The 55,550-nt window shown below is 68.6% G+C and carries 52 protein-coding genes (1 of these 52 running past the window's edge); 25 read left to right on the forward strand and 27 right to left on the reverse strand.

From position 1 onward, the window contains the following. The 13 genes from ACFOD4_RS05225 to ACFOD4_RS05285 all read left to right on the forward strand — a co-directional run. A partial coding sequence (locus ACFOD4_RS05225; protein WP_379594883.1) for a hypothetical protein occupies positions 1–781 on the forward strand: 781 nt, incomplete at its 5' end. Beyond that, entirely contained in the window at positions 778–2,157 is a 1,380-nt protein-coding gene (tolB, locus tag ACFOD4_RS05230) for a Tol-Pal system beta propeller repeat protein TolB (RefSeq protein WP_379594884.1), read from the forward strand. The genes ACFOD4_RS05225 and tolB, both read left to right, overlap by 4 nt. 166 nt (positions 2,158–2,323) lie before the next feature. Then, complete coding sequence (pal, locus tag ACFOD4_RS05235; protein ID WP_379594885.1) at positions 2,324–2,815, forward strand: peptidoglycan-associated lipoprotein Pal; 492 nt, start codon at positions 2,324–2,326, stop codon at positions 2,813–2,815. A gap of 143 nt (positions 2,816–2,958) precedes the next feature. Continuing rightward, the gene (locus ACFOD4_RS05240) at positions 2,959–3,822 is read left to right on the forward strand and encodes a tetratricopeptide repeat protein (RefSeq protein ID WP_379594886.1); all 864 of its coding nucleotides are present in this window, start codon (positions 2,959–2,961) and stop codon (positions 3,820–3,822) included. Between the two features lie 41 nt (positions 3,823–3,863). Continuing rightward, positions 3,864–5,051 (forward strand): tRNA lysidine(34) synthetase TilS, encoded by a 1,188-nt coding sequence (tilS, locus tag ACFOD4_RS05245; protein ID WP_379594887.1) that lies wholly within the window; start codon positions 3,864–3,866, stop codon positions 5,049–5,051. A gap of 121 nt (positions 5,052–5,172) precedes the next feature. Next, positions 5,173–7,098 carry an ATP-dependent zinc metalloprotease FtsH gene (ftsH, locus tag ACFOD4_RS05250; RefSeq protein ID WP_379594888.1) on the forward strand — a complete coding sequence of 642 codons (1,926 nt, stop codon included), beginning with the start codon at positions 5,173–5,175 and terminating at the stop codon, positions 7,096–7,098. An 89-nt stretch (positions 7,099–7,187) separates the two neighbouring features. Beyond that, positions 7,188–8,237 carry a dihydropteroate synthase gene (gene folP, locus ACFOD4_RS05255; protein WP_379594889.1) on the forward strand — a complete coding sequence of 350 codons (1,050 nt, stop codon included), beginning with the start codon at positions 7,188–7,190 and terminating at the stop codon, positions 8,235–8,237. 125 nt (positions 8,238–8,362) lie between these two features. After that, a complete protein-coding gene (gene glmM / locus ACFOD4_RS05260) occupies positions 8,363–9,751 on the forward strand; it encodes a phosphoglucosamine mutase (protein ID WP_379594890.1) in 1,389 nt (462 codons plus the stop codon). Beyond that, complete coding sequence (gene thiD / locus ACFOD4_RS05265; RefSeq protein WP_379594891.1) at positions 9,751–10,563, forward strand: bifunctional hydroxymethylpyrimidine kinase/phosphomethylpyrimidine kinase; 813 nt, start codon at positions 9,751–9,753, stop codon at positions 10,561–10,563. Before glmM ends, thiD begins: the two co-directional genes overlap by 1 nt. Positions 10,564–10,643: 80 nt before the next feature. Continuing rightward, positions 10,644–11,471 carry a PhzF family phenazine biosynthesis protein gene (locus ACFOD4_RS05270; protein WP_379594892.1) on the forward strand — a complete coding sequence of 276 codons (828 nt, stop codon included), beginning with the start codon at positions 10,644–10,646 and terminating at the stop codon, positions 11,469–11,471. A 57-nt stretch (positions 11,472–11,528) separates the two neighbouring features. Continuing rightward, entirely contained in the window at positions 11,529–12,704 is a 1,176-nt protein-coding gene (locus ACFOD4_RS05275; RefSeq protein ID WP_379594893.1) for a phosphoserine transaminase, read from the forward strand. A gap of 208 nt (positions 12,705–12,912) precedes the next feature. After that, a complete protein-coding gene (locus tag ACFOD4_RS05280; protein ID WP_379594894.1) occupies positions 12,913–14,157 on the forward strand; it encodes an ABC transporter substrate-binding protein in 1,245 nt (414 codons plus the stop codon). Between the two features lie 101 nt (positions 14,158–14,258). After that, on the forward strand, positions 14,259–15,737 hold the full coding sequence (locus tag ACFOD4_RS05285; protein WP_379594895.1) for a helicase HerA domain-containing protein: 1,479 nt from the start codon (positions 14,259–14,261) through the stop codon (positions 15,735–15,737). 9 nt (positions 15,738–15,746) lie between these two features. Here the strand turns inward: ACFOD4_RS05285 and ampC are convergent, their stop codons facing one another. Next, positions 15,747–16,931 (reverse strand): class C beta-lactamase, encoded by a 1,185-nt coding sequence (ampC, locus tag ACFOD4_RS05290; protein ID WP_379595258.1) that lies wholly within the window; start codon positions 16,929–16,931, stop codon positions 15,747–15,749. A 63-nt stretch (positions 16,932–16,994) separates the two neighbouring features. Between ampC and ACFOD4_RS05295 the strand changes: the two genes are divergently transcribed. After that, on the forward strand, positions 16,995–17,864 hold the full coding sequence (locus ACFOD4_RS05295; RefSeq protein ID WP_379594896.1) for a LysR substrate-binding domain-containing protein: 870 nt from the start codon (positions 16,995–16,997) through the stop codon (positions 17,862–17,864). On the opposite strand, the gene ACFOD4_RS05300 is transcribed toward ACFOD4_RS05295, so the two are convergent. The 3 genes from ACFOD4_RS05300 to ACFOD4_RS05310 form a co-directional block, all read right to left on the reverse strand. Then, entirely contained in the window at positions 17,836–18,807 is a 972-nt protein-coding gene (locus tag ACFOD4_RS05300; RefSeq protein WP_379594897.1) for a tripartite tricarboxylate transporter substrate binding protein, read from the reverse strand. The two genes, ACFOD4_RS05295 and ACFOD4_RS05300, sit on opposite strands and share 29 nt — an antisense overlap. Before the next feature lie 104 nt (positions 18,808–18,911). Beyond that, entirely contained in the window at positions 18,912–19,835 is a 924-nt protein-coding gene (locus ACFOD4_RS05305) for a dihydrodipicolinate synthase family protein (RefSeq protein WP_379594898.1), read from the reverse strand. Further along, positions 19,832–20,542: a GntR family transcriptional regulator gene (locus ACFOD4_RS05310; RefSeq protein WP_379594899.1), complete on the reverse strand. Its 711-nt coding sequence runs from the start codon at positions 20,540–20,542 to the stop codon at positions 19,832–19,834. Before ACFOD4_RS05310 ends, ACFOD4_RS05305 begins: the two co-directional genes overlap by 4 nt. Positions 20,543–20,661: 119 nt before the next feature. Between ACFOD4_RS05310 and ACFOD4_RS05315 the strand changes: the two genes are divergently transcribed. Continuing rightward, positions 20,662–21,030, forward strand: a complete 369-nt coding sequence (locus ACFOD4_RS05315) for a DUF4440 domain-containing protein (RefSeq protein ID WP_379594900.1) — start codon at positions 20,662–20,664, stop codon at positions 21,028–21,030. 6 nt (positions 21,031–21,036) lie between these two features. Here ACFOD4_RS05315 and ACFOD4_RS05320 read toward each other — a convergent pair whose 3' ends face one another. The 3 genes from ACFOD4_RS05320 to ACFOD4_RS05330 all read right to left on the reverse strand — a co-directional run bounded on the left by ACFOD4_RS05320 (position 21,037) and on the right by ACFOD4_RS05330 (position 24,615). Beyond that, entirely contained in the window at positions 21,037–21,516 is a 480-nt protein-coding gene (locus ACFOD4_RS05320; RefSeq protein WP_379594901.1) for a hypothetical protein, read from the reverse strand. 288 nt (positions 21,517–21,804) lie between these two features. Next, the gene (locus ACFOD4_RS05325) at positions 21,805–23,610 is read right to left on the reverse strand and encodes an ABC transporter ATP-binding protein (RefSeq protein WP_379594902.1); all 1,806 of its coding nucleotides are present in this window, start codon (positions 23,608–23,610) and stop codon (positions 21,805–21,807) included. A 318-nt stretch (positions 23,611–23,928) separates the two neighbouring features. Continuing rightward, complete coding sequence (locus tag ACFOD4_RS05330) at positions 23,929–24,615, reverse strand: DUF599 domain-containing protein (RefSeq protein WP_379594903.1); 687 nt, start codon at positions 24,613–24,615, stop codon at positions 23,929–23,931. A 92-nt stretch (positions 24,616–24,707) separates the two neighbouring features. On the opposite strand from ACFOD4_RS05330, the gene ACFOD4_RS05335 reads away from it, so the two are divergent. Further along, entirely contained in the window at positions 24,708–25,850 is a 1,143-nt protein-coding gene (locus ACFOD4_RS05335; protein WP_379594904.1) for an MFS transporter, read from the forward strand. Positions 25,851–25,855: 5 nt separating this feature from the next. On the opposite strand, the gene ACFOD4_RS05340 is transcribed toward ACFOD4_RS05335, so the two are convergent. Next, complete coding sequence (locus tag ACFOD4_RS05340) at positions 25,856–26,833, reverse strand: Bug family tripartite tricarboxylate transporter substrate binding protein (RefSeq protein WP_379594905.1); 978 nt, start codon at positions 26,831–26,833, stop codon at positions 25,856–25,858. A 119-nt stretch (positions 26,834–26,952) separates the two neighbouring features. Further along, a complete protein-coding gene (locus tag ACFOD4_RS05345) occupies positions 26,953–27,987 on the reverse strand; it encodes a LacI family DNA-binding transcriptional regulator (protein ID WP_379594906.1) in 1,035 nt (344 codons plus the stop codon). A gap of 66 nt (positions 27,988–28,053) precedes the next feature. Here ACFOD4_RS05345 and ACFOD4_RS05350 point away from each other — a divergent pair, with 66 nt between their 5' ends. Then, a complete protein-coding gene (locus ACFOD4_RS05350; protein WP_379594907.1) occupies positions 28,054–28,932 on the forward strand; it encodes an isocitrate lyase/PEP mutase family protein in 879 nt (292 codons plus the stop codon). A 346-nt stretch (positions 28,933–29,278) separates the two neighbouring features. Here ACFOD4_RS05350 and ACFOD4_RS05355 read toward each other — a convergent pair whose 3' ends face one another. Next, positions 29,279–30,490, reverse strand: a complete 1,212-nt coding sequence (locus ACFOD4_RS05355; RefSeq protein WP_379594908.1) for an NADP-dependent isocitrate dehydrogenase — start codon at positions 30,488–30,490, stop codon at positions 29,279–29,281. Between the two features lie 255 nt (positions 30,491–30,745). On the opposite strand from ACFOD4_RS05355, the gene ACFOD4_RS05360 reads away from it, so the two are divergent. Beyond that, on the forward strand, positions 30,746–31,207 hold the full coding sequence (locus ACFOD4_RS05360; protein ID WP_379594909.1) for a DUF3597 domain-containing protein: 462 nt from the start codon (positions 30,746–30,748) through the stop codon (positions 31,205–31,207). A 19-nt stretch (positions 31,208–31,226) separates the two neighbouring features. Here ACFOD4_RS05360 and ACFOD4_RS05365 read toward each other — a convergent pair whose 3' ends face one another. Next, on the reverse strand, positions 31,227–31,502 hold the full coding sequence (locus tag ACFOD4_RS05365; RefSeq protein ID WP_379594910.1) for a hypothetical protein: 276 nt from the start codon (positions 31,500–31,502) through the stop codon (positions 31,227–31,229). A gap of 123 nt (positions 31,503–31,625) precedes the next feature. Beyond that, entirely contained in the window at positions 31,626–31,877 is a 252-nt protein-coding gene (locus ACFOD4_RS05370) for an Lrp/AsnC ligand binding domain-containing protein (protein ID WP_379594911.1), read from the reverse strand. A gap of 138 nt (positions 31,878–32,015) precedes the next feature. Here ACFOD4_RS05370 and ACFOD4_RS05375 point away from each other — a divergent pair, with 138 nt between their 5' ends. After that, a complete protein-coding gene (locus tag ACFOD4_RS05375; protein WP_379594912.1) occupies positions 32,016–33,707 on the forward strand; it encodes a thiamine pyrophosphate-dependent enzyme in 1,692 nt (563 codons plus the stop codon). Positions 33,708–33,929: 222 nt separating this feature from the next. Further along, positions 33,930–35,528 carry an ABC transporter substrate-binding protein gene (locus ACFOD4_RS05380; protein WP_379594913.1) on the forward strand — a complete coding sequence of 533 codons (1,599 nt, stop codon included), beginning with the start codon at positions 33,930–33,932 and terminating at the stop codon, positions 35,526–35,528. A gap of 224 nt (positions 35,529–35,752) precedes the next feature. Here the strand turns inward: ACFOD4_RS05380 and fbaA are convergent, their stop codons facing one another. Continuing rightward, on the reverse strand, positions 35,753–36,847 hold the full coding sequence (fbaA, locus tag ACFOD4_RS05385; protein WP_379594914.1) for a class II fructose-bisphosphate aldolase: 1,095 nt from the start codon (positions 36,845–36,847) through the stop codon (positions 35,753–35,755). 91 nt (positions 36,848–36,938) lie between these two features. Beyond that, positions 36,939–38,705: a gamma-glutamyltransferase gene (gene ggt, locus ACFOD4_RS05390; protein ID WP_379594915.1), complete on the reverse strand. Its 1,767-nt coding sequence runs from the start codon at positions 38,703–38,705 to the stop codon at positions 36,939–36,941. A 92-nt stretch (positions 38,706–38,797) separates the two neighbouring features. Here ggt and ACFOD4_RS05395 point away from each other — a divergent pair, with 92 nt between their 5' ends. Genes ACFOD4_RS05395 through ACFOD4_RS05405 form a run of 3 tightly spaced genes read left to right on the forward strand, consistent with a single transcriptional unit; the run spans position 38,798 to position 40,483 of the window. After that, positions 38,798–39,448, forward strand: coding sequence for a sulfite oxidase-like oxidoreductase (locus ACFOD4_RS05395; protein ID WP_379594916.1), 651 nt, complete (start codon positions 38,798–38,800; stop codon positions 39,446–39,448). Further along, positions 39,441–39,992 (forward strand): glutathione peroxidase, encoded by a 552-nt coding sequence (locus ACFOD4_RS05400; RefSeq protein WP_379594917.1) that lies wholly within the window; start codon positions 39,441–39,443, stop codon positions 39,990–39,992. The genes ACFOD4_RS05395 and ACFOD4_RS05400 overlap by 8 nt, the downstream gene beginning before the upstream one ends. 41 nt (positions 39,993–40,033) lie before the next feature. Next, entirely contained in the window at positions 40,034–40,483 is a 450-nt protein-coding gene (locus ACFOD4_RS05405; protein ID WP_379594918.1) for a GNAT family N-acetyltransferase, read from the forward strand. On the opposite strand, the gene ACFOD4_RS05410 is transcribed toward ACFOD4_RS05405, so the two are convergent. Beyond that, positions 40,458–42,173 (reverse strand): hypothetical protein, encoded by a 1,716-nt coding sequence (locus tag ACFOD4_RS05410; RefSeq protein WP_379595280.1) that lies wholly within the window; start codon positions 42,171–42,173, stop codon positions 40,458–40,460. The genes ACFOD4_RS05405 and ACFOD4_RS05410 overlap by 26 nt on opposite strands. Then, positions 42,098–44,335 carry a DNA topoisomerase IV subunit A gene (gene parC / locus ACFOD4_RS05415; protein ID WP_379594919.1) on the reverse strand — a complete coding sequence of 746 codons (2,238 nt, stop codon included), beginning with the start codon at positions 44,333–44,335 and terminating at the stop codon, positions 42,098–42,100. The genes ACFOD4_RS05410 and parC overlap by 76 nt, the downstream gene beginning before the upstream one ends. Positions 44,336–44,565: 230 nt before the next feature. On the opposite strand from parC, the gene ACFOD4_RS05420 reads away from it, so the two are divergent. After that, positions 44,566–45,984 (forward strand): Nramp family divalent metal transporter, encoded by a 1,419-nt coding sequence (locus tag ACFOD4_RS05420; RefSeq protein WP_379594920.1) that lies wholly within the window; start codon positions 44,566–44,568, stop codon positions 45,982–45,984. 45 nt (positions 45,985–46,029) lie between these two features. On the opposite strand, the gene ACFOD4_RS05425 is transcribed toward ACFOD4_RS05420, so the two are convergent. The 9 genes from ACFOD4_RS05425 to ACFOD4_RS05465 form a co-directional block, all read right to left on the reverse strand. Next, a complete protein-coding gene (locus tag ACFOD4_RS05425) occupies positions 46,030–46,530 on the reverse strand; it encodes a mismatch-specific DNA-glycosylase (protein WP_379594921.1) in 501 nt (166 codons plus the stop codon). A gap of 8 nt (positions 46,531–46,538) precedes the next feature. Continuing rightward, positions 46,539–47,276 carry a DNA repair protein RecO gene (recO, locus tag ACFOD4_RS05430; protein ID WP_379594922.1) on the reverse strand — a complete coding sequence of 246 codons (738 nt, stop codon included), beginning with the start codon at positions 47,274–47,276 and terminating at the stop codon, positions 46,539–46,541. A gap of 31 nt (positions 47,277–47,307) precedes the next feature. After that, positions 47,308–47,430 (reverse strand): hypothetical protein, encoded by a 123-nt coding sequence (locus ACFOD4_RS05435; protein WP_379594923.1) that lies wholly within the window; start codon positions 47,428–47,430, stop codon positions 47,308–47,310. Further along, a complete protein-coding gene (locus ACFOD4_RS05440; protein ID WP_379594924.1) occupies positions 47,427–47,708 on the reverse strand; it encodes a hypothetical protein in 282 nt (93 codons plus the stop codon). The genes ACFOD4_RS05435 and ACFOD4_RS05440 overlap by 4 nt, the downstream gene beginning before the upstream one ends. Further along, on the reverse strand, positions 47,698–48,651 hold the full coding sequence (era, locus tag ACFOD4_RS05445) for a GTPase Era (RefSeq protein WP_379594925.1): 954 nt from the start codon (positions 48,649–48,651) through the stop codon (positions 47,698–47,700). The genes ACFOD4_RS05440 and era overlap by 11 nt, the downstream gene beginning before the upstream one ends. Beyond that, the gene (gene rnc, locus ACFOD4_RS05450; RefSeq protein WP_379595259.1) at positions 48,648–49,445 is read right to left on the reverse strand and encodes a ribonuclease III; all 798 of its coding nucleotides are present in this window, start codon (positions 49,443–49,445) and stop codon (positions 48,648–48,650) included. The genes era and rnc overlap by 4 nt, the downstream gene beginning before the upstream one ends. Beyond that, positions 49,442–50,197, reverse strand: a complete 756-nt coding sequence (lepB, locus tag ACFOD4_RS05455) for a signal peptidase I (RefSeq protein ID WP_379594926.1) — start codon at positions 50,195–50,197, stop codon at positions 49,442–49,444. The genes rnc and lepB overlap by 4 nt, the downstream gene beginning before the upstream one ends. Before the next feature lie 85 nt (positions 50,198–50,282). Then, the gene (locus tag ACFOD4_RS05460) at positions 50,283–51,326 is read right to left on the reverse strand and encodes an LLM class flavin-dependent oxidoreductase (protein WP_379594927.1); all 1,044 of its coding nucleotides are present in this window, start codon (positions 51,324–51,326) and stop codon (positions 50,283–50,285) included. A gap of 150 nt (positions 51,327–51,476) precedes the next feature. Continuing rightward, positions 51,477–52,583 carry a lysine-2,3-aminomutase-like protein gene (locus ACFOD4_RS05465; RefSeq protein WP_379594928.1) on the reverse strand — a complete coding sequence of 369 codons (1,107 nt, stop codon included), beginning with the start codon at positions 52,581–52,583 and terminating at the stop codon, positions 51,477–51,479. A gap of 37 nt (positions 52,584–52,620) precedes the next feature. Between ACFOD4_RS05465 and epmA the strand changes: the two genes are divergently transcribed. Then, complete coding sequence (gene epmA, locus ACFOD4_RS05470) at positions 52,621–53,697, forward strand: EF-P lysine aminoacylase EpmA (RefSeq protein WP_379594929.1); 1,077 nt, start codon at positions 52,621–52,623, stop codon at positions 53,695–53,697. Here epmA and ACFOD4_RS05475 read toward each other — a convergent pair. Together ACFOD4_RS05475 and ACFOD4_RS05480 are read right to left on the reverse strand one after the other, a co-directional pair. After that, positions 53,679–54,491: an arginyltransferase gene (locus ACFOD4_RS05475; RefSeq protein ID WP_379594930.1), complete on the reverse strand. Its 813-nt coding sequence runs from the start codon at positions 54,489–54,491 to the stop codon at positions 53,679–53,681. The two genes, epmA and ACFOD4_RS05475, sit on opposite strands and share 19 nt — an antisense overlap. Before the next feature lie 57 nt (positions 54,492–54,548). Further along, positions 54,549–55,550, reverse strand: partial view of a penicillin acylase family protein gene (locus ACFOD4_RS05480; protein ID WP_379594931.1) — the 3' end only. The gene runs 1,395 nt beyond the window's last position; only the last 1,002 of its 2,397 coding nucleotides appear in the window; the start codon falls outside the window, past its right edge; its stop codon occupies positions 54,549–54,551.

Consider the following 55,550-nt stretch of genomic DNA (forward strand, 5'->3'; position numbering starts at 1 on the left):
CACCCCGCCGGCTCCGCCGCCGCCCATGCCGGCGCCGCCGCCACCGACCCCAGCGCCAGCCGCTCAGCCGGCGCCACCCGCGCCGCAGGCTCCGCAGGCCACCACACCGACCCCGGCCGAACGCCCGCAGCCGCAACAGGCGCAACCACCTCTGCCGCAGCCGCCGCCCCCCACGCCGGCCCCGCCGCAGCCGGAGCGCACGCCGCAGCCTGCGCAGCCTGCCGCGCCACCGAACCCGCCGCGCGCGACGCCGACGCAGCCCTCGACGGCACCGCCTCCGCCGCGTCCCAGCCAGCAGGCAGGCACCGGCCGCACCGACCCGCCGCCCCGCACCGAGGAGCGTTCCTCCTCCGTGCTGTCGACATTGGAGCGGCTGCGGGCGTCGCAGCAGCAGAACGAGGCGCCGCGCGCCCGCCCGGCTCCGCAGGCCGGCCGCACCGCCGCCGGGGGCGGCACGCCCACCGGCAACGCCCTGCTGACCCAGGGCGAGATCCGCGGCGTCGCCGATCGCATCAGCGAGTGCTGGTCGGTGGATGCGGGCATGCTCAACCTCGACCAGATCACGGTGGAGCTGCGCGTGGAGATCGACAGCGGCGGCACCATCCGCAACGTCCGCCCGGCGAGCAGCGTTCCGTCGGATCCCCGTGCGCGCGCCGTATATGAAAGCGCGCGTCGTGCCCTGATGGACGTCAAATGCAGCCCGCTGCCCATTCCGCGCGAGAAGATTCCGTCGCTCGCCAACGCCACCTTCCGCTTCAACCCGAGGGGCCTCGTCCGATGAACCAGCCGAACCTGCTTCTCTCCCGCCGTCTCGCGCTCCTGGGCGGGGCGGGGCTGCTGGCAGCACCTTCCCTCGTGCGGGCCCAGGCGCCGTCGCCGGGCGGGCCGGCCGCCGGCGGGCAGACCATCGACATCACCCGGGCCCGCACCGATCCCATTCCGATCGCGCTGCCCGACCTGGCCGGCTCCACCCCGCAGGCGCAGCAGCTCGGCCGCAACATCACTCAGGTGATCACCAACAACCTGCGCAATTCCGGCCTGTTCCGTCCGGTGGACCGCGCTGCCTACATCCAGACGCCAGAAGCCGCCGCCGCGGCGCCGCGCTTCCAGGACTGGCGGGTGATCGGCGCACAGGCGCTGGTGACGGGGCGGGCCGAGCCGCAGGGCGACCGTTCGCGCATCGAGTTCCGCCTGTGGGAGGTATCCTCGGAGCAGCAGCTCCAGGGCACCGCCTACACCGCGAACGCCAACAACTGGCGGCAGATCGCCCATGTGATCTCGGACGTCATCTATGAGCGCATGCTGGGCGAGAAGGGCTATTTCGACACCCGCATCGTCTACATCGCCGAGACCGGGCCACGCGACCGCCGGACCCGGCGTCTCGCCATCATGGACCAGGATGGCGAGAACAACCGCTTCCTGACCGACGGCAACTTCCAGGCCCTGACGCCGCGCTTCCACCCGAATGCGCGGCAGATCGCCTTCATGTCGTACAACAACAACCAGCCGCGTGTTTACCTGTTCGACCTGAACAGCGGCCGCCAGGAAGTGCTGGGCAATTTCCAGGGCATGACCCTGTCACCCCGGTTCTCGCCGGATGGCCGATCGGTGGTGCTGTCCTCGGCCCGGGGTGGGGATGCCAACATCTACGTGGTGGACCTGGCGACGCGACGGGAGCGGCAGCTCACCTCGGGCGGCGGGCTCGATGTGTCTCCCTGCTATTCGCCGGACGGCACGCAGATCGTGTTCAACTCGGACCGAGGCGGCGACCAGCAAATCTATGTCATGGACGCGAACGGCGGCGGCGCGCGCCGCATTTCCTTTGGCAATGGCCGCTACGCCACGCCGGTCTGGTCGCCCCGCGGTGACCTGATCGCCTTTACCCGCATGGGTGGGGGCCGCTTCGGCATCGGTGTGATGCGCCCCGACGGGTCCGGCGAGCGAATCCTTTCGGAAGGCTGGTCCATGGAAGGGCCGAGCTTTGCGCCAAATGGCCGCGTCCTCACCTTCTACCGGGAGAATCCCGCCCGCGATTCGCGGGGCGGCGGCTATTCGGCACGGCTGTCGATGATCGACATCGCCGGGTTCAACGAGCGGCAGGTGATCACGCCCACCGATGCGACCGACCCGAATTGGTCGCCGCTGTTGTCCTCGTGAAGCAGCATCCGTCAGGCGAAGAATGATTTGCCTTGCGCAACCATGCGGAAGCCTTGCAGTTTCGGGAGGGCAACCATTCGGTGCGCGCTGGTTTAGCTGCCTTGAACCTGCCTCAATCAGAGCGTAACCGCTGCGGTAATTCGCCGTCTCACATAGGAATCGGACGATGAACACCAAGCTCCTCGGCGCACTTGCCGCCGCCGCACTTCTTACGGCCTGCGCCAGTGAGGACACCTCGGGTGCCGCCACCGGCGCCGGCGCCGCCGGCGGAACCGGCATGATGGGCGCCGGCGCGGTGCGCCCGGGCAGCCAGGAAGACCTCGTCGCCAATGTTGGCGACCGCGTCTTCTTCGCGCTGGACAGCTCCTCGGTCGGCGGCGACCAGCGCCCGACGCTGCAGCGCCAAGCGGCCTGGCTTGCCCAGTATCCGCAGGTGCAGGTGAGCGTGGAAGGCCATGCCGACGAGCGCGGTACGCGCGAATACAACCTGGCCCTGGGCCAGCGCCGCGCCAATGCGGCCCGCGACGTGCTGGTGGCCTCCGGCGTGTCGTCGCAGCGACTGTCCACCATCTCCTATGGCAAGGACCGCCCGGCCGCCCTCGGCTCTTCCGAGGATGCCTGGGCGCAGAATCGCCGCGCCGTCACCGTGGTCCGCTGAGGACCATCTGACGCATGGCCCGGCCCGCGCATTGACGCGTGGCGCCGGACGCATGAGAGAAGCGGCGGCACCTGGCGACGGGGCCGCCGTTTTGCATCTGCGGCCGCCTTTTTCCCGGCCCCTGACCGACAAGGACCTGCCCCATGCTCCGCAAGATCCTTCTCATGGCACCACTGCTGCCCCTGCTGGCCGCGCCTTCTGCCCTGGCGCAGATGGACAGCCGCGAGGGGATCGCGCTGCAGAACCAGATCCTGCAGTTGCGGCAGGAGGTCGAGGCGCTTCGCCGTGGCGGTGGCGGTGGCGGCGGCATGGGCGCACCGGTGCCCATGGGTCAGCCCCGCCCAGGCGTGTCCCCAGGCGGTGGCGAACTGACGGGGCAGCTCCTGGACCGGGTGAACAGCCTGGAAGAGCAGGTCCGCAGTCTCCGTGGCCAGTTGCAGGAGGCCGATTTCCGGATGCGCTCGACGCAGCAGGCGGTGGAGAAGCTGCAGGGCGACATGGACTACCGGCTGCAGCAGCTGGAAGGCGGCGGCCGGTCCGACACGCCACGGCCCCAACAGCGCAGCGAGGCCGAGGCGCCGCGCCAGCCGGCGGCCGCGCAGCCTCCGGCCAGCAATGCTCCCCGCACCGCTGAGCGCGCGCTGGCCGAAGGGCAGGCCGCACTGGGCCGGCGGGATTTCGCGGCCGCCGAAGCCGCGGCGCGGGAAGTGATCGCCGCCCGCAACACCGCCCGCGCGCAGGATGCGCAGATCCTGCTGGGCGACGCGCTGCTGGGCCGGCGCGACTTCCAGAATGCTGCCCTGGCCTATGATGACGCTTATCGCCGCAACCGCGGCACGGCCCGGGCGCCCGAAGCGCTGCTGGGCCTCGCCAGTTCCTTTCTGGGCTTCGGTGCCAAGACCGAGGCCTGCGCGACGCTGGCTGATCTGCGCAGCGAGTTCCCTCGCTTGTCGGGCAATCTAGCGACCCGTGCGACCGAGGCGAGGCAGCGAGGCGGCTGCCGCTGAGGGCTGACACCCCGCCCTCGGCGGAGGAGTTCGCCGACCTGATGGCGCCGCTGGGCCCGTTCGGCCCAGCGCCGCGCCTGGCAGTGGGGGTGTCTGGCGGCCCGCATTCAATGGCCCTGGCGCTGCTGGCACAGGGCTTCGCGCGGGCGAGGGGCGGTGACGCCGTTGCGCTCATCGCCGATCACGGCCTGCGCCCGGCCAGCGGCAGCGAAGCGCAGTGGACAGCGCGGACCCTCGCGTCGCAGGGTATAGAGGGTGTGATCCTGCCCCTGGGCCTGCCGCCAGGCCCAGCGATGCAGGAGCGTGCGCGAGAAGCCAGGCTGGCTGCCCTGCTGGCGGAGTGCGCAGGGTGCGGCAGGCCTTTCCTGTTGCTCGGGCATCACGCCATGGATCAGGCCGAGACGGTGCTGTTCCGCGCCTTGCGCGGCAGTGGCCCCGCTGGCCTGGCCGGCATGGCGGAATGGCGGGCGGCGCGGCAGGCCGTCATTCTTCGGCCATTGCTGCGGATGGCGCCGGCCCGGCTGGAGGCGTTGCTGCTCAGCCGAAAGCTTGCGCCGCTGCGTGACCCGTCCAATGACGACCAGCGCTTCACCCGGGTGACCCTTCGCAAAGCTTTGGCGGATCCTTCCGGCACGGGTGCCGGCGTCGCGGCCCTGGGCGACGCCGCCATGGCATTCGCCCGGCGGCGAGAAGCCATGCGCGGCACCGTCGCGGCACGCCTTGCGGCGGCTGTGACCTTGCGGCCGGAAGGATGGGCGCGTCTCGATCCCTCGGCGTTGGGCCTTGACGGCGTGGCCGAGGTCGCGCTGGCGGCGCTGCTGCGGCTGCTGGGCGGAGCGAGGCACGCACCCGCCTGCGGTGCCGTGCGCTCGCTGCTGGCGAGAGGGGGTGGCACGCTGCACGGGGTGCTGTGGCAGGACAACGTTCTGTGCCGCGAGCCTTCGGCCTGCGCGGCCCCGATTGCCGCCGTGCGGGGCGCGTTATGGGATGGACGCTGGCGGCTGGCGCAGAGCGCTCCGGATGAGGGACAAGAGGGTGGCCCGCTGTTCTGGGGCGCGGTGGGGGCCGGGGTGATCGCCATCCCACGCCGGCGCCGGCTCGGCTTGCCTGCACGGGTGGTGGCCGGTTTGCCGGCCCTTCTGAGGAACGGGACAATTCTGACGATTCCCGCCCTCGACGCCTCGTTGCAAGCGGAATTTGATCCCCAGGGAGGGCCACTGATCGGCTAAAGTGAACAGGTTGCAAGATGGGTGCGGCATCGAGGTTTCAGAACCGCGTGCGACACCCTATCTTGCCCTTTGGCACCCCGGCACTCTCTCCGCCGGGACGCTTACGGATGGGAACCCGACGGTGAACAATTTCGGCCGCAATCTGGCGCTCTGGGTGATTGTGGCGCTGCTTCTGGTAGCGCTGTTCAATCTTTTCCAGCCATCATCCTCCACCCGCCAGACCGGCCAGCAGGTTGCCTATAGCGACTTCCTGAACGAGGTGAACAGCGGCCGCGTCCGTGATGTCACCATCCAGGGCCGTACCCTGACCGGGCAACTTTCCGATGGCCGCAACTTCTCCACCTACACGCCGGAAGATCCCACCCTGGTCAGCAAGCTGACCGACAAGGGTGTGCGGGTCGTTGCCCGGCCGGAGGAAAGCGACGTCAATCCGCTGTTCCACTACCTGCTGTCCTGGTTCCCGATGCTGCTGCTGATCGGCGTCTGGATCTTCTTTATGCGCCAGATGCAGGGTGGCGGCGGTCGTGCCATGGGCTTCGGCAAGTCCCGCGCCCGGCTGCTGACCGAGAAGCAGGGACGCGTCACCTTCGAGGACGTGGCCGGCATCGACGAGGCCAAGGGCGAGCTGGAGGAGATCGTGGACTTCCTGCGCGACCCGCAGAAGTTCCAGCGCCTCGGCGGCAAGATCCCCAAGGGCTGCTTGCTGGTCGGCCCTCCGGGCACCGGCAAGACGCTGCTGGCCCGCGCCATCGCCGGCGAGGCCAACGTGCCGTTCTTCACCATCTCGGGCTCCGACTTCGTCGAGATGTTCGTGGGCGTCGGCGCCAGCCGCGTGCGCGACATGTTCGAGCAGGGCAAGAAGAACGCGCCGTGCATCATCTTCATCGACGAGATCGACGCGGTGGGCCGCCACCGCGGTGCCGGCCTCGGCGGCGGCAATGACGAGCGCGAGCAGACCCTCAACCAGATGCTGGTGGAGATGGACGGGTTCGAGGCGAATGAGGGTGTGATCCTGATCGCCGCGACGAACCGCCCGGACGTGCTGGACCCGGCGCTGCTCCGCCCCGGCCGCTTCGACCGCCAGGTTGTGGTGCCGAATCCCGACGTGTCGGGCCGCGAGAAGATCCTGCGCGTGCACATGCGCAAGGTGCCGCTGGCCTCCGACGTCGACCCGAAGACCATCGCGCGCGGCACGCCGGGCTTTTCCGGCGCCGATCTTGCCAACCTGGTCAACGAGGCGGCCCTGTTGGCCGCGCGCTCGGGCCGCCGCACCGTCGGCATGCACGAGTTCGAGATGGCCAAGGACAAGGTGCTGATGGGCGCCGAGCGCCGGTCGCTGGTGATGTCGGACGACGAGAAGAAGATGACGGCCTACCATGAGGCCGGTCACGCGCTGGTCGCGCTCCATGAGCCGGAATGCGATCCTGTCCACAAGGCCACCATCATTCCCCGCGGCCGAGCCCTGGGCCTGGTCATGTCCTTGCCGGCCGGTGACCGCTACAGCAAGCACAAGAGCAAGCTGAAGGCGGAGTTGGCCATGGCCATGGGTGGCCGCGTCGCCGAGGAGCTGATCTTCGGCGCCGACAAGGTCTCCAACGGGGCCTCGGGCGACATCAAGATGGCGACCGACCAGGCCCGTCGCATGGTCACCGAGTGGGGCATGAGCGAGAAGCTCGGCATGATTGCCTATGGCGAGAACAGCCAGGAGCTGTTCCTCGGTCATTCGGTGCAGCAGAACAAGGGTGTCTCGGAGGCGACGGCGCGGGAGATCGATAGCGAGATCCGCTCCATCATCGATGATGCCTATGCCAGCGCCAAGCACACGCTGCAGACCCATATCGATGAGCTGCACGCCCTGGCCAAAGGCCTGCTGGAACATGAGACCCTGTCGGGTGACGAGATCCGCTCCGTCATCAAGGGCGACCCGGTGGTACGTGACCGGCCGGATGAGCCGGTGCCCTCTGGCCGGGGCAGTGTGCCGAGCTCCGGCCGTCCGACCCGCCCTGGCGGAGGCTACGGCAACCCGGCGCCGCAGCCCGGCACCTGAACCCGAAGGCGTTTCCGTTCCTCACGGGAATGCGATAATGAAGGGGCCCCGGAAACGGGGCCCTTTCTGTTTCGGGGACGCCTCTTGCCATGACTTCCGAGCGCTGGATCGAGCCGGTGGGCCTGTTGCACGGGCCGGTGGCCTTCCAGGCCGTGCGCGACGGCCACGCCCTTCCGCTGGCAGGCGGACCCTCGGCCTTCACCCTGGTGCGGCTGATCTGCGATGGCGAGGATCTGGGCCTGCATCCCCCGCGCGAACTGGGGGATGAGTGGGAAGCGCTGCTCAGCGCCGCCACGCGCCGGCCACTGCCTTTGGCCGGGCTGCCCGTTGACCGGCCGCTGGTGATGGGCATCCTCAACGTCACCCCCGACAGCTTTTCGGATGGCGGGCAGCGGATGGAGGCCGGCGCCGCCATCGCCGCCGGACATGCCATGCTGGATCAGGGCGCCGACATCCTCGATATCGGCGGCGAGAGCACCCGGCCAGGCGCCGCGCCACTGAGCGCCGAAGAGGAGATGGCCCGCATCCTCCCGGTGGTGCGGGAACTGTCCAAGGCGGCGGTGGTCAGCGTGGATACTCGCCATCCCGCCACCATGCAGGCAGCGCTGGAGGCGGGCGCGGAGATCATCAATGACATTTCCGCCCTGCGGCAGGACCCCCGTTCCGCCCGGCTGGTGAAGGAAAGCCGGGCGCCGGTGGTGCTGATGCACATGCCCGCCCTTGACCTGAAGGCCATGCATGCGGCCACTCGTTATGACGATGTGGTGCTGGACGTGGCCCGATTTCTGCGCCAGCGCGTTGAGACGGCGGAGGCGCTCGGCATCCAGCGCGGTCGGATCGTGGTGGATCCGGGGCTCGGCTTCGGCAAAACGGTGGAGCAGAATCTGCGGCTGATGAACCGGCTGCCTTTGCTGGCGGGCATTGGCTGCCGGGTCCTGGTGGGTGCGTCGCGCAAGCGGTTCGTCGGCACGATCAGCGGCGTGGAGCAGGCGGAGCGCCGCCTTGCCGGCAGCCTGGCGGTGGCACTGGCCGGTGCGTCGCTGGGCGCCTCCATCCTGCGCGTGCACGATGTTGCAGAAACCGTGCAGGCGCTGCGCCTGTGGCAAGCCTGCGCCAAGGGACGGGCGGAGGAAGGTTGAGGCGCCCGGAAGCGCTTGATCCGGTCCGAACCCGTGCCACGCCTGCGGCGTAAGCGCTGATTTCGTCCGAGCCGGGCTTTGCGCTAAAGCGCTTCCTGGAACCGCATCAAAGGGGAGAAGCCCGCATGTCTCACGCGGAGCGCCGGTTGTTCGGCACGGACGGCATCCGGGGCGTGGCCAATCGTGCGCCCATGGACGCCTCAACGGCGCTCAGACTGGGGCAGGCGGCGGGACGCTTCTTCAATCGCGGCAGCCACCGCCACCGCGTGGTGATCGGCAAGGATACGCGGCTCTCGGGCTACATGCTGGAGCCCGCGCTGACCGCGGGCTTCGTCGGCGCGGGCATGGACGTGGTGCTGGTCGGCCCTTTGCCGACGCCGGCGATCGCCATGTTGACCCGCTCCCTGCGGGCCGATCTGGGCGTGATGATCTCGGCCAGCCACAACCCGTTCGAGGATAACGGCATCAAGCTGTTCGGCCCGGACGGGCTGAAGCTGTCCGATGGCGAGGAGGCCGAGATCGAGGCGTTGATGGCGGGGGACCTGTCCTCCGGCCTGGTGGCACCGTCCCGGCTGGGACGCGCGTCGCGGCTGGAAGATGCGCCGGGCCGCTACATCGAGGCGGTGAAGGCGACCTTCCCGAAAGGCCTCAGCCTCGCTGGCAAGCGCATCGTGATCGATTGCGCGCATGGCGCTGCCTACAAGGTCGCGCCGACCGTGCTGTGGGAGCTCGGTGCGGAGGTGGTGCCGGTGGGCGTTGCGCCGGACGGTTTCAACATCAATCGCGAATGCGGCTCCACCGCGCCTTCGCGCATGGCCGAGCTGGTGCGGGAACGCCGGGCGGATCTGGGTATCGCACTGGATGGCGATGCCGACCGGCTGGTGCTGGCCGACGAGAACGGCCAGATCCTGGATGGCGACCAGATCCTCGCCACCGTGGCGCGCTCCTGGAAAGGGCAGGGGCGTCTGCGCGGAGATGCGGTGGTGGCCACGGTGATGTCCAATCTCGGTCTGGAGCGGTTCCTGAAGGGGATCGGCCTGGGCCTGCTGCGCACCAAGGTGGGCGACCGCTACGTTTCCGAGCGCATGCGCGAAGCCGGCTGCAACCTGGGCGGTGAGCAATCGGGCCACATGATCCTGAGCGATTTCGGCACTACCGGTGATGGCCTAGCTGCCGCGCTTCAGGTGTTGGCCGTGCTGGTGGAGGAGGGACATCCTGCAAGCGCGGTGTGCCGGCCTTTCCAGCCGCTGCCGCAACGCCTGGTGAACGTACGCTATGCCGGCGCCAGCCCGTTGCAGGACGAGGCCATCATCGACGCCATCGCGGCGGCCGAATCCGGCCTCGGCGCACGCGGGCGCGTGCTGATCCGGGCCAGCGGCACTGAGCCGGTGATCCGCGTCATGGCCGAGGCCGAGGAAGAGGCCCTGGTCGAGCGCACTGTGCAGGAACTGGCGGGGCTGATCCGCGCCCGAGCCGCCGCGGGGCCCGCCCGGGCCAAGGTCGAGGCCGGCTGATGCGCGGGCGCGTCCTGATCATCGCCGGCTCGGATTCAGGTGGTGGTGCCGGCATCCAGGCCGACATCAAGGCGACAACAGCCCTTGGCGCCTATGGTGCGACCGCCATCACCGCGTTGACGGCGCAGGATACGCTGGGCGTCCACGGCGTCCATGCCGTGCCGCTGGACTTCATCCGCCACCAGATCCGCCTGACCTTGGCCGATATCGGCGCTGATGCCATCAAGACCGGAATGCTGGCCGATGCGGCGACGATCGGTGCCGTGTGCGACGAACTGGAGGCACATCCGCGCCTGCCGCTGGTGGCGGACCCGGTGATGGTGGCCAAAGGCGGCCACCCGCTGCTGGGCGAGGATGCGGTAGGCACGCTGAAGCGGCGCCTGCTGCCGCTGGCCACGGTGATCACCCCGAACATCCCGGAGGCCGAGGTGCTGTCCGGCCAGGTCATCGACGGGGTGGACACGATGCGCGCGGCGGCGTCCGTCATTCTGGCACTCGGCGTGCCGGCGGTGCTGCTGAAGGGCGGGCATCTGGAAAGCGACACCGTCACCGACCTGCTGGCAACGCGCGAGGGCGAGGCCTTGTTCGAGGCACCGCGCATTGCCAGTCGGCATACCCATGGCACGGGCTGCACGCTGGCTTCCGCCGTGGCGGCCGGCCTGGCGCAGGGTCTGGGATTGCGGGAGGCGGTGGAGCGCGCCCGCGCCTATGTTCGGGAAGCGATCCGCACCGCGCCCGGATTTGGACGGGGGCACGGGCCGCTGAACCACGCCGTGACCTTGGACCCGGCGCGTCTCGCAACCCTGTCATGACGCGTCGCGGCCGGATGCGTGCTTCGCAACCGGCCGCTGCGGGCGCAGGCTGAGCCTCCACCGAACTGTTCGAGGCTCCGATGGTCCGCCGCGTGCCCTTCTTCCATGTCGATGCCTTCACCTCGGACCTGTTCGCGGGCAATCCGGCGGTGGTGGTGCCGCTGGAGGCCTGGATGCCCGAGGCGCGCATGCGGCAGATGGCCGCCGAGCACAATGTCAGCGAAACCGCCTTCCTGGTGCCCGAAGGCCCGGGGCAGTGGCACCTGCGCTGGTTCACCCCGACCACCGAGGTGGCCATCTGCGGCCATGCCACGCTGGCGGCCGCTTTTGTTCTGGCGACCGAGCAGGGGGAGCCGGGGCCGTTCCGTTTCCGCACCTTGTCCGGCATGCTGGGCGTGGCCCGGGAAGGGGAGCGCTTCGTGCTCGACTTTCCAGCCAATCCGCCACGCCGGCTCGGCGGCTCACAGCCCGGGCTGGCGGCCGCACTGGGCGCGGTTCCGCGTGAAGTGTGGAAGGCACGGGATTGGATCTGCGTCTTCGACAGCCCGGAAACCGTGCGGGCCTTGTTCCCCGACCATGGCCGCATCGCAGCGTTGGCCGGCGCGGAAACCCCGGCGGGACCGGCCCGGGTGATCGCCACGGCCCGCGGCGATGACGGGATGCATGACATCGTTTCGCGCTACTTCGCCGCCGTTGTCGGCATTCCCGAGGACCCGGTGACGGGTGCCGCGCACCTGCAGTTGCTGCCGCTCTGGGCGGAGAAGCTGGGGCGCAACACCCTGGTCTGCCATCAGGCCAGCGTGCGGGGCGGCACGCTGTGGTGCACCCTCGCCGGCGACCGGGTGCAAATCGGCGGGCACGCCGTGCTTTACGCGCGTGGCGAGGCGCTGCTGTCCGACCAGGCTTGATCCCTCGCCCGGCGCGGCGCAAACCCCACTCCGATCGACCACCGAGCGAGTGAATCCATGGCCCGACCCCACCCCCGCCCCGAGCGGCGCCCGGCCAATCCCTGCTTCTCTTCCGGCCCGTGCGCCAAGCGCCCTGGCTGGTCGCTGGCGGGACTGGAAGCGGCGCTGCTGGGCCGTAGCCATCGCGCTGCTCCGGCAAAGGCACGCCTGGCCGAGGTGATCGAGCGCTCCAAATCCGTCCTCCGCATGCCTCCGGATTGGCGGCTCGGCATCGTGCCGGCCTCCGACACCGGCGCCGTGGAGATGGCGCTGTGGTCGCTGCTGGGCCCGCGCGGGGTCGATGTGCTGGCCTGGGAAAGCTTCTCCGGCGAATGGGCCACTGACATCACGGCGCAGCTTCGCCTGCCCGACGTGCGTCTGTTGCAAGCACCCTATGGCCAGCTCCCGGATCTGTCGCAGGCCGATCCGGCGCGCGACCTCGTTTTCGTCTGGAACGGCACCACCAGCGGCGTGCGCTTGCCGGACGCAGGCTGGATCGCGGCGGACCGGGAAGGGCTGGCGATCTGCGACGCCACTTCTGCAGCCTTTGCCATGGATCTCGACTGGGCCAAGCTCGATGTTGTGACCTGGTCCTGGCAGAAGGTGCTGGGGGGCGAAGCGGCGCATGGCATGCTGGCGCTGTCGCCGCGTGCCGTGGCCCGGCTGGAAGGCCATACTCCTTCCTGGCCGCTGCCCAAGATCTTCCGCCTGACAAAGGGCGGCAAGCTGATCGAAGGGATCTTTGCCGGTGACACCATCAACACCCCCTCCATGCTCTGCGTCGAGGACGCGCTGGACGGGCTTCGCTGGGCCGAGGGCATGGGCGGGCTGCCGGCACTGATCGGCCGCTCGGAAGCCAATCTCGCCGTCGTGGCGGATTGGGTGGCGGGACAGGATCGTTTCGCCTTCCTGGCCGAGGATGCGGCCGCGCGCTCCTGCACCTCGATCTGCCTCAAGGTGGTGGCGCCCTGGTTCACCGTCCTGGCGCCGGAAAAGCAGGCGGAAGCAGGCCGAACTCTGGCGCAGGCGCTGGAGCGCGAAGGAGTGGCGCTGGATGCGGCGCCCTACCGTGATGCGCCACCAGGACTTCGCCTTTGGGGCGGCGCCACGGTGGAGGCGGAAGACCTCCGGGCGCTGCTGCCCTGGATCGACTGGGCCATGGACGTGGTCGAGGCGAACTTCGCCCTGAACTGACGGACGCTCGCGGCCAGCGGCCAGCGGCCAGCGGCCAGCGGCAGGCGGCAGGCGGCAGGCGGCAGGCGGCAAGACTTGGGCTGGCGTCCCATTCCGCATCCTGAAGGCTGTTTCGCGGGCTGAATTTTTCCTTGTCGGCTTCTGGCCGCGTGGCGATCATTGCTGCAAGGCGGCGGTGAGCGCCGCCGCAAGGGGGAAGGTCCGACACATGCCTCATGCCAAGCGCCGCCACTTCCTGGCAGGGGGCGCCGCCTTGCTGGCGCCCCTCGCTCTTCCCGCCCGCCACACCCGTGCGCAGTCGCAAGCGCCCATCCGCATCGGCGTGCTGGCGGATTTCTCCGGCCCTTATCGCGATACATCCGGACCCACGGCGCTGGCCTGCGCGGCGCAGGCGGCGCGGGATCTCGACCTTTCCGCCCGCGGCATCGCGGTGGAGATGTTGCAGGGCGACCACCAGAACAAGCCCGATGTCGCCCTGGCCATGGCACGGCAATGGATTGACCAGGGCGGCGTCGACATGATCTGCGAGGTCAACAACTCGGCCATCGCCTTCGCCATCGCGGGGCTGGTCCAGGAGAAGAACAAGGTGCAGGTGAACACCGGCGCCCTGTCTGCCGCGCTGACCGGCGAGCGCTGCTCGGCCAACACCGTGCACTGGACGGCCGATACCTGGATGCTGGCCAACACGGTGGGCCGGGCCACTGTGCGCAATGGCGGCGATAGCTGGTTCTTGATCGTCGCCGACTATGCCTTCGGCCATCAGATGGAGCGCGACCTGCGCCGCTTCGTCGAGAATAGCGGTGGGCAGGTAACTGGCTCGGCGCGCTTCCCCTTCCCCGGCACCACCGACTTCGCCTCCTACCTGGTGCAGGCGCAGCGCAGCCGCGCCAAGGTGGTCGGCCTGCTGATGGCCGGCACGGACATGGTGAACTGCATCAAGCAGGCGCGGGAATTCGGCGTCACCCAGCGCGGCACCCGGCTTGCCGGCACGCCCATGTTCGTCACCGACATTCATTCGCTGGGTCTGGAAACGGCGCAGGGATTGCTGCTTTCCGAAGCCTTCTACTGGGATCTGAACGATCGCACCCGCCGCTTTACCGAGCGGGTGAAGCCGCATGTCGGCGGCAACTGGCCCAACCAGGAACATGCCGGCACCTATTCCGGCGTGCTGCACTACCTGAAGGCCGTCAGCGACATGGGTGTGGCTGCCGCGCGCGCCAGCGGCGCCGATCTGGTCAATCGCATGAAGGCCATGCCGACCGATGACGATTGCTTCGGCCCCGGCACGCTGCGGCAAGATGGGCGTAAGCTGCATCCCTCCTACCTGTTCGAGGTCAAAGCACCGGGGGAGAGCCGCGGGCCGTGGGATTACTACAAGCTACAGGGCACGGTCTCAGCGGAGGAGGCGTTCAGGCCGCTGAGCGAGGGAGGGTGCCCCCTGGTCAAGCGCTGAGCTTCAGACCCGCGTTCCGATGGACCCCGCCCTGGCCGCTGCGGCGTGGCGGGAAAGGCCAGCCTGTCGTATCACCCCGCCCGCAACGGGCGGAGCGGGGAATGACGATCGGCATCGAGATGGGCGTGACCAATTCTGGGCAGGCGGCAACGCTGGATCTGGAGGAATTGCTGGCCACACGCCTTCTGGTGCAAGGCAACTCAGGCTCGGGCAAATCGCATCTGCTGCGCCGGCTGATGGAGCAATCCGCCCCCTGGGTGCAGCAGGCCGTGATTGATCCGGAAGGCGATTTCGTCACTCTGGCGGACCGCTTCGGCCATCTTGTCATCGATGCCGCCGAGCACAACGAGGCCGCGCTGCAGCGGGCCGCGGACCGGGTGCGGGCCCACCGCGTCTCTGTGGTGCTGAACCTGGAGGGGCTCGACGCCGATGGGCAGATGCGCCACGCCGCCGCCTTTCTCGGCGGGCTGTTCGACGCCGATCGCGACCATTGGTCGCCCATGCTGGTCGTAGTGGACGAGGCACAGCTCTTCGCCCCTGCCGCCGCCGGCGAAGTGTCGGACGAGGCCCGGCGCGCCTCGCTCGGCGCCATGGCGAACCTGATGTCGCGCGGACGCAAGCGCGGGCTGGCCGGCATCATCGCCACCCAGCGCCTGGCCAAGCTGGCCAAGAACGTGGCTGCCGAGGCCAGCAATTTCCTGATGGGCCGCACCTTTCTCGACATCGACATGGCACGGGCGGCCGATCTGCTCGGCATGGAGCGGCGCCAGGCCGAGATGTTCCGCGACCTGCCGCGCGGTGCCTTTGTGGCGCTTGGCCCGGCACTCTCCCGCCGGCCGCTGCCGATCCGGATCGGCACCGTGGAGACGGAGAGCCGCGGAACCAATCCCTGGCTGATCCCGCTGCCGCAGACCCCGGCCGAGGATGCCGCGGCCCTGGTGCTCGCGGCCGCCGCTGCGCCCGACCCGCTGCCGCGCGCGCCGCGCCGTGCCCCTGCGCCGCCGCCGCCCGACATCCTGGCGCAGCTGGCCCAGGCTCGCCCAGCCGTGGCCACGCCGCGCGCCGAGGAGGCGCCAAGCGCGGAGGAACTGGCTGAGCGCAAGCAGCGCATGGGCGACATCCTGCGGCAGATCCTGGCCGAGCCGGAAGCCTCCTTCCGCAACGTTTCCGTGCTGTACCAGGATTTCCTGGTGCGGCTGCGCATCCACGCCATCGGCGGCAAGCCGCCGGAGATCCCCGCCTTTCGGCGGATGCTGGCCGTGGCTCGCGCCGGCGTCGGCGAGGAAGCCGCTGCCGGCGAGGCGTGGCGGGAGGCGGAAGCGCGCGCCAACGCGCTGCCGGAGGATACCCAGGGAGTCTTCCTGTTGCTGGCCCGCACCGCGCTCGACCGGTTGCCTTGCCCGTCCGACGCCACCATCGCCGAGGCCTATGGTACGCGTTCCGCAGGCCGTGCGCGGCGGCTGTTGAGCTGGCTGGAGGAGCAGGGCGCCATCGTGCAGCGCCCGGATGCCTCCGGACGGCGCATCGTGGCGCTGGTCGGACTGGGTTGGGAAACGGCACCGGGTGAGGCAGCGGGATAGGGTGTCCGCCTACGCCAGCGCCGACAGCACCGCATGCGCCGCGCGTACCCGCTCCGCATTGGGCAGGTTCCGGTTCGCCAGCATGGCCAGTCCGGTGCCGTGCTCCGGCAGCAGCGCCACATAGGCGCCGAAGCCGTTGGTGGAGCCGGTCTTGTTCAGCAGCGTTCCTCGGCCGTTCTGCGGCACTGGCGTTTCCACCCTGTGGGGCTGCAAAGCCATTGCGGGGCTGTTGCCTTCCAGAAGCCGCTCCAGCGGCGCGGGCCAGGAGTATCGCTCCCAGCCCAATGCCTGCACCAGGGCGCCAGACCGGTAGCGCGGCTCGTGGGTAATGGCGATGGCATGTCGCAGAGCGGAGGGCAATCCGTCCGGATGCAGCTGCGCCTGCAGGAAGCGCAGCATGTCGGCGGCGGTCGATTTCACGCCATAGGCCTCTGCGTCCAGCGGCCCGGCCGCGACACGGATCGGATCGCCGTTGCGCCCGTGCCCCCAGGCGTAGCGCGGCATGGCCGCCCGCGGCACATGGATGTAGGTATCGCGGAGCCCCAGGGCAGGAAACAGCTCCCGCTCCGCCAGCTCGGCATAGGCACCCCCCATGGCCCGCGCCGCGACATGGCCGAACAAGCCGATGCTGGGATTGGAGTAGCGGCGCTGCGTTCCCGGCAGCGCCTCCGGCCGCCAGGCTGAAAAAAAGCGCAGGATGGCCGCCTCGCCCTGCAAACCATCCGGAAATTGCAGCGGCAGCCCGCCCGCCGTGTAGGTGCCGAGCTGCAGCAGGGTCGCCGCGTCGATCGGTGTGCCGCGCAGGTCTGGCAGGTGCTGCCCGGGGTGGTCACCGGGCGCGATCCGGCCGAGTGCCTCGGCCAATCCGCCGAGGGTAGCCGTGAAGATTTTGCTGATGGAGCCCAGCTCGAACAACGTGCTGTCCGTGACCTTGTCGCCGCCGGCCGCCGAGGTTGTGCCATAGCTGAACAGATGAGCATCGCCACGGTGCAGCACGGCGATGCTCATGCCTGGCACCGCGTGCGCGGCCAGCAGGGGCTCGAAGTGACGACCCACCACCGCCGAAAGCGGCTCCGCCGACCGTGCCGCCGCAGGCATGAGCCCCGCCGCCACCATCCCAACCATCCATTCCCGCCTGCCCAGCACGCCGTGTCCTCCGTCCGCAACCCGGCGGACACTGCCGAAGCCGAGCACCCTGGACAAACGGGCAATCCTTGGGTGAAGGCTTAGGAAATCTTATCCGTTCCGGATCCGACAGTGCATCTTCCGCTGAATGCGCTCCGCGCCTTTGAAGCCGCCGCGCGGCATCTCAGCTTCACCCGCGCTGGGCTGGAGCTGCGCGTCACCCAGGCTGCGATCAGCCATCAGGTGAAAGCGCTGGAGGAAACCTTGGGTGTGGCGCTGTTCCGGCGGTTGCCGCGTGGCCTGGCTCTGACCGCGGAGGCCGAAGCGCTGCTGCCGGTGCTGACCGAATCCTTTCGCCGCATCGGCGCCACGCTGGATCGCTTCGAGGGCGGGCGGATGCGGGAAGTGCTGACGCTGGGAGCCGTCGGCACCTTTGTCACTGGGTGGCTGCTGCCGCGCCTTCCCGCCTTCCGGGCAGCGCATCCCTTTGTCGATCTTCGGCTGATGACCAACAACAACCGCGTCGACCCTGCCGGGGAAGGGCTGGATCTTGCCATCCGCTTCGGCGACGGCGCATGGCACGGAACCGAGGCATATCCGCTGTTCGCCGCACCGTTGTCGCCGCTCTGCGCGCCGGACATCGCGGCGCGGTTGCACGAGCCGGCGGATCTGGAACGCGAGGTGCTGCTGCGCTCCTACCGTCAGGATGAGTGGCCGCGCTGGTGCGAGGCTGCCGGGATGGCAGCCCCTGCCGTGCGCGGCTTCGTGTTCGATTCGTCGCTGACCATGGCAGAGGCGGCGATGCAGGGCGTGGGTGTCGCCCTGCTGCCGGTCCGCATGTTCGCGCTCGCCCTCGGTGAGGGAAGGCTTGTCCGTCCCTTCGAGACGGAGGTCGCCCTCGGTGCCTACTGGCTGACACGGCTGAGGTCCCGTGCCGAAACGGCGGCCATGACGGCCTTCCGCGACTGGCTGGTTACTGCTTCTCGATCTTCGCGTCCGTGACGACCTTCTGCCACTTCACCAGTTCCTCGCGGACGAAGCCCTGCGCCGCGTCGGGCCTGCTGCCAACCGGCGTCGCGCCGAGGGCGGCGAAGCGTTCCTTGACGCTGTCCACCTGCAACTGCGCTGCGGCATCGGTCGCGATCTTGTTGACCACGGGCTGTGGCAGCCCGGCCGGCCCGATGATGGCACCCCAGGTCGAGGCCTCGAAGCCGGGCAGACCGCTTTCCGCCACAGTGGGCAGGTCGGGCAGCACGGAGATGCGTTCGGCGGCAGTGGTGGCGATGGCGTTCAGCTTTCCCGTCTGCACATGGCCGAGCACCGCCGGCAGCGTGTCGAACATCACGTCCACGCGCCGGCCGATCAGGTCGGGATGGGCCGCGGTGGAGCCGCGATAGGGCACATTGACCATGGGCGCGCCGACCTGGTGGGCGAACATCTCGGCGGCCAGATGCACGGCGCCGCCGGTGTTGGCGAAGGTGATCTCGCCGGGTCGCGACTTCACCAGCGCCATCAGCTCCTTCACCGTCTTGGCCGGGAAATCCGGCGCCGTGACCAGCACCAGCGGCACCGAATAGATCTGGGTGATGACGGTGAAGTCCTTCAGCGTGTCGAACGGCGTGGTGTAGAGCGCCGCGTTGACCGCATGGTTCACCGACACGAAGCCGAGCGTCGCGCCATCGGGCTGCGCCTTCGCCACGGCGTCGCTGCCGACGATGCCGTTGGCGCCGGTGCGGTTCTCCACCACCACCGACTGCTTCCAGGTTGCCGTGAGCTTCTCAGCCAGCAGGCGGGCAGCGATGTCCGAGGCGCCACCGGGCGTGTAGGGCACGATGATCCGCACCGTCTGGTTCGGCCAGTTGGACTGCCCGGCGGCGCCGCGGCCGGCCAGGACGGCGGGAATGGCCAGTGTCGCGGCCAAGGCCGCGCGGCGTGTAATGGTCATGGTTCGACCTTTGCTTGGACGTCGGTTGAGGCGTAAGCGCCGGGACGGCGCTTCACGCGAACAGGCGGCACGCCACGGGCGACGAGGGGCCGCCCGCGCCGACCTTACTCGGCGGCGGCCGCCCGCAGCAGGCCCCATTCGCCGAGGCGCTTGCGCAGCTCGGCCTCGGCACGCTGCGTCAGCGGCCAGGCTGAAGGCGGGCGGGTCGCACCGCAGTCATCGCCCATCATCTGCAGCGCCGTCTTCACCACGGACACGTTGGTGCCGTTCTGTTCCTCGGCCCGCAGCGCCTCGAAGGCCGACATGGTCTCGATCAGCCCGGCCGCTTTCACATAGTCCCCGGCATCCAGCGCGGCATGGATGGCGACCGAGTGTTCCGGCCACACATTGATCAGGCCGGAGGTGAAGCCACGTGCGCCGACGGCGTAGAGCGGTGGCGCCCAGGTCTCGGCGAGACCGCCGACCCAGGCGATGTCCATGCCGCGCGTGGCACGGATCATCTCACCGAGGCGCAGCGGGGTGGGAGCGGCCCACTTCACGCCCACCACGCCTGGCACCTTGCACAGCGCGAAAATGTTGTCGTTGCCGATGCTGTCGTTGCGCAGATACAGCACGATGGGCAGTCCGCCACCGGCCTCGGCCACGCGCTCCACATAGGCGACGACGCCCCGGGGAGAAACAAACGGGTCGGGCGGCTGGTGCACCATCAGTGCCGAGGCGCCGGCGGCCTTCGAGGCCTTGGCCAGTGCCACGGCGTCATGCACAGAGCGGCCGATGCCGGCCAGCAGCGGCACGCGGCCACCGATCTGCTCGGCCGCGACATGCACCATCCGCTCCGCCTCGGCGGTGGTCAGTCCATAGAACTCGCTGGTGTTGCCGTTGGCAACCAGCACATGCACGCCGGCGCCGATTGCGCGGTCAACCACCGGCCGCAGCTTCGGCGGCGCCAGCTTGTCATCGGCGTCGAAGGGAGTAACGAGGATGCCGGAAATGCCGTTCAGGGCCTTCCGGAGCGGGGTCTGACTCATGGGTGGCGTTCCCTTTCTTGGATGTCCAGGGCGTCGAGGATGCCGCTGACGGCCAGCGACCGGCGCACATGGGCGCGCATCCGCGCTTCCGCCCGTTCGGGGTCGCGGCGGACGATGGCAGCCAGGATGCCCGCGTGTTCGCGCCAGGCACGGCGCGGCTCCTGCGGCGTGGCCCGCAGGGCGCGAAGGCGTCCGAAGTGGTCATAGGCTCGAAGCGCTTCCAGCGAGCGGATCAGGAAGGCGTTGCCGGTCAGGCGATTGATCGCGTCGTGGAACCGTTCATTGGCCTCGGCCAGGCCGGCGACGTCGCCATCCCGGCTGAGCGGCCGCATGCCGGAGAGCTGCGCCCGCAATCCGGCCAGCTCCGCATCTGCCGCGTGGCGCGCCGCGAGGGAGGCGGCGGTGCCTTCCAGCGCGATGCGGATGAGGCCCATTTCCGCCAGGCGCTGCGGCGTGAACTCGGCCACCACCGTGCCCCGGCGGGGCAGGGTCAGCACCATGCCCTCCGCTTCCAACCGGCGCAGCGCCTCGCGCACCGGCTGCGCCGAGATGCCGAGGGATTGCGCCAGCGAGCGCTCCGAAACCCGCTCGCCGCCCGGCAGGCTGCCATCGACGATGGCATCGCGGAGCCGCCGGTATGCGCGGTCGGCCAGCGAGAGCATGTCCTCGGCAACAAGCGGCACAAGGCCGGGCGGGGTGTCGAACATGGATCAAGGCTACCAGTTCTGCTCTGTCATCTGCAATAGCAGATAGCAGAAGAAGATGTGACACCGAAGCGGGCGCCGGGCGTTGCTGTGCCAGACCCACAACGAATGGAGCGCCATCCATGGATGACACCCGCATCTGGAGCCTGGAGGAAAGCCTCTGGACCGGCGATGCCGAGCACTACAGGGAGTTGATCGACGAGGAATGCCTCATGGTCCTGCCGGCACCGCCCTTTGTCATGGGGGGTAGCGAGGCGGTGAAGGCAGTCGCCGACACGCCGCGCTGGTCGCGTGTGGAACTGGATCAGCGGCAGGTGCGCCGGCCGCAGGAAGGCTTGATCGTGATCGCCTACAATGCCCGGGCCGAGCGCGAAGGGCAGTCGCCCTATGAGGCGCACTGCACCACGGTTTATCGCCGCCTGGAGCATGAGGTGTGGCGGGTGGTGCAGCACCAGCAGACTCCACCGCTCACGGTAGGTGGCGGCAGCTGATCCAGGTCAGCGCGGCGGGTGAACGCCGCGCGCCACCGCCTCGAACTCCGCCTGCCGCTCGATGAAATCGGTGCCGGCGACACAGACCAGGGTGGTTCGGCCGCGGGGCGTTTCCAGAATGGTGAAGACCGAGCGTGTCGCCTTGGCGGCGGCGCTTATCCCATCCCGGGCACGCAGGGTGCCGACAAGGCGCAGCGCGGTCAGTTCGCCGAGATCCACCGGCGCGGCGTCGCCGATATCATAGGCCTGCGACAGCCGTAGGCGTTCAAGGTTCCGCCATTCCGGACTGCGCGCCAGCTCGTTTAGCTGCGCCTGGCTGCGGCCCCGGTCGCGTTCTGGTGCCGGCACAAAGGCGACCTGGCAACCCTGCGGCGCATCCGGCCGGCGCAACGCATAACGCGCCGTCTGCGGCGACACTGCGGGCAGCCTGCTGGCCGCATAGGGCGGCGGCGGGTCCAGCAGCAGGCCGCTGGGCACATCCCGCACAGGCTGTGCCGCGATCGGAAAGGCCCCTGCGACCCAGAAAACAGCCGCCGATCCCAACCTTGCCAGGAGGCACAGGGCTATGCGGCATCGTGCCGCCGCGGGGACGTGGCGCGCAACCTGGCCTTTCGGCAGGGGTGCAGCTTCTCGCGGTGAAGCTGACGGGTGAAGGCGGGCGAGGCGACGAAGCATGAGATGGCCTTCCGCGGCGGTTGAAGCCCCGGCGGCAACCAGCGTCAAGCGCCGCTGTGGCCGAGCAGGGGTTGGGGTGGCTCCGCGTCGATCCGGTTGTCAGGCGCGGGGTGCCGTGAGTTCCAGCGCCTGGCGCTCAAAAAGCCTGCGATAGAGACCCCCCGGCTTCTGCACCAGCGTGTCGTGCGTGCCCTCCTCGATCACCGACCCGGACTCGAAGACCAGGATGCGGTCCATGGCCCGAACCGTGGACAGGCGATGCGCAATCACGATGGCCGTGCGCCCCCGCATCAGGCGTTCCATCGCCTGCTGGATCGCCGCCTCGCTTTCCGAGTCCAGGGCCGAGGTGGCTTCGTCCAGGATCAGGATCGGCGCATCGGCCAGAAACGCCCGGGCCAGGGCGACCCTTTGCCGCTCCCCACCCGAGAGCTTGATGCCGCGCTCACCGACCAGCGTGTTGTAGCCGCGTGACAGGCGGGCGATGAAGCCATCGGCGTTGGCCAGTTCGGCGGCACGGCGGATCTCTCCGAGGGTCGCGCCAGGCCGGGCATAGGCGATGTTCTCGGCCAGGGAGCGATGGAACAGCACCGGCTCCTGCTGCACGATGGCGATCTGCGCGCGCAGAGAGGATTGTGTCGCGGCCGCGATATCCTGGCCGTCGATCAGGATGTGTCCGCCCTGGATGTCGTGCAGGCGCTGGATCAGCTTGACGAAGCTGGTCTTGCCCGAGCCCGAAGGCCCGACCAGCCCGATGCGCTCTCCACCGCGGATCGTCACCGACAGGTCGCGGTAGAGCGGAACGGGGTGCCCGCCATAGCCGAAGGTGACACGCTCCAGCACGATGCCGCCTTCCTCGATGCGGATGGGCCGGGCCTCCGGCCTGTCCTTGACGCCGAAGCGCAGCGCGTGCAACTCGACCAGCTCCTCCATCTCGTTGACGCCGCGCTGTAGGTTGCTGACATGGTAACCCACCTCGCGCAGGTAGCCCTGCACGGTGAAGAACAGCGTCAGCACCGTGGCGATGTCGCCCGCCGTGGCGTCGCCGCGCCACCAGAGCCAAAGCGCGGCGCCGATGATGGCGATGCGCAGCACAACCAGCATTGCACCCTGCGCTGCCTCCGCCGCCGTGCTGCGCATCCATGTGCGGCGGGTGCGGCCCTGCCACTTCGCGATGATGGCGCCGAGACGGGCATCCTCGCGCGCCTCCGCGCCGAACGCCTTCACCACCGCATTGGCACCGATGGCATCGGCCATCGCGCCGCCAAGCCGCGTATCCCAGCCATTGGACAGGCGCGCCGCCGGTGCCACCCAGAACAGCGACAGGCCGACGGTCAGCGCGACATAGGCCACGCCCCCCACGGCGACCAGCGCGCCCATCATGGGCCAGCGGGTGCCGAGCAGCACCGTGGCGCCGATCAGCACGGCGGCCGAGGGCATCAGCGCGATCAGCAGCGTGTCGTTCAGCACGTCGATCGCCCACATGCCGCGGCTGATCTTGCGCACCGTCGAGCCGGCAAAGCTGTTGGCATGCCAGTCGGCCGAGAAGCGCTGCACCTTATGGAGCGAGGACGCTCCCGTCTCCGACATCACCCGCAGCGTCAGGCCGACAATAGCCATAAACGCGGCGATGCGTGACGCCAGCGCGCCCGTGCCGATCAGCGCCAGCATCAGCAGCGCGGAAAGGGCGGCCTCCCGCGCTGGCTCTCGGCTGCCATCGCCGGCTTGGGCAACGGCGTCCACCAGCTGGCCGGCGTAGAGGGAGACAAGGATTTCCGCCGCCGTCGCCAGCAACATGCCGATCACGGTGACGGCCAGAAAAAGCGGATGGCGGCGCCACTGGCGAAACAGGAAGCCGAGGGCACGGCGCACGGGCTCCGTGCCATGCGCGGAACGGGAAAGGGACACGATGCGATCCGCCCGCGCAATGCCGGGCGGCCCTGATGAGCGGTCGGCGCGACTAGGGTGTCGGGGCCGACCGGCGATGGAAAGGAAAGAAGGGGATGGTGGCGCGGAGGGGGCGCCGCCTCTGCCTAGCGGGAGGCGAAGCGGAGCAGATCCGCCATCGGCCGGCGCGCCGGTACGCTTCCGCTGCGGAGTGACGGGGTACGATAAACGATATCGGCCATGCGCCTCTCCTGCGGCTAAGGGTTTCCCGCGCAGCTTACGATCATGTCATGGAAAGAGGCAAGCCCACTGGGTGAACACGGCCGCGCGAGAGGGGTCTCAGCTCTGCTGTCCGCTCACCAGCGCGTCCCGCATCACGGAACGGAACTCGCGTCGATGCAGTTCCCGCAGCACCAGCAGCGAGGTGACGATCAGCGCCACTGGATGAAGGATCCAGGCAAGGGCGGCGAGGCCGAAGTAATAGGCACGCAGCCCGGTGTTGAAGTGGCGCGCGGCCCGGTTGGCGACCTCGGCCGCCGCCGCGGCCATGGGTTGCGCTTCCGGCCCGGTTGGCAACCCGCCCACGCAGATGGAGGTGTAGTTGAACTGCCGGAGCGCCCAGGTCAGTTCGAAGAAGGCGCGCACGAAGATGAAGATCAGCAGAAAAATGCGCAATTCCCATCCCGCCGGATCGGAAGGCACCTGCACGAAGGGTACCGCCCCGAACACACGCTCTCCAAGGTCCGGCGCGCCCAGCAGCGCCACCAGCCCGCCCAAAATGAAGATGCTGGTGTTGGCCAGAAAGGAGGTGGAGGTCATCAGGTTGCCAATGATGCTGATGTCGGAGATGCGGTTCTCGCGGTCCGGCACCATGCGCATCCAGCGCCGGCGATGCTCGTCCATGGCGGTGATGACGCTGCGCTCGCGAATCGCCGGCACCCGGTCCACCACCGCGGCGTAGCCGGCCCAGCACGCGGCGAAGACGGCGAGGGCGATCCAGTCCAGAGCGGTGAGCGGCAGGTTCATGGCGGCCGCAATAGCATGGCGTGCAGCGCGAGGGGACAAGTCGTCACGGAGCGGCGCTTGCGGCGATGGCCGGGCACCGTCAAAGCCGGACCATGACAGCCACTGATCCCGCCGCGGCGCGACGTGCCATTCGCCTGGTGTTTCTGGCCAACGCCATCACCTTTGCCGCCTGGGCTCCCCTTGTGCCGCTGGTGCGGGAAGCCCTTGGCCTGCCGGAAGCGACGCTGGGCCTCGTGCTGCTCTGCCTCGGCGCCGGCGGCATCATTGCCATGCCGTTGACCGGAGGGCTGGTGGCGCGCTTCGGTAGCCGGGCCACCTGCCTCTCGGCCGGGGCATGCTTTGCCCTGGTGCTGCCGCTACTGCCGCTGGCGCCCGACGTATGGAGTCTGGCGTTCTGCGTATTCGCTTTTGGCGCGGCGGGCGGCATGATGGATGTCTCCATGAACGCGCAGGCCGTGGCGGTGGAGGCGCGCGGCAGCCGCCCGGTGATGTCTTCCATCCACGGGGTGTGGAGCCTGGGCGGACTGCTCGGCACGGCGGCGGTGGCGGCGCTGTTGCGCGTCGGATTGCCCCCCACAGCGGCGATGTCGCTCGTTTCTGTGGCCGCCTGGCTGCTGCTGGCGACGCAGGGCAGCGCGTTGTTGCGCCGCGCGGCCGATCGTCCGGCCAAGGGCGGGCATGGCTTTGCCTTGCCTCGCGGCCCGGTGCTGGGCATCGGCGTTCTGGCCTTCGTGGCCTTTCTGGCGGAAGGCAGCGTGCTTGACTGGGGTGGCATCCTGTTGAGCGAATTCCGTGGAATCGATCTCACCCTTGCCGGAATGGGTTACGCCGCCTTTTCGCTGGCCATGGCGGCGGCACGGCTGACCGGCGACGCCATGGTTGCACGCCTGGGCGGCGTCGCCATGCTGCGCGGCGGCGCTGCGATGGCCGCCGCCGGCTTCGTTCTGGCCGCGCTGGTGCCCTGGGGCTGGAGCACGATGCTGGGATTTCTGCTGGTCGGCTTCGGCCTCGGCAATGCCGTGCCGCTGCTGATCAGCGCGGCGGGACGGGTGCCGGGGGTTGCGCCGGGGACGGCCCTCGCGGCGGTTGCCACCATTGGCTACTCCGGCCTGCTCGCCGGACCCGCCGCGATCGGCTTCATCGCGGGAGCCACGGGACTGGAGGCAGCCCTGGCCGCCGTGGGCGTTCTGCTGCTGCTGCCTGTCGCCCGTGCCGCCCTGGTGCGGCCGGGCTGAAACATCTACTGCAGCGGCTTGATCAGGCCAGCCTTGGCGGCCTCGTTCCAACGGCTGTTTTCCGCCCGCAGATGGGCGGCGAAGTCACGTGGCCCGAGTGTCTTCATGTCGGCGCCGAGTTCCCGGAAGCGGGTCTCGTACTGCGGGATGGCCATGGCCTTCACAATGGCGGCGTTCATGGTCTCGGCAATCTGCGGCGACAGCCCGGCCGGGCCCAGCATCCCGTACCAGCCGGCAAATTCGTAATCGGGCAGGCCCGCTTCCCTGACGCTCGGCACATCCGGCAACAGGGCCGATCGGTCGCGGGTGGTTACGGCCAGAATGCGGACACGCTCGTTGGTGAAGTAGGGTCCGGCGGAAAGGATGCTGGTCCAGCCCACCGGCAGGTTGCCCGCCACCACGTCGTTCATCAGCGGCGCCCCGCCGCGATAGGCGATCTCCTCCATCTTCAGCCCAGCCTGTCGGGCGAACTCGTTGCCGGCATAGGAGGTGGCAGCCTCGGAAGAGCCGAAGGAGAGCCGGCCGGGGTTGGCCTTGCCGTAGGCGATCAGGCCCGGCAGGTCGCGTACCCCCGTGGTCCCCGACACCGCCAGTACCATGGGAAAGCGCGACAGAAGGGTGATGGGAGTGAAGTCGGCCACCGCATCGAAGGGTACCGAGGGCATGGCGTAGCGGTTCATGGTGTGGGTGTTGGTCACCACCGCCAGATTGTAGCCATCCGGCTCCGCCCGGCTTACCGCCTGCGAGCCGACTACGCCGTTTGCGCCGATGCGGTTCTCGATGATCAGGCTCTGCCCGAGCACGCCGTGCAGTCCTTCCGCCAGCACGCGCGTGAACACGTCGGTGCCGCCGCCGGGCGAGTAGGGAACGGTGACGCGGATGGCGCGTCCGGGCCAGGGCTGGGCCCGAACAACCCGCGGGGCCGCAAGCGGCGCGGCCAGGCCGATCCCGGCCATAAGAGCAGTGCGGCGGGAAAGCATCATGCGGGAAATATCCTTCTTCCCTGGTCTCGATTCCTCAGAGCCGCGCCTGCGTGGGCAACAGCTTCTGTTAGCGATAACCCTAGGGAACGCAGTGATGAGCCGCAAGCGATCAAAGCCACTCAGGCGCTGGCGCGAACAACCAGTTCAAAGCCGAGATCCAGGACCGCACGCCCACTCGCCCGGCCTTCCAGCCGGTCCAGCAGCATGGTGGCAGCACGGCGTCCGATCTCGTGGCGGGGAAAGCGCAGGGTTGTGACGCCCGGTGTCAGGCTGGATTGCAGCTCTCCGTCGTCGGAGCCGGCGATGGCCACCTGCCCGGGAACCGCCCAGCCGCGACGAGCTGCTTCCAGCAATGCACCTGCGGCCAGCACATCGCCGGACAGGAACACCGCGTCGGGAGGCGTGGGCAAGGCCATCAGCGCCGCCAGGGCGGCCCCGCCCGAGGCCAGCCCCGGTGCAGCCTGATGGATCAAGGCTGCATCTTCCGCTCGCCCGGCTTCGGCCAGGGCGGCGCGGTATCCCGCCAGGCGTTCGGCGGCACGGTCATTCTCCCGCCAGGGCAAGCCGACGAAGCCGATGCGTCGATAGCCGCGCGCGATCAGGTGCGCTGTCATTGCCCGCCCCGCCTCCTGGTTGGAGAAGCCCACGGCCATGTCGATGGGGTCGCGCACCAGATTGCCCGTTTCCACGCAGGGGATGCCGGCGTCGCGCAGCAGGGCTCGGGTGCGTGCCGAATGGCGGGTGTTGTGCAGCACCACGCCGCAGACACGCTGGGCCAGAAAGGCGGCGACCGCCTGCTCTTCCCCCGCCAGGGTGTAGCCGCCATCGGCGATCATCAGGGGGTGTGCGTTGCCGAGGATGTCGGCGACCCCCTGGATGGTCTCGGCAAACAGTGAATTGCGCAGCGAAGGTACCACCAGCCCCACCACGTTGCCGCGGCGGGACGACAGGCTTCCGGCCACCCGATTGGGCAGATAGCCGATGCGGGCCACCGCCTCGTTGATGCGGGCCAGCGTCTTGGCGGACACCGAGGCCGGGTCGCGCAGGGCGCGGGAAACCGTCATGGCCGAAACCCCGGCTTCCCGCGCCACATCCAGCATGCGGGCGGCGGGCGGGCTCGCGCTGGGGCGGGCATCTTGCGGGGGCGGCGTCATGATGGTGTTATCGATAACATCGTGACCGCTGACAAGGCTGGCCGTATTTCCCGGAAGGAAAACCGTATGTCTCGCAATGCCTGTTTCCGTGCCCTGCTGCGCGAGTCGCCTTTCGTCTGCATGGGGGCGCATGACGCCGTGACCGCGATGCTGGCCGAGAGGGAAGGGGCCAAGGCCATCTATGTCAGCGGCTTCGTGGCCTCGGCCATCATCGCCGGCCAGCCTGATTTCGGCGTGCTGAGTCAGACCGAGATGTTCGAGCACATCCGCCGCATCTGCCGCGCCACCGCCTTGCCGGTCTTTGCCGATGCCGATACGGGCTATGGCGGAGTCCTGGACTGTCAGCGCACCATCCGGTTGTGGGAGGAGGCGGGCGCCTCGGTGCTGCATCTCGAGGACCAGGCGGTGCCCAAGAAATGCGGCCATTTTGCCGACAAGCAGGTCGTGCCGCGGGAAGAGATGGTGGCCAAACTGCGTGCCATGCTGGAGGCGCGCCAGGACCCGGATTTCTTTGTGGTGGCCCGCACCGACGCCATCGCCGTAACCGGGATCGAGGATGCCATCGCGCGTCTCTCAGCCTATGCCGAGGCCGGGGCCGATGGGCTCTACGCCGATGCGCCCGAGAGCGTCGAGCAGATGCGCATGCTGACGGACCGGCTGAGCCATCACGGCAAGCCGATCCTGTTCAACATGGCCAGCTCCGGCAAGAGCCCGGTGCTGAGCCTGGCGGAGGTTCAAGCGTTGGGCTTCCATTACGCGCTGTGCCCCATCGAACCGCTCTTCGCCATGCATAAGGCAGTGGGGGAGATGATGCGGATCTTCCTACGCGAAGGCTGCAGCACCGCCGCCATCGCCGACCGCATGACATCCTTTGACGAATTCAACCGCTTCATTGGCCTGCCGGAAATGGCGGCGCGGGAAGCGCGGCTGAACCGCGAAGGCTGAACACCCGGTACTTGTTGGACCGCTTGCGCATGCCGCAGCCTGTGAGGCATCGGGCCATGCGCGACGGCTGGGCATCATGCTCGGCGACGACAGGAGGTTTCGAAGGCTGGGCCTGATCGGAGGTGACGGACCGGATGGACACGGCTCCTGAGGCTGTCGGGGAACATCCTCCCCGGCGCCTTGTTTCAGGCGGTGCGCGGGCTCCGGCGAAGGCTGCCGCAGGGGTTTGCTAAAGCCGACAGGCCACAGGCAGTGGGAGCCAGGAAGAGGCGACCCGCACTTCCGGTGCCGCCAAAAGAAACGGGGCGCCGAAGCGCCCCGTCGTAGCCAGCGTACCGCTGAGGGTTCAGCCCATCTTCTTCTTCAGGTTCTCGTCCAGCTTGGCGAGGAAGTTCTGGGTGTTCAGCCAGGGCTGGTCCTTGCCGATCAGCACGGCCAGATCCTTGGTCATGAAGCCGCTCTCCACCGTCTCGATGCACACCTGCTCCAGCGCGTTGGCGAAGTCGGTCACGTCCTGCGTGCCGTCGAACTTGCCGCGATAGGCGAGTCCGCGGGTCCAGGCGAAGATCGAGGCGATCGGGTTGGTCGAGGTTTCGCGGCCCTTCTGGTGCTCGCGGAAGTGACGCGTCACCGTGCCATGCGCGGCCTCGGACTCGACCGTGTTGCCGTCCGGGGACAACAGCACGGAGGTCATCAGGCCGAGGCTGCCGAAGCCCTGCGCCACGATGTCGGACTGCACGTCGCCATCGTAGTTCTTGCAGGCCCAGATATAGCCGCCTTCCCACTTCAGGGCAGAGGCCACCATGTCGTCGATCAGGCGGTCCTCATAGGTCAGGTTCCGCTTCTCGAACTCGGCCTTGAACTCGGCGTCGTAGATGGCGCGGAAGATGTCCTTGAAGTTGCCGTCATAGGCCTTGAGGATGGTGTTCTTGTGGGAGAAGTACACCGAGTAGTTGCGCGCCAGGCCGTAGTTGAAGGAGGCGCGGGCAAAGCCCTCGATCGACTTGTTCAGGTTGTGCTGCATCATGGCAGCGCCGGCGCCCTTGAAGTCGAACTGGCCGATTTCCTGCGTCTCGCCGTTCTCGGCGACGTAGGTCATCTTCACCGTGCCGGGGCCGGGCACCTTCATCTCGACGGCGCGGTAGATGTCGCCATAGGCGTGGCGGCCGACCACGATCGGCTTCGACCAGTGCGGCACCAGGCGGGGCACGTTCTGGCAGATGATCGGCTCGCGGAAGATGGTGCCGTCGAGGATGTTGCGGATCGTGCCGTTGGGCGACTTCCACATCTTCTTCAGGCCGAATTCCTTCACCCGCGCCTCGTCCGGGGTGATGGTGGCGCACTTCACGCCCACGCCGTACTGCTTGATGGCGTTGGCAGCGTCCACCGTCACCTGGTCATCGGTCTGGTCACGGTACTCGACGCCGAGGTCGTAATACTTCAGGTCGACATCGAGGTAGGGGGTGATCAGCTTGTCCTTGATGAACCCCCAGATGATGCGGGTCATCTCATCGCCGTCGAGCTCGACGACGGGATTCTTCACCTTGATCTTGGCCATGCTGATCCTCGTCTGGACACCTGCGGTTTCCACCAGGGGCGAGGGCGGCGCGGCCCCCGGCCGGTCCCGGTGCTGGGTCGGCGCGGACAATCGCATCGGCGGCGCGCTGCGGCAAGGGTGCGGGGTGGCGTGTTCACAAAACCCGGCGCGGCGTGAACGCAACCGGGGGCGGAATGTTAGCGAAGGCGTGAGCCCGGCCGGGTGGCTCCCGGAATCCCGGGGCCGACGGACCGTGGCAGACGGGGGAGCCTTCGAATGAGCATCTTCACCAATATCATGTCCAAGATCTTCGGGTCCGCTCCAGCGGCCGCCGACACCAGCCCCGCGGACACCACGGCCACCCCTCCGGGCAGTGCCACGCCGGCGGGCGGCGTGCCGAACATGAGCTCAATTCCGCCAGGCGCGGCTTCCTCCTCCACGGCCGGCGCGGCACCTGCCCAGGGCACGGCCCTGGCCGCGGCGGGTCCGGTCGATGTGGTGGCGGTGCTGAGCGCCATGCCGAACCCGCAGAAGCTGAACTGGCGCAACTCCATCGTCGATCTGATGAAGCTGCTGGGCCTCGACAGCTCGCTCGACAACCGCAAGGAGCTGGCCAAGGAACTGGGCTACACCGGCGATACCAACGATTCCGCGACCATGAACATCTGGCTGCACAAGCAGGTGATGACAAAGTTGGGCGAGAATGGCGGCGTCGTGCCGGATGACCTGAAGAACTGAGCCGCAAAGGCCGGTGCCTTCACCAACCCCGATAATAGGCGGGGTGGCGATGGTAGCCGCGGTGATGGTACCGGCCATGGCCAGGTCCGTAGCCATACCCGTAACGGCGTGGCGGCGGCCGGCGATACTGCCTGTCATCATTGTCGCTGAGTGAACCTGCGATCAGCCCGGCGGCAAGGCCCGCTCCGGCGCCAAGCGCCAAGGTGCTGCCCCAGTCTGTGGTGCCGTCCGAGTTCTGGCAGCCGCCCACCAGCAGGGCTGCAGCCAGGGTTGCGGCGGATAGGATGCGTCGCATGGCGTCGATACCTCCGATGCAGGGCAAACTGCCGGAGGATCAAGGCCGTTGCGGGGCCGGATCGGGGCAGGATCCGGGCACAGCGTGACGAACTACAACAGAGGGGCCCTGCGAGGCACCCGCTCAGCCTGGACCTGAGAAGGCGTTGAAGGTCTGAATGGTGTAGGTGTCCTGCACCCCCTGGACCGACTGCACAGTTTCCACAACAAATAGGCCGATGTCGCGGTCCTGCTCCAGGTAGAACTTTCCCAGCAGGTCGTAGCGGCCGGACACGGAATGCATTTCCGACAGCTCCTCGATCCCGTCCGCCATCTCGCGGGCGACCGCGTAGGCACGGCCCATTTCGCATTTGATCAGAACAAAAATCGCGCGCATCGATCGGCCTCCCAGCATGGTTGCGGGCGCCATCCGGGTGCCCCGATTTCATGCGCCGACGGGTAGCCCAGCCGCACGCTCTCGGCTAGCCTCCGCGCCGGTTGTATGACGACTGATTCAAGGGATAAAGGGACGACCATGGACGGGATGAGCACCGCGACACGCACGGGGGGCCAGTTGCTGGCCGATGCGCTGGTCGCCCAGGGTGTGACGCACGCCTTCTGCGTGCCGGGCGAATCCTATCTGGACCTTCTGGACGGGCTCTACGCCAACAACGACAAGATCAACCTGACCACCTGCCGCTTCGAGGCCGGGGCGGTCAACATGGCCGAGGCGCATGGAAAGCTGACCGGCCGCCCGGGCGTGGCCCTGGTGACGCGAGGCCCCGGCGCCTGCCATGCCGCCATCGGCGTGCACGTGGCCTTCCAGGACAGCACGCCGCTGGTGCTGATCGTCGGCCAGATTCCCTTTGCCGAAACCGACCGGGAAACTTTCCAGGAGGTCGATTACCGGCAGATGTTCGGTCCCATCGCCAAGTGGGTGACCCAGATCGACGATGCCGCACGGATCCCTGAACTGATGGCGCATGCCTTCGACGTGGCCACTTCAGGCCGGCCTGGGCCGGTGGTGATCGCCATTTCGGAAGAGATGCAGAAGGTTCGGGTCGCAGTGCCCGATATTGGCCCGGCCGATGTGGCGCCGGCCTTTCCCGCTCCGTCCGCCATGCAGAAGATGCTGGCCATGTTGGACAAGGCGGAGCGCCCGCTGGTGGTGCTGGGTGGCTCGCGCTGGACGGAGGCCACCCGGCGCACCGTCCGTGACTTCTGCGTCGCGCGGGACCTGCCCGTCTCCGTCGCCTTTCGCCGGCAGAGCCTCTATGACTGCCGCTTGTCGAATTACGCGGGTGACCTTGGTGTCGGCGCTGATGCCGGACTGGTTGCCAAGGCCAAGCAAGCCGACGTGATCCTGGCCATTGGCACCCGCATCGGCGAACCGGTCAGCCAGGGATACACCCTGTTCGACATGGCGGGGCAGTCGGGCCAGAGCATCATTCACATCCATCCCGATCAGGCCGAGATCGGGCGCGTTTACCGCCCGGCGCTCGGCATCACTGCCGAGGTCAATGCCTTCGCCGAGGCGCTGGCGCAGCTTCCGGCACCCGCCGGCACGCCACGCTGGTCCGCCTGGACGAAGGAGGTCCATGCCGCCCGCGTGAAGCAGGCCGAGGCGCCGGATTACGCCGGTCCGCTGAACCTCGCCCGCGAATTGCAGGCATTGGAGAAGATCCTGCCCGAAGATGCCATCTTCACCTGCGATGCCGGCAACTTCGCCACCTGGCCCAACCGCTTCATGCACATGACGGCACAGCAGGAATTCCTGGGCCCCACCAACGGCGCCATGGGCTACGCGGTGCCGGCGGCCATCGGAGCCAAGATCACCTTTCCGGACCGTGTTTCCATTGGCCTCGTCGGCGACGGCGGCTTCCTGATGACAGGTCAGGAGATCGCGACGGCATTCCAGGCCGATGCGGCGCCTATCATCCTGGTGTTCAACAACGGCATGTACGGCACCATCCGCATGTACCAGGAGCGCGCCTATCCTGGGCGCGTGTCCGGCACCAAGCTGACCAACCCGGACTTCGCCAAGTTCATCGAGAGTTTCGGCGGCCATGGTGAGACGGTGGAAAAGGATGGTGAGCTGGTACCGGCCTTCCAGCGGGCGCTGGCCAGCGGCAAGCCCGCTGTCATCGAGGTGCGGGTGAACCCCGAGCAGGTGACGCACCGCGCCACCATCGAGGAACTCCGCAAGCAGGGCGGCGGCAAGCACTGAGGCCAGGAGGCACGGCGGCACCCGACCGCCGCGCAAGGGCGCTGTCAGCCGTGCGAAAGCTGGCTGATGGCCTCTCCGTCCGGCACCGTATCACCCGCGACGGCCTGCGGGTTGGCCCGCAGGCTGAGAGGATCGGGCAGGGTCCTCGATAGCGGCATGCCAGGCCTTGCCCGGAACCCGACGCTCCTGTTCCATGGCCGGCGACATCCTCTGGAGGGAAAGATGATCCGTCGTCGTGATCTGCTGGCGGCCGCGGGGGCTGCCGGTGTCTCCCTGGGCGCGCCCGCCCGCTTCGCCATTGCCCAGCCTGCGCGGGAACGGGTGCTGAGGCTGGTGCCGCAGGCCAATCTGACCAGCCTCGACCCGGTCTGGACCACCGCCAACATCACCCGCAACCACGCCTACATGATCCATGACACGCTCTATGGCATGGACGGCAACTTCACTCCGCACCCGCAGCTGGCGGAGGGCATGTTGGAGGAGGATGAGGGCCGCAGCGTCACGGTCACCCTGCGCGATGGCCCGCGTTTCCACGATGGCGAGAAGGTGCGTGCGCAGGACGCGGTGCCCAGCCTGCAGCGCTGGATGAAGCGCAGCCCCATGGGGCAGAAACTCGCCATGTTCGTGGATGAGCTGGTGGTGCTGGACGACCGGCGCTTCCGCTTTCGCCTGAAGCAACGCTTTCCGATGCTGAAGGCGGCTCTGGCGCAGGTCAGCAACAGCCCGCCCTTCATCGTTCCCGAGCGGCTGGCGCAAACCGACGCCTTCACGCAGATCCGCGACACGACCGGCTGCGGGCCCTTCCGCTTCAAGGCGGACGAGTTCAATTCGGGTAGCATGGTGGTCTATGAGCGGAATGCGAACTACAGCCCGACGCCGGTAGGCCAGCCCAGCCTGACCGCCGGCCCGAAGCGGCCGAAATTCGATCGCGTCGAGTGGCATATCATCACCGACGCTTCGACCGCCGCCGCCGCCCTGCAAACGGGCGAGATCGACTGGTTCGAGCAGCCCCCGCCGGAAATCCAGGAGTTGCTGGCGCGCAGCCGGCAACTTGCCATCGAGCCGATCGACCCGCTGCCGCTGATGGCGGTGCTGCGCTTCAACCACTTGCACGCGCCGTTCAACAACAAGAAGGTCCGCCAGGCGCTGCTGCCCGCCATCAGCCAGGCGGATTTCATGAGCGCCATTGTCGGGCCGGACCCATCGCTCTTTTTCGAAAATGTCGGTGTCTTCACCCCCGGCGCGCCAATGGCCACCGAGGTGGCGCTGGAGCCGTTGCGGGGCGAACGGAGCGTCGACCGGGCCAAGGCGTTGCTGCGCGAGGCCGGCTATACCAACCAGCCGATGCGGCTGATCGGACCCACCGACATCCTGGCGCCAACGGCGCTGACGCAGGTGGCGGCCGACCTGGTCCGCCGTGTAGGGATGAACGCCGACATCGCGCTCAGCGACTGGGGCACGGTGGTGCAGCGCCGCACCTCGCGCGAGGCGGTGGAGCAGGGCGGCTGGAGCATGGTGCTGACCTCCTTCTCCTCCTTTGACTTCGCCGATCCCTCGGCTCATTTCCCGTTGCGGGGCAATGGTGCGGGGGCGTGGGTCGGCTGGCCGGACATGCCGCGGCTGGAGGAGTTGCGCGACCGATGGTTCCTGGAACCTGACCAGGCGGCGCAGAAGAAGCTCTGCGAAGAGATGCAGCGTGTGGTGATGGACGAACTGCCCTACATCCCGGTCGGTGCCTACAAGGGCATGACGGCGATCAACAAGAACTTGAAGGGCCGCGTGCCGGGCTTCGCGATCATGTGGAATATCGAGCGCGTTTGAAGTGCCTTGAGAGGGGGCGCTGTCCCCTCTCAAGCTTTCTTTCCCGCAGCCTGAGGCGCTGGGACGCTCCGCAGAGGCGCCGGGTGCGTTATCGGCGAGCGATGTGGGATTGGTCATCATGATCGGGAAGTGGCGGAGCCTGCCGCCGCGCGGCGCGGCGCAGTCCCAACCCGACGCGCTGAAAGGAAACCGGGAAGGGGGCGGAACCCCCCTCCGGGCGGCGCTCAGCCCGCCAGCGTCTTGCCCGTGGAACCCAGATCCGCGAAGGCCTCGTCCAGGCGCTTGACGATGCCCTTCTCGCCGGCACGGAGCCACTTGCGGGGATCGTAGAGCTTCTTGGTCGGCTTGCCGTTGGACGGGTCGATCTGGTGCTCGAAGGCCACGCCGTTCTGGCGCACATAGGCGCCGACCGGCTCGGCAAAGGCGAACTGCGTGTCGGTGTCGATGTTCATCTTGAACACGCCGTAGGACACGGCCTCGGTGATCTTGCTCTTCTCCGAGCCCGATCCGCCGTGGAACACCAGCGCCATCGGCTTGTCGCCACCGCCGAACTTGGCGGCAACGGCTTCCTGCGAGGCCTTCAGGATCTCCGGCCGCAGCTTGACGTTGCCGGGGGCGTACACGCCGTGGACGTTGCCGAAGGAGGCCGCCATGGTGACGTGGCCGATGGGGGAGAGCACTTCCCACGCCTTCAGCACGTCCTCGGGCTGGGTGTAGAGGTGCGCGTTGTCGGCGCTTTCCTCCAGGTCATGGCCGACGCCGTCTTCCTCACCGCCGGTGACTCCCAGCTCGATCTCCAGGCTCATGCCCAGCTTGGCCATGCGGGTCAGCACGGTCTTGCACTCGGCGATGTTGTCGTCGAGCGGCTCGGCCGAAAGATCCAGCATGTGGGAGGAGAAGAGCGGCTTGCCGGTCCGCTTCATGAACTCCTCGCCGTGGTCGATCATGCCGTTGACCCAGGGGATCAGCGAGCGGTCGGCGTGGTCGGTGTGCAGCACGACGCAGATGCCATAGGCCGCGGCCACGGTGTGGACATGCTGCGCGGCGGAAACGGCACCCAGCACACGGGCAGCGGCGGAATCGGGGCAGCCTTCGCCGGCGAAGAACTTGGCGCCGCCGTTGGAGAGCTGGATGATGACGTCGGACTTGTTCTTCGCCGCCGCTTCCAGCACCGCGTTGATGCTGTTGGTGCCGACCACGTTCACCGCGGGCAGGGCATAGCCGCCTTCGCGGCAGGCATCGAGCAGGGCCAGGTAGTCGGCGCCGGTGACAACCCCGGGCTTCAGGCGGGTCTTGGTGCTGGGGGCGGCTTGGTCCATCTGGGGCTCCGGCTGAACAAGAGTGGTGAAGAACAGCCTACCGCATCTCGCGGTTTCGCGCGCCTCCCCCTGCGGTAAACAGCCGGACAGCTTAATCACCCACGGCGACGCCCTCGCGCCGCGGGTCCGCGCCGCCCAGCAATCCGTGCGGTGCCACCGAGATGACCTGCAGGCCCGAGACCATGGGGCGGATCTCCGTTCGGTGCCCCAGCGCCTGGAGGGCAGGGGCAAGTGATGCTGCGGCGCTGCCCTCCTCCAGCTCGGCGGCAAGGCCGAGGCTGCCAATGCGCGGCAGGGATACGGCCGCCTGCGGGTCCATGCGCCAGTCCAACAGCCCCAGCAAGGTCTGCACCACATAGGGGATGATACGTGCGCCTCCAGGGGAACCGAGGCTGGCCAGCAGCCGTCCTTCGGCATCGAAGACCAGGGTGGGGGACATGGAGGAGCGCGGCCGCTTGCCGCCCTGCACCCGGTTGGCCACCGCCCGGCGGTCAATGGCGGGGCGGAAGGAGAAGTCGGTCAGCTCGTTGTTCAGAAAGAAGCCGCGCACCATCAGCCGGGCGCCGAAGGCATCCTCCACCGTGGTGGTCATGGACAAGGCATTGCCCATGGCGTCGACGATGCTGACCTGGCTGGTGCCGGATTCGGGTTGCGGCGGCTGCGGCGCCAGCTTGCCCTCGCGCCAGCGCGGCTGCCCTGGGCGGGGCTCGGGGTTGGCACGCCCCCGCTCGATCAGCTGCGCGCGCAGCGTCAGGTAAGCGTCCTCGGTCAACCCGTGCACCGGCACCTGCACGAAATCGCTGTCGGCCACATAAAGGTTGCGATCGGCGAAGGCGAGGCGTTCGGCCTCGACCAGCAGATGCGCGGCCTCGGCGCTGTGCGGATCCAGCGCAGCCACGTTGAAATGCTCCAGGAGCCCCAGGATCTGTGCCACCGCGATGCCCCCCGAGGACGGTGGCGGAAAGCCGCAGATGCGCCACTGGCGGTAGGGGGTGCAGAGCGGCTCGCGCTTGCGCGGCGCATAGGCTGCGAGGTCGTCGGCGGTCATGCCGTTGCCGGCATCGCCATGACCGGCAACGGCCTGCACGATGTCGCCGGCGACCGGGCCCGTCTGCAAGGCGGCGGCGCCACGCTGCGCGACAAGGCGCAGGGTCTCCGCCAGAGCCGGATTGCGCAGCAGGTGGCCGGCCGGCCAGGGCGCGCCGGTCCCATCGAAGAAGTAGGCGCGCGCGGCGGCATCGCGCTTCAGCCGCTCGGCGTCCTCGGCGATCAGCCCGGCGAGGCGCGGCGAAACCGGGAAGCCCTCCTCGGCCAGGCGGATGGCGGGGGCAAAGAGATCTGCCCAGGGCAGGCGGCCACCCTCGTGGTGCGCGGCCTCCAGCATCGGCAGCACCCCCGGCACGCCCACGCTGCGCCCGGAGAGCACCGCCTCGTAGAAGGTGAGCGGTGTGCCATCCGGACGCAGGAACAAATTCTCCGAGGCGGCACGGGGGGCCGTCTCACGCCCGTCCCACGCCTCCAGCCGGCGGTTCAGCCCGTTCCAGTGCAGCATCAGCGCGCCGCCACCGATGCCGGAGGATTGCGGTTCCACCAGCGTCAGGACCGCCTGCACGGCCACGGCGGCATCCACCGCCGCTCCACCGCGCCGCAGCATGTCGAGCCCCACCTCGGCTGCCAGCGGGTGCGCCGCGGCGACCATCTGGCGGCCGGCGCGGGTGGGCGGACGTGGCACGTCCGGCGCGGCGGCCATGGGACGCGTATCCTGCGCCAGGACAGTGGTGGCCTTGCCGCCCAGCAGCGCGAGCGGCAGGGCGAGCAGCGGGGCGGCGATCAAGGCGCGGCGAATCGAACCTGGCATAGGAGCTCCTCCAGGGTGGGACGCCGAGGATAAGCAGCCTTGCCAGGGTGGGGCCAAGCACCCCATCTGATCGTGCAAGGAGCAGGTGGCATATGGACGAGCCCGAGGGTACCCGCCGCAAGCTGGTGGAAACCAAGCAACGCTGGGCGCGGGAGGGCCGGCTGCTGACTGGCCAGGCCGCGCCGCCGGAGCAGCGACTGCCGCCCGGTCAGCGGCTGGTGACCGATTGGCCGGTGCTCGATCTCGGCATCCAGCCGGAGATCCGCCGGGAGGACTTCCGGCTTTCGGTGGACGGGCTGGTGGAGCGCCCGATCACGCTGGACTGGACCTGGCTGTCTGAACTGGATCCGGCCAGCCGGCTGAACGACATCCACTGCGTAACCCAGTGGTCGCGCTTCAACAATCGCTGGGACGGCGTGGCGGTGGAGACGCTGCTCGATCTTGTGCGGCCGAAATCCCAGGCGGGGTTCGTTAGCCTCGGCGCCTCCGACGGCTACACCACCAACCTGACGCTGGAAGATTTCGCCCGGTCCGACAACATCCTGGCCCATTCCTGGGAAGGGGCCCCGCTGACTCGCCAGCACGGAGGGCCCGTGCGGCTGGTGGTGCCTCATCTTTATTTCTGGAAAAGCCCGAAATGGCTGAAGCGCATCACCTTTCTGGCGCAGAATGAACCCGGCTTCTGGGAGGAACGCGGCTATCATGACCGCGGCGATCCCTGGATGGAGGAACGCTATGGCTGACCTGTCCCGCCGTACTCTGCTGGCCGCGATGCCGCTCGGCGTGCCGATGCTGATGGCCGCCGCCCCTGCCGCGGCCGGTGGCCATGATTTCCGCTTCGAGGCGATCGAGGGCGGCGAGATCAACCTAGCCGACTGGAGAGGCAAGCCGCTGCTGGTGATCAACACCGCCAGCTTCTGCGGCTTCGCCCGGCAGTTCACGGCGCTGCAGGCTCTGCACGAGAGCTATGGCCCACGCGGGCTGATGCTGCTTGGGACGCCGTCCAACGACTTCAACCAGGAGAATGCCGACCGCAACGCGATCAAGGATTTCTGCGAGGCGACCTGGGGCGTGCAGTTCCCGCTGACCACGCCGGTGCATGTGAAGGGCGCGGCGGCGCACCCCTTCTATCGGTGGGCCGCTTCGCAGCCGGGTGGCGCGGCACCGCGCTGGAACTTCTGGAAGTATCTGGTGGGACGGGATGGACGGCTGTTGCACGCCTTTCCCAGCAACGTGGAGCCCGACGCCCCCTCGCTGCGCCAGGCCCTGGGAGCTGCCCTGGCATGAGGGCCGGTTGGCGGCTCATGCGGCCGCAGGACTTGCCAGCCGTGCTCCGCATCGCCGCCCAGGTGCACCAGCAATTCCCCGAGGGTGAGACCGTCTTTGCCGAGCGGCTCGCCCTGCATCCGGAGGGCTGCCGCATGTTGGAGGAAGAGGGAGCGGCACTCGGCTACGCCATCGCCCATCCCTGGCGCTTCGCCCGCCCGCCGGCGCTGGACAGTCTGCTCGGCGCACTGCCGGAACGGCCGGACACCTATTATCTGCACGATGCCGCCCTGCTGCCCGCGGCGCGCGGGCAGGGCGCGGCGCGTACCCTGGTGGAGCTGATGCGCGCCGACGCCGGTTCGCTGCCCAGCCTGTCCCTGGTCGCCGTAGGGGGCACGGCGGCTTTGTGGGCGAGGCTCGGCTTTACCGAGCATGCCGATGCCGCCCTGCTGGAAAAGCTTGCCTCCTACGGCCCCGCCGCCCGCTTCATGGCGCGCTTCCAATCGGGCTGACCATGCCTGGCGGCGCCTCGCGAACCAGGCACCAGCGGCGTTCCTCCGGCAGCGGAGCGCAGCCCGGCCACCATCCCTGCCGACAGGACAGGTTGGCGGGAGTGGTCCATTCCGGTGCCGCCCGACATTGTTCCCAGTTCGCCCGCGCGGAACCCGGGCCATCGAAATACAGCGTTTGCAGCCAAGCATAACCCAGCGGGTCGAGCACCTGCTGCGCCTCCATGACCCAATCCCATTTCGCCGGCAGGGCGGGCCGGGCCACGGCGATCGCGCCGCGCTCCACGGCGCGGCGGTAACCTTTCAGGAAATGCGATTCCAGCCGCACGCCGAACCGCCCAGCGCCGATGCCGAACAGCGCCTCCACCACCGTCAGGTCGCAATTGTCGGGCAGGATCAGCGAGGTCGGAAAGGCCAGGGTGGTGCCGGGAAAGCTGCCGGCGCGGGCGAAAAGGTCGATCTCGAAGAAATAGCCGAGCACCCGCATCCGGCCCATGATGTCCCCCACCGCCCGCTCTTCGTTCCCTTCCGGAAACGCTGCCCAGCGCCGCGTGATGGCGTTCCAGACATCGGCTGCCGCAGGGTAAGTTTGGTCGGTGGCGGCCCAGTGTCGCTCGAAGCGGGCGCCGTAGCCGCGTCCGCCGCCTTCCCGCGCGGTGCTCATGGTGGCGCGCAGCACTTCGCCCGCGCCTACCGCGCCCCAGGACACCACATGTGCCAGGCGCGGGGCCCCGGGTCGGGTATCCAGAAAGGATTGCAGCAGAAAGCCGATGCCCTGCGCGACCAATCCGCCTTGGCTCTGGCCGGTGATGAACACCTCGCCGCCGCTTGCGGGATCGGAAGCATAGTCGGCCGCTTCCCGGATCATCGCGAGGGCAGCGTTGGAGGTGAACTGCGCCCGCCCGAGCGTCAGGCCGGAAGCCCAGGAGCGGAAATCCCGGTGTTCGAACACATGGGTGCCCGCAATGGCATAGATGCGGTGCGGCGGCAGGTCCGCATCCGGGCGGGCCTCCAGAACCACCGCAGCAAAGCCGGAATGAAGGTCGGCATGGATGCGCAGCAAGCGATAATCAGGCATTTCCGCCTCAAACCCCGGCCGGTCGAGGCGAGGCGGCGTGCCCAGCGCGTCATGCCGGACGTCGTAGGCGATGTCGGCAGCCTTCACTGTTGCCTCATCGACCCGCCAGAGCTGCCGGATCGCCGAGCGCCGGTCCTGCAGCACCCGGGAAGCATCCTCACCCGGCAGGTAGATCGTTGCCGGGTGCCCTTCCGGCGCCGGGAGGTCGCGCAGGTTCTCCAGATGCAGTTCCAGCCGCCATGGCGAACCGCCGCGCCCGGGCAGGACACGGATATCTCGCCGGGCCAGGATTTCCCGCGCGAAGGGCAGGAGGTCGCCTACATCCAGCGTGAGGTCGCGTCCTGGACCGCCTGTCAATCCTTCGGTGCCGGCGCCACACCGGGCGGCATGCGCCTCGGCCCGAGGCGCGCGCGGGTCCAGCTCCGGCATCGCCGGCATCGGCGCAGCCGGTTGAGCCCGGGGCGCGGCCGGCCCCGTCCCTGCCAGAAGGGCCAGCGCCAGCAACGCCGCCGCGATGGGGCGGCCCGGAACCAGGAGCGTCAGTCCCCGAAGCGGTTGGAGCGCGGAAAGCCGTTCGGCGGCTGCCGCCCCGCGCCGGCACGGTTGCCGCGCCAAGTGGTCAGGTCGGTTTCCAGCCGCACCCGCTCGCCGATGCGCCAAGTCAGGCCGGCCTTGCCGTCGAACACCTTCACATCGGCCATGCCGCCATCCTTGTAGCCCTGCAGCACCACGCCGCGGCCGCGCACCATTTCCGGCACCTGTTCCAGCGGGAACACCAGCAGCTTGCGGTTCTCGCCTAGCACGGCGACGGTGTCGCCCTCCACCGGCTTGCAGGCGGCGGCCTCGATGCCGCCATCGACGGTCAGTACCTGCTTGCCGGTGCGCTTCTCGGCCAGCATGTCCTCCGACTTCACCACGAAGCCGCGGCCATCGCTGGAGGCGACGAGGTATTTGCGATCCTCCGCCCAGACGAACAGGTCGACCACATCGTCCTCGTTGGTGAGGTCCACCATGAGACGCACCGGCTGTCCGTCGCCGCGGCCACGCGGCAGCGCATCGGCCTTGATCGTGAAGCACTTGCCGTTGGTGGCGAACAGGCAGATGCGATCCGTGGTCTGCGCGTGCAGGGCGATCCGCAGGGAATCGCCCTCCTTGAACTTCTGCTCCTGGTCCAACGGCACATGGCCCTTCAGCGCGCGCACCCAGCCCTTCTGCGACAGGATCACGGTGATAGGCTCGCGCTCCACGAAGGCACGCTCATCGATGACAACCGGCGCGGCGGTGCCGTCGATAACGGTGCGGCGCCGGCCAATCGGCGTTTCCTCGCCGAACTTCGCGCGGGTTTCGGCGATCTGCTCGGCCAGCTTCTTCCAGCGCGCCTTCTCGCTTCCGAGCAGGGTTTGAAGGGATTTCTGCTCGGCCACCAGCTTCTTGTGCTCCCGGCGGATCTCCATCTCCTCCAGCCTGCGAAGCGAGCGCAGCCGCATGTTGAGGATGGCTTCGGCCTGCACGTCCGTGAGCGAAAAGGTGCTGATCAGCACCGGCTTCGGATGGTCTTCCTCGCGGATGATGCGGATCACCTCGTCGAGGTTGAGATAGGCGATCAGGTAGCCGTCCAGGATTTCCAGACGGCGGGCGATGGCATCCAGCCGGTGCTGGCTGCGCCGCACCAGCACCTCGTGCCGGTGGTCGAGCCAGGATTGCAGCACCTCCCGCAGCCCCATGACGCGCGGCGTGCGGCTGGCATCCAGCACGTTCATGTTGAGCGAGAAGCGGCTCTCCAGCGGTGTGGCGCGGAACAGCGTCTCCATCAGCATGGCAGGCTCGATGGCGCGGTTCCTGGGCTCCAGCACCAGGCGGATCACGTCGGTGCTCTCGTCGCGCACATCGGCCAGCAGAGGAAGCTTCTTTTCCTCCATCAGCTGTGCGATCTGCTCGATCAGCCGTGACTTCTGCACCTGGTAGGGGATCTCGGTGACCACGATCTGCCAGGTGCCGTTCTTCAGCGATTCCTTCTCCCACCTCGCGCGGATGCGGAAGCCGCCGCGGCCGGTGGCATAGGCCTCGCGCACCGCCTCGGGGCTTTCCACCAGCACGCCGCCGGTCGGGAAGTCGGGCCCCGGCATATGGCCGAGAAGCTCGTCGATGCCTGCCTTGGGGTTGGCGATGAGCGCCAGGGCGGCGGCGCACAGCTCGCCGGCGTTGTGCGGCGGGATGGAGGTCGCCATGCCCACCGCGATGCCGGCGGCCCCATTGGCGAGCAGGTTGGGGAAGGCGGCCGGCAGCACAACCGGCTCCTTTTCCTCGCCATCATAGGTGGCGCGGAAATCGACCGCATTCTCCTCGATGCCTTCCAGCATGGCACTGGCGATGGCGGTCAGCCGGGCCTCGGTGTAACGCATGGCCGCGGCATTATCGCCATCGATATTGCCGAAGTTGCCCTGGCCCTCGACCAACGGGTAGCGGGCGGCGAACTCCTGCGCCAGCCGCACCATGGCCTCGTAGATCGAGGCATCGCCGTGCGGGTGGAACTTGCCCATCACGTCGCCGACGATGCGGGCGCATTTCTTGAAGCCCGCCGCCGGGTCGAGCTTCAGCTGGTGCATGGCCCAGAGCAGTCGGCGGTGCACAGGCTTCATCCCATCGCGCACATCCGGCAGGGACCGCGCCGTGATGGTGGACATGGCGTAGGCGAGGTAACGCTCCGACAAGGCGGCGGAGAGGCTCGTCGGCCTGACATCCCCGCCTTCGGGCAGGGTCGTTATGTCGTCGGGCATGGGCTCCTCCAGGCAGGTCGGCGCGCATCGGCTAGCGCAGTGCGGCCCGCAAAGCCAGCGCCGTTCACAAGAAATTGGAACATATCACGAACGAATTGGAGGCTCACAAGCCTGTGAAGATGCGGCCTGAGGGGGTCGACGCACCGGGCCGGTCTGGTCATGGTCGTCATACAAGATCACTGCCCTGGAGCCTTTGCGCTTCAGACGGCAAAAATGGGGGAAAAACAGGAATGAGCGCTGGTGCAGGAGCAGCATTGGACCACGACAGGGTCGATCGAAACGATCCATACCATCTTGATCCCAAGGCCGTCATGGAAGCCCCCACAGGATGGGGACCGTCCCTGAAGCATCTTGGGCCGGGGCTGATCCTCAGCGCCTCGATCGTCGGATCAGGCGAGTTGATCGCCACCACGACCCTGGGCGCCCAGGCCGGCTTCTACCTCCTCTGGATGGTTATCGTCTCCACCTTCGTGAAGGTGGCGGTGCAGGTGGAGCTCGCCCGGTGGACCATCTCCACCGGCCAGCCTGCATTGACCGGCTACAACAAGGTTGGCCCCCGTATCGGCAGGCTCGGGTGGATCAACGTTCTCTGGCTGCTGATGGCGCTTACCAAGTTCCTGCAGATGGGCGGTGTGATCGGTGGAACCGCGATTGCCTGCTCGATCCTCCTGCCATTGGGCGGAGACCCGATGAGCGGCGTTTCGGTGGCGGCCTGGGCAGTCATCATCACCGTCGCCAGCGTGGCCATGCTGTATTCCAACAACTACAGCCTGATCGAACGCGGTGCGACAGGCATGGTCGTGGTGTTCTCCATGCTGACCATCGCCATCGCTCTGGGCCTGCCTTTCACGCCCTTTCCCTATGGCATGGATGATCTGGCGACGGGCTTGGCCTTCACCATCCCTGCCGGCGCCATTGGCGCCGCCATCGCCATGTTCGGCATCACCGGCGTGGGCGCCGACGAACTCACCTTCTATACCTACTGGTGTGTCGAGAAGGGCTACGCCCGCCATGTGGGGCCGAATGACGGCTCGGAAGCGTGGAAGCGGCGCGCCAAGGGCTGGATCAACGTGATGTACAAGGATGCCTTCGTGTCCTGGTGCATCTACACCTTCGGCACTCTGGCCTTCTACCTGATGGGCGCCGCGGTGCTGAACCCACAGGGCCTGGTTCCGCGCGGGAACGAGATGATCACGGTGCTGTCGCGCATGTACACCGACACCCTGGGCGAATGGGCCGGTGTGCTGTTCCTGATCGGCGCGGTTGTTGTGCTGGGCTCCACCGTCTGGGCTGCGATCCCGAGCTGGTCGCGCATGTATGTCAACCTGCTGGCCGAGATGGGTGTGGTGAACTGGCATGCTCCCGCCCAGCGGACGCGGTGGATCCGCGGCTTCACTGTGGGGCTGCCCATTGTTTGGTGCATCGCGTACCTGACCATCCAGTCGCCCGTGCTGATGATCCAGATCGGCGGTGCTGCCACGGGCGTCTTCCTGCTGGCGGCGGTGGTGGCCGTCTGGCACCTGCGCAACACCGAAACCGATCCAGCGATCCGCGGCGGCAAGGCCTTCAACGCCCTGCTGGTTGTCAGCAGCATCGCCATCGTGCTTCTGGGCGTCTACACGGGTCTGAGCGCTCTTCGGATCGTGTAAAAACACCCTGCTGCCCGCCTTGGAAGGCGGGCAGTCCTTGCCCCGTCACGCGATCTCGCCGCGAAACCACTCACCCAGCGCCATCCAGGGCCGCGCATCCCAGAAGCGGCTGGCCTGACCGGAGGTGGAGGGCATGACCCAGACAGGCGGGAAATCCAGTGGCCCTTCCATGCGTCCATAGGCGATGGCACCGGTGCGGCGCCGCAGAAAGGCGGCTGCAGGAGCCTTGGCGGTGAAGGCCAGGGCTGAGGGGCGGACGGCACGGATGCGGGCTTCGAAGCTGTCCGGGTCGTAGGCATCCGGCGGGAGTTCGTTGTCATTGCCGCTGGCATGCTTGGCCATGTCCGTCAGCCCGATGCCAAGCTGCAGCAGCGAGGGGTATTCCGCCGGCGCCAGCTTGCGCGGGGTCAGCCCGGCCAGATGCAGGATGGACCAGAATCGGTTGCCCGGATGTGCGTAGTAGGCGCGGCGGGCCGCCGACACCGTGCCGGGCGCCGAGCCGCAGAACACCAGCCGCAGTCCCGGCGCCAGCAGGTCGGGAAGCACCGGCTCCTTCATGACGTAGCGGGCAAGGCGGCAATCCGGGCCTCGAGCCGCTCCCGCGCCGGCGGAACCGGGCGATGACGGGCGCCGAACGCGTCGCGGGCCAGGAAATGCCCGGTCAGCCGCATTCCCTTCAACCATTCCGCCGGCTCGTTCTCTCCCTGGCCGCCCAGCAGGAACAATGGCAACGGCAGCAGCCTGTCCCGCCAAGCCTCGGCCGCTTCCGCGCTGACCGCCCGGCCGGAGCGGGGCGAGACATGGGTAAGCGGCTCCGTCACGCCCGTGACGGCACAGGCGGACAGGTCAAGCCCATAGCCCAGTGCTTCGAGCAGAAGCATTTCCCATCGAATGTAGTCGGCCATGAGCGGAACGGCACCGCGGTTCAGGTTCGCCATCAGCGCCAGCAGGCCGGAGAAGACACGAGGCTGTGCCTCACGTTCCGGCAAGGCATCTGCGGCCAGGGCGCAGGCCGAGTTCAGCAGGGCAAGCGCCAGCGGATCGTCCATGGCGAGCGCCGCGGAAGGATGCACCATCTCGGCGCTGAAATGCCCAAGCTGTTCCGGCAACCTCGCAATCCAGCGCGCCTCCACCAGGTTGCCGGGCTGCCAAAGCCCCGACTGGGCGCGCGAAGCGCCGCCGCGCGCCAGACCCAGATGCCGCCCCTGCGTTTCGGTGAGAAGGGCGATCACGGCACCGCCCTCGCCATGCGGACGAGTTTCCAGAACGATGCCCGGCGCCTGCCATTCCATGATGCGGGAAGGGTGAGGAAGGGGCGGCCCGTCAGCGGGACGCGTGCTGCCGTTCGCGCCGGTCCTGCCGGCCAACGATCCACCAGGTCATGCCGCCGATTCCCAGGAAGACGGCCGGGACGCCGAACACCGCATAGGCCTCCAGGAACGTCATGGTCGCAATCCCTTCAACAGGCTCCTCGCCATCCAATGTAGTGCGATCCCGCCCAGAATCCACACCAGACTGACCAGGGCTACAAGCCAGCCCGCCTGATGCGGCTGACTGAAGCCGTAGAGGATGGCCACGAGGGGGGAGATGCCGCCGGCCACCACGCTGGCCGAGGCCAGGGTGTTCAGCCACCCCGCCGTGAGCTTCAGCCGCTCGTTGTGAACCAGATTCCCGGCCGAAAGGTTGCCCGGCGGTGCCTGGACCGGAGGGTCGTCAGCCGGCATCGTCCAGGCCGATGGCGCGCAGCCGCGCGCGCTCCTCGTCCCAGCCCTGGCGCTCCTTGACGTTCAGAAACAGGTGGACCCGACGCTCCAGCAGCTTCTCAAGCTCGGAGCGGGCGCGCTGGCCGATCTCCTTCACCTTGCGCCCGCCATCGCCGATCAGGATGGCTTTCTGGCTCGCCCGGCCGACATAGATGGTGCAGTCGATGCGCACGGATCCGTCGCGCCGCTCCTGCCACTGCTCGGTCTCGACCGTGGCGTGGTGCGGCACTTCCTCATGCGTCTGGCGCAGGATCTGCTCGCGCACGATCTCGGCCGCCAGCATGCGCTCCGGCAGATCCGACAGCTCGTCCTCGGGGAACAGCCAGGGACCGTAAGGCAGGCGGGCGGCCAGCGCCGTCATCAGCCGGTCCAGCCCATCGCCGGTCTCGGCACTGATCATGAAGGTCTCCTCGAAGGAGAGGGCTTCGTTCAGCGAGGCGGTGAGCGGCAGCAGGCGCTTCGTGTCGATCAGGTCCGACTTGTTCAGCACCAGCCAGATCGGCACCTTGGAGCGCTTCAGGACCGAGATGATCGATTCCACCGCCTCGGTCATGCCGGCGCGGGCATCCACCATCAGCAGCGCCACATCGGCGTCCTGCGCGCCTTCCCAGGCGGCGGCGACCATGGCGCGGTCGAGCCGCCGGCGGGGTGCGAAGATGCCCGGCGTGTCGGTTAGCACGATCTGCGTCGGGCCCTGCATCACCACGGCGCGGATTCGGAAGCGGGTGGTCTGCGGCTTGGGCGAGACGATCGTCACTTTGCTGCCGGTAAGCCTGTTAACGAGGGTGGACTTGCCCGCATTGGGCGCGCCCACCACCGCCACCAGCCCGCAGCGCGTCTGCTCCGCAGGGCCGGCGGGAGGGGTGCCCGGCTGGTCCGGCACGGCGTCGCTGTTGTCGCTCATGGCTTGTCCGCCTTGTTCCTGCCGGCTCCGCTTCTGCGCTCGCCCGATCCTCGTTCAGCCGGATCCTGTCGGGCCGGCTTGCGCCCGCCGTTCCCGCCAGCCTGTTCGGCTCCCCCGGGCAGAAGCTCCGGGCCATCGGACAGCCAGGCCTCGGCGGCAGCCTGCTCGGCCGCCCGTTTCGACTCGCCCTGGCCTTCCGCCTCCCTTCCGGCCGCCGTCACGGAGACCACGAAGCGCGGCGCGTGCGATGGGCCCGTGTTGGAAACGATGCGGTATTCCGGCAGCCCCTGCGCCCGCCCCAGCGTGTGTTCCTGCAACCTGCTCTTGGCCGACATGGGCGGCGTCGGATCCGCCTCCAGGAAGGCGCTCCATTCCCGGCGCACGAAGCCCCGCGCCACCTCCAGCCCGGCATCCAGATACAACGCGCCAATCAGGGCCTCGGTGGCATCGGCAATCACGGTGACGCGGCCACGAAGCCCGGTGCGGCCTTCGGCGGGCGGGATGCGCAGCGCCGCCGGCAGGCCGATCGCCTCGCCGACCTTGGCCAAGGTGTCCGCCGCCACCAGCACCGCCAGCCGCTTGCCCAACGCGCCCTCGCGCTCGTTCGGAAAGCGCTCGGACAGCCATTCGGCCATCACCAGCGCCAGCACGCGGTCCCCCAGAAATTCCAGCCGCTCGTTGGAATCGAGCATGCCTCGCTTCGGGTCCGCCGCCGAGCGATGGGTCAAGGCCTGGTCGAGGAGGCCCGTATTGGCGAAGGCATGACCCAGCCGCTGGAGGAAGTGCTGCTTCATCGCACCGCCATGAAGATGCGGCTCCAGCGCACGGCGAAGGGCCATGCCCAGACCTCGTACCAGGCGGCGGAGCCGTCGACGGAGAAGAAGATGCGCTCCGCACGGCCCACCAGGTTCTCCATCGGTACGAAGCCGACGCCCGAAATCATGTCGCGGCTGTCGAGGCTGTTGTCCCGGTTGTCGCCCATGGCAAAGAAATGACTGGACGGCACCAGAAACTCGGCCGTGTTGTCGTAGGGTCCGTTGTCGGTCTGTTCCAGGATTTCATGCCGCACGCCCTGCGTCTCGCCAGGGCTGGGGGGCAGGCTTTCGCGGAACAGCCGCACGGTCATGCGCGGGCCGTCGCCTTCCACCGTGTAGGGACCGAGCGCCTCGCGCGGCACCTCCTGCCCGTTCACGTAGAGCCGCCCTGCGCGCATCTGGATGCGGTCGCCCGGCAGGCCGACAATGCGCTTGATGTAGTCGGTGGAATTGTCGCGGGGCAGCTTGAACACCGCGACATCGCCGCGCTCCGGGGCCGAGCCGAAGATGCGCCCCGAGAAAAGGTTCGGGCTGAACGGCAGGGAATGGCGCGAATAGCCATAGGTGTATTTCGACACGAACAGGTAGTCGCCCACCTGCAGGGTCGGGATCATGCTGCCGGAAGGAATGTTGAACGGCTCGAACGCGACCGTGCGGATGCCCACCGCGATCAACCCGGCATACACAATGGTTTTGATGCTTTCGAGCCAGCCGCCCGTCTTCTTGCTCATCTCTGGCTCGTCCGCGGCCCTGCCTGTGAGGCCACGCTGAGATCCGCGGCCGAGTGGGGGGTAGAGCGCGGCCGCGCCCCGGCTGTCAAGGAAGCGGCTGCCCGGCGGGCGCGCTGGCTGAAAGTCCGAATGCCTCCGCCAGGAGGGTGACGGAGCGACGGCGCGCCGCCGGATCGTGGATCGGCGACAGCACCGCAACCTCCTGCACGCCCAGCTCCCCGGCCATTGCTTCCAGCTTCGCCCGTACCTGCTCCGGCGTACCGATGGCCGCACGCTGGCGCATCCGCGACAGCTTGTCGCGTTCCGCAGGTGTGGCCGGATAGTTGGCGGCTTCCTCGGGCGAGGGCAGGGCGGGATAGATCCCCCGGTCGCGCGACAGCTTCCAGATGGCGCGCGAGGAGAACAGGCGCGCGGCCTCCTCTTCCGTTTCCGCGCAAAGGGCCACCACGGCAATGGCGGCGTGCGGCGCAGGCAGCCGCCCAGCCTCGGAGCGGAAGGTTCGCCGGTAAAGGCTGAGCGCCTCGGCCGCGCCCTGCCCATCGGTGATGAAATGCGCGAAGCCGTAGGGCAAGCCGAAATAGGCCGCGAGCTGTGCGCCGTAATCCGAGCTGCCCAGCACCCAAAGCTCCGGCCGGGTCGGGCCTTCCGGCTGGGCGCGCACGGCCTGGAAGGGGTGGTTTGCCGGCAGGCCCTCGCCCAGCCAGCCCAGCACGTCCTGCACCTGCGCCGGGAAGTGGTCTGCACCCGACTGTGCCGCAGCCGGATTGAGCGCATAGGCGGTGCGGCCGTCGCTGCCCGGCGCCCGCCCGACGCCGAGATCGATGCGCCCTGGCGCGATGGCCTCCAGCACGCGGAACTGCTCGGCGACTTTCAGCGCGGCATAGTGCGGCAGCATCACCCCCGCGGAGCCGATGCGGATCCGGCGGGTGGTGGCGGCGATGGCGCTGATCAGGATCTCCGGGGCGGAGCCGGCATGGCTCAGGCTGTTGTGGTGCTCGGCCAGCCAGTAGCGGCGATAACCGAGCGTGTCGGCCAGCTGCGCCAGCGACAAGGTTTCGCGAATGGCCTCGGCGGCGTCGCGCCCGCTGGCGATGCTGGACTGGTCGAGAATGGATAGGGCGAGGGGCATACGATGCAGCCTAGGGCGGATTCGCGCCGCGGCAAGCACGGCCAGGCAGCGCCCCGCACTGTTCCCGGACCGCCCCGCCGGGCGGGAGAGGCGCTGCGTTCACGATCATGCAGCGACGAAGCGGGTCGTTCATCCCCGGAAGACGGGAGCTTAGTTTTCCTTGCAAAGAGGCCCGGAACCGCCGGCCTTGGTCAAGGCTCCGCCATGCCGGTGCGCAATCCCGTCCAGCGGACCTTCCACCACCCAGTCGCCGCCATCTTCCTGCGCGAAGTCCGGCCCCAGCGGCGCCTTGCCCGCGCCGTCCGGCAGGTCCAGCACGTAGGTCGGCCAGGCCAGCCCGGTCAGCCGGCCACGTAGCGCGCGCAGGATGGCGCGGCCTTCGGCGATCGGCACCTCGAAGCGGGCGGTGCCCGGCGCGCGGTCGAGCTGGTGCAGGTAGTAGGGCTTCACCCGCGCGGCCAGCATGGCGCGGAACAGCGCGGCCAGCGCCTCCGGGTCGTCATTGACGCCGCGCAGCAGCACGGACTGCCCGAGCAGCGCCACGCCCGCCCCGGCCAGTGCCTTTAGCGCCGTACGCGCCGAAGCGGAGAACTCCCGCGCATGATTGGCGTGGACGCAGAGAAACAGCGCCTTTTCCGTTCCCAGCGCGTCCAGCAGGTCGGCCGTCACCCGCTCCGGCGCCGCCACCGGCACGCGGGAATGAATGCGGATGATGTCCAGATGCGGCATTTCCGACAGTCGCCGGACAATGTGCGCAAGCCGCCGGGAGGACAGCATCATCGGGTCGCCGCCGGTCAGAATGGCTTCCCGCACCGTGGGCATACCCGCGAACCAGTCGAGCGCCGCGTCCAGCTCCGCTTCCGACAGCAATCCGCCGTCCGGGCCCACCACCTCGCGCCGGAAGCAGAAGCGGCAATAAACCGGGCAGGCCAGGAGCGGCTTCAGCAGGGCGCGGTCCGGGTAGCGGTGGACCACGCCCTTGACGGGGGTGAAGGGCGCGTCCGCCGTGGGATCCGACACTTCCTGCGGCCGCGTGTCCAGTTCCGCCATGTCCGGGATGTATTGGCGCGCAACAGGGTCGGAAGCAGGATCGGCGGGATCGATCAGCGCCTGCACGGCAGGAGAAACGGCGATGGCATAGGTCCTCACCAGGCGGTCGAGGCCGGGCACGGCGTCGCGCGGAACCAAGCCGGCCTCGGCGAGGGCGGTGGCGTCCCTGAGGGTGCGTGGCTTTCTATTCGGGAAACCGTCGGGCATGGTCCGGCGGCTTAAGCCCGGAGCGTGCCGCACCGCAATGACCGATCCTGCAAACCTGCCGCGTGCCGCCTCTGCCGAGTGGCATCCCGAACGTCTGGCCCTGCGGCTGCCCACGCTGCGCCGCCGGGCCCGGCTGACAGCCGAGACACGCGCCTTCTTCGCCGGGCGCGGCTATCTGGAGATCGAGACGCCCGCTCTTGTGCCGGCGCCGGGCATGGAAGTGCATCTGGCGGCCTTTCGCAGCCTGTTCACCCCCATGCTGGGCGGCGATCCGAGGGTGCTGTGGCTGCGCACCTCGCCCGAATTGGCCATCAAGCGGCTGCTGACTGCCGGATGCGGCCCCGTCTTTGAGCTGGCGCGAGTGTGGCGCAATGGCGAGGTAGGCCCGCGCCATGCGCCGGAATTCACCATGTTGGAATGGTATCGTCCTGGTGCCGGGCTGGACGGGCTGATGGACGAAACCGAGGCCTTCCTGCGCGCCGTGCTGCCGCCCCGGGTCGCACTGGGCGGCGTGGAAACCGACCTTACCCTGCCTTTCGAGCGCGTCACCGTGGCCGACGCGTTCCGCCGCCATGCCGGCGGCATCGACATCCTGGCGACGTTGAACGGCGAAGGAGAGGGCGACGGTCTGGCGCTTCGCGCTGCCGCCTCCGCGGCCGGCATCGTGCCGCGGGGTGAGGAAGGATGGGAGGACCTGTTCTTCCGCATCCTGCTGGAGCGGGTGGAGCCGGCGCTCGGGCGGGGCCGGGGCAGCTTCCTGACGCACTGGCCGGCGCCGCAGGCCGCGTTGGCGCGGCGTGACCCCGACGATCCACGCGCCGCGCTCCGCTTCGAGCTGTTCGTGGCTGGCATCGAGCTGGCCAACGCCTTCGACGAGCTGACGGACGCCGCCGAGCAGGCGGAGCGTTTCGCCCGCGACGTGGCCGAGCGCCGGCGCCTCTATGGCGAGGGCTGGGAGGTGGACGAGGACTTCCTGCAGGCGTTGCGCCACGGGATGCCTGCCAGCGCCGGCATCGCGCTCGGCTTTGACCGGCTGGCCATGCTGGCTGCCGGAGCGGAAAGCATTGCCGACACGCTGTGGTTGGGGCGGTGGCCCTATGTCGGTGAGGAATAGGCGCCGGACGGCGAGCTCATGGACGCCTCGTCCACGGCGTTTTCCCGACCTTTCCCGGCGCCATCGCCCAATCCATCCTCCAGCGGACGCCAGAGCCCGCCCGAAAGGATCTCGCTGGGGCGAAAGCGGGACTTGTAGGTCATCTTGCGGCTCTGCGGCACCCAATAGCCCAGATACACATAAGGCAGCCCCATGCTCGCGGCCTTGCGCACCAGCCAGAGCACGGCGTAGGTGCCGAGCGAGCGCTTCTCCAGCGCCGGGTCGAAGAATGAGTAGACCGCCGAGAGCCCGTCGCTCAGCCAGTCGGTGAGGCAGCCACCGACCAGCCGCCCATTCTCGTCGCGGAACTCGATCAGCCCCGTGGTGATGGGGGTGTCCTCGACCATGGCACGGTAATCGTAGAACCCCATCGCGGCCATGTCGCCATCCTGGTGGCGGGCGCGCTGATAGGCCTGGAACAAGGCGAATTGCTCGGCCGTGGCGCGGGCCGGCACTGCCTCGCCGGTCAAGTCCGCATTCGCGCGCTCGATCCTGCGCTGGGTGCGGTCGGGGGAGAAGCGGCGGGCATCGATGCGGATGGGAATGCACGCCGAGCATCCGGCACAGACTGGGGAATAGGCGATGTTGTGGCTGCGGCGGAACCCGGCCCTGGACAGGCGGTCATGCAGCGCCTCGGCATCCGGGCCGGTGAGTTCGGTCACGACCTTCCGTTCCATGCGGCCAGCCAGGTAGGGGCAGGGCAGCGGCGCGGTGGTGTAGAAGAAATGCGGACGGCGGGCTGAGCGGTGCAGCATGGTTTGGCTGATTTTCCCCGCTCAGCGCCCCTGATGCAACATGCGATCGCGCGAGGCTCAGCGTGGCGCCAATACCAGCCGTGCCCCACCCCCTTCCGCCGCGCTGCCCAGCGGCAGCCAGGCCTGGCCCTGCGCCCAGCGCTCCGCCTGGTCGCCCCAATGCGGCGAGAGCGGATGCCCCGATTGCCCGGTGGCGATCACCGCCTGCGCCCCTTCGGGCGAGGAAAGGTCGAACACCGCCCTGAGCCCGGCGCCGTGGGTATGGGCGAAGCCGGCGCCCAGGCCACCGCGATTGACCGTTTCCCCGTCACCGGGTGTTGGCAGCCGCAAGGTGGTCAGGTTGCCCAGGACCGGCAGGAAACGCAGCAGCGGATGGGCCAGCGCCACCTGATGCGCCTCTCCCCATCGCCATTCGGCCGGATCGGGGCCGAAGCGGGCCGAAAGGTCAGCCACCGCCTGCTCCAGCGCCCGGATGGCGAGCGCCGCGCAAGCGCCACCCGGCGCGAAGTCGGGCGCTGCTCCGGATGCTTCCCCCTGGGGCCGGCACCAATGGGCGCCGCGTCCATCCGGATGCAGCACGAAGCGCAGGAACTCCGCACTGGGCGCCCAGCCATCCTCCGGCACGCCGCCCGCTGCCAGGGCCAGAAGCGAAGCCTGCCGCCACCAGGCATTGAAGATCAACGGCTGGGGTCGATCGGTGGCCATGGCTCCGTCCCATGCCAGCAGCAGGTCACGCGCCGTGCCGGCGGGGCCCGTTGGCCGCTCCAGCCCGCGCAGCAGGGGCAACATTTCCCGCGCGAACAGACTGACGGCATCGCGCTGGATGGCGGCCATGTCTTCCGGCGCGTGACGCGGCCGCTCGGCCAGAAGTTCCTGGATGCGGTCGAAGCGCCAGGCGCCGAACCAGTCGCGGCCCAGATAGGGCTCCACGCCGGCCGGCTGCACGCGGTTGTTGGCGTTGACCAGCAAGCCGGAAGCAGGGTTTTCCCTGTGAGGCAATTCGTCAAAGGGCACGAAGCCTTGCCAGTCGGCGGCCCCGTCCCAGCCGGGAACCGGCAA

The organism is Teichococcus globiformis (assembly GCF_042646265.1).
In the GTDB taxonomy this organism is placed as follows: domain Bacteria; phylum Pseudomonadota; class Alphaproteobacteria; order Acetobacterales; family Acetobacteraceae; genus Pseudoroseomonas; species Pseudoroseomonas globiformis.

Coding starts and splice junctions, on each gene's coding strand:
- tolB (WP_379594884.1), top strand. CDS start 778: ATGAACCAGCCGAACCTGCTTCTCTCCCGCCGTCTCGCGCTCCTGGGC.
- pal (WP_379594885.1), top strand. CDS start 2,324: ATGAACACCAAGCTCCTCGGCGCACTTGCCGCCGCCGCACTTCTTACG.
- ACFOD4_RS05240 (WP_379594886.1), top strand. CDS start 2,959: ATGCTCCGCAAGATCCTTCTCATGGCACCACTGCTGCCCCTGCTGGCC.
- tilS (WP_379594887.1), top strand. CDS start 3,864: ATGGCGCCGCTGGGCCCGTTCGGCCCAGCGCCGCGCCTGGCAGTGGGG.
- folP (WP_379594889.1), top strand. CDS start 7,188: ATGACTTCCGAGCGCTGGATCGAGCCGGTGGGCCTGTTGCACGGGCCG.
- glmM (WP_379594890.1), top strand. CDS start 8,363: ATGTCTCACGCGGAGCGCCGGTTGTTCGGCACGGACGGCATCCGGGGC.
- thiD (WP_379594891.1), top strand. CDS start 9,751: ATGCGCGGGCGCGTCCTGATCATCGCCGGCTCGGATTCAGGTGGTGGT.
- ACFOD4_RS05270 (WP_379594892.1), top strand. CDS start 10,644: ATGGTCCGCCGCGTGCCCTTCTTCCATGTCGATGCCTTCACCTCGGAC.
- ACFOD4_RS05275 (WP_379594893.1), top strand. CDS start 11,529: ATGGCCCGACCCCACCCCCGCCCCGAGCGGCGCCCGGCCAATCCCTGC.
- ACFOD4_RS05280 (WP_379594894.1), top strand. CDS start 12,913: ATGCCTCATGCCAAGCGCCGCCACTTCCTGGCAGGGGGCGCCGCCTTG.
- ACFOD4_RS05285 (WP_379594895.1), top strand. CDS start 14,259: ATGACGATCGGCATCGAGATGGGCGTGACCAATTCTGGGCAGGCGGCA.
- ACFOD4_RS05300 (WP_379594897.1), bottom strand. CDS start 18,807: ATGACCATTACACGCCGCGCGGCCTTGGCCGCGACACTGGCCATTCCC.
- ACFOD4_RS05305 (WP_379594898.1), bottom strand. CDS start 19,835: ATGAGTCAGACCCCGCTCCGGAAGGCCCTGAACGGCATTTCCGGCATC.
- ACFOD4_RS05310 (WP_379594899.1), bottom strand. CDS start 20,542: ATGTTCGACACCCCGCCCGGCCTTGTGCCGCTTGTTGCCGAGGACATG.
- ACFOD4_RS05315 (WP_379594900.1), top strand. CDS start 20,662: ATGGATGACACCCGCATCTGGAGCCTGGAGGAAAGCCTCTGGACCGGC.
- ACFOD4_RS05330 (WP_379594903.1), bottom strand. CDS start 24,615: ATGAACCTGCCGCTCACCGCTCTGGACTGGATCGCCCTCGCCGTCTTC.
- ACFOD4_RS05335 (WP_379594904.1), top strand. CDS start 24,708: ATGACAGCCACTGATCCCGCCGCGGCGCGACGTGCCATTCGCCTGGTG.
- ACFOD4_RS05340 (WP_379594905.1), bottom strand. CDS start 26,833: ATGATGCTTTCCCGCCGCACTGCTCTTATGGCCGGGATCGGCCTGGCC.
- ACFOD4_RS05345 (WP_379594906.1), bottom strand. CDS start 27,987: ATGACGCCGCCCCCGCAAGATGCCCGCCCCAGCGCGAGCCCGCCCGCC.
- ACFOD4_RS05350 (WP_379594907.1), top strand. CDS start 28,054: ATGTCTCGCAATGCCTGTTTCCGTGCCCTGCTGCGCGAGTCGCCTTTC.
- ACFOD4_RS05355 (WP_379594908.1), bottom strand. CDS start 30,490: ATGGCCAAGATCAAGGTGAAGAATCCCGTCGTCGAGCTCGACGGCGAT.
- ACFOD4_RS05360 (WP_379594909.1), top strand. CDS start 30,746: ATGAGCATCTTCACCAATATCATGTCCAAGATCTTCGGGTCCGCTCCA.
- ACFOD4_RS05365 (WP_379594910.1), bottom strand. CDS start 31,502: ATGCGACGCATCCTATCCGCCGCAACCCTGGCTGCAGCCCTGCTGGTG.
- ACFOD4_RS05370 (WP_379594911.1), bottom strand. CDS start 31,877: ATGCGCGCGATTTTTGTTCTGATCAAATGCGAAATGGGCCGTGCCTAC.
- ACFOD4_RS05375 (WP_379594912.1), top strand. CDS start 32,016: ATGGACGGGATGAGCACCGCGACACGCACGGGGGGCCAGTTGCTGGCC.
- ACFOD4_RS05380 (WP_379594913.1), top strand. CDS start 33,930: ATGATCCGTCGTCGTGATCTGCTGGCGGCCGCGGGGGCTGCCGGTGTC.
- fbaA (WP_379594914.1), bottom strand. CDS start 36,847: ATGGACCAAGCCGCCCCCAGCACCAAGACCCGCCTGAAGCCCGGGGTT.
- ggt (WP_379594915.1), bottom strand. CDS start 38,705: ATGCCAGGTTCGATTCGCCGCGCCTTGATCGCCGCCCCGCTGCTCGCC.
- ACFOD4_RS05395 (WP_379594916.1), top strand. CDS start 38,798: ATGGACGAGCCCGAGGGTACCCGCCGCAAGCTGGTGGAAACCAAGCAA.
- ACFOD4_RS05400 (WP_379594917.1), top strand. CDS start 39,441: ATGGCTGACCTGTCCCGCCGTACTCTGCTGGCCGCGATGCCGCTCGGC.
- parC (WP_379594919.1), bottom strand. CDS start 44,335: ATGCCCGACGACATAACGACCCTGCCCGAAGGCGGGGATGTCAGGCCG.
- ACFOD4_RS05420 (WP_379594920.1), top strand. CDS start 44,566: ATGAGCGCTGGTGCAGGAGCAGCATTGGACCACGACAGGGTCGATCGA.
- recO (WP_379594922.1), bottom strand. CDS start 47,276: ATGGAATGGCAGGCGCCGGGCATCGTTCTGGAAACTCGTCCGCATGGC.
- ACFOD4_RS05435 (WP_379594923.1), bottom strand. CDS start 47,430: ATGACGTTCCTGGAGGCCTATGCGGTGTTCGGCGTCCCGGCCGTCTTC.
- ACFOD4_RS05440 (WP_379594924.1), bottom strand. CDS start 47,708: ATGCCGGCTGACGACCCTCCGGTCCAGGCACCGCCGGGCAACCTTTCG.
- era (WP_379594925.1), bottom strand. CDS start 48,651: ATGAGCGACAACAGCGACGCCGTGCCGGACCAGCCGGGCACCCCTCCC.
- rnc (WP_379595259.1), bottom strand. CDS start 49,445: ATGAAGCAGCACTTCCTCCAGCGGCTGGGTCATGCCTTCGCCAATACG.
- lepB (WP_379594926.1), bottom strand. CDS start 50,197: ATGAGCAAGAAGACGGGCGGCTGGCTCGAAAGCATCAAAACCATTGTG.
- ACFOD4_RS05460 (WP_379594927.1), bottom strand. CDS start 51,326: ATGCCCCTCGCCCTATCCATTCTCGACCAGTCCAGCATCGCCAGCGGG.
- ACFOD4_RS05465 (WP_379594928.1), bottom strand. CDS start 52,583: ATGCCCGACGGTTTCCCGAATAGAAAGCCACGCACCCTCAGGGACGCC.
- epmA (WP_379594929.1), top strand. CDS start 52,621: ATGACCGATCCTGCAAACCTGCCGCGTGCCGCCTCTGCCGAGTGGCAT.
- ACFOD4_RS05475 (WP_379594930.1), bottom strand. CDS start 54,491: ATGCTGCACCGCTCAGCCCGCCGTCCGCATTTCTTCTACACCACCGCG.